Annotated in this window: 34 protein-coding genes, 3 pseudogenes and 2 riboswitches (1 of these 39 running past the window's edge); of the genes and pseudogenes, 3 read left to right on the forward strand and 34 right to left on the reverse strand. The window is 36.6% G+C overall.

The window, feature by feature from the left end; genetic code table 11:
- The 8 genes and pseudogenes from AC1W31_RS03175 to AC1W31_RS03210 form a co-directional block, all read right to left on the reverse strand.
- Window positions 1–164 (reverse strand): annotated as a pseudogene (locus AC1W31_RS03175) (sialate O-acetylesterase); the annotation flags it as partial.
- 77 nt (window positions 165–241) lie between these two features.
- Complete coding sequence (locus tag AC1W31_RS03180) at window positions 242–2,698, reverse strand: glycoside hydrolase family 95 protein (protein ID WP_481732955.1); 2,457 nt, start codon at window positions 2,696–2,698, stop codon at window positions 242–244.
- A gap of 405 nt (window positions 2,699–3,103) precedes the next feature.
- On the reverse strand, window positions 3,104–4,915 hold the full coding sequence (locus AC1W31_RS03185; RefSeq protein WP_481732956.1) for a RagB/SusD family nutrient uptake outer membrane protein: 1,812 nt from the start codon (window positions 4,913–4,915) through the stop codon (window positions 3,104–3,106).
- 14 nt (window positions 4,916–4,929) lie between these two features.
- Window positions 4,930–8,079 carry a SusC/RagA family TonB-linked outer membrane protein gene (locus AC1W31_RS03190; RefSeq protein WP_481732957.1) on the reverse strand — a complete coding sequence of 1,050 codons (3,150 nt, stop codon included), beginning with the start codon at window positions 8,077–8,079 and terminating at the stop codon, window positions 4,930–4,932.
- A 531-nt stretch (window positions 8,080–8,610) separates the two neighbouring features.
- Window positions 8,611–12,735, reverse strand: a complete 4,125-nt coding sequence (locus AC1W31_RS03195) for a hybrid sensor histidine kinase/response regulator transcription factor (RefSeq protein ID WP_481732958.1) — start codon at window positions 12,733–12,735, stop codon at window positions 8,611–8,613.
- A gap of 318 nt (window positions 12,736–13,053) precedes the next feature.
- Window positions 13,054–13,320, reverse strand: a pseudogene (locus AC1W31_RS03200) (ISAs1 family transposase); the annotation flags it as partial.
- A gap of 406 nt (window positions 13,321–13,726) precedes the next feature.
- The gene (locus tag AC1W31_RS03205) at window positions 13,727–14,023 is read right to left on the reverse strand and encodes an ISAs1 family transposase (protein ID WP_481733020.1); all 297 of its coding nucleotides are present in this window, start codon (window positions 14,021–14,023) and stop codon (window positions 13,727–13,729) included.
- Between the two features lie 446 nt (window positions 14,024–14,469).
- Window positions 14,470–16,719, reverse strand: coding sequence for a DUF7133 domain-containing protein (locus AC1W31_RS03210; protein WP_481732959.1), 2,250 nt, complete (start codon window positions 16,717–16,719; stop codon window positions 14,470–14,472).
- 1,142 nt (window positions 16,720–17,861) lie between these two features.
- On the opposite strand from AC1W31_RS03210, the gene AC1W31_RS03215 reads away from it, so the two are divergent.
- Window positions 17,862–21,131: a TonB-dependent receptor gene (locus tag AC1W31_RS03215; RefSeq protein WP_481732960.1), complete on the forward strand. Its 3,270-nt coding sequence runs from the start codon at window positions 17,862–17,864 to the stop codon at window positions 21,129–21,131.
- 204 nt (window positions 21,132–21,335) lie between these two features.
- Here AC1W31_RS03215 and AC1W31_RS03220 read toward each other — a convergent pair whose 3' ends face one another.
- The 13 genes and pseudogenes from AC1W31_RS03220 to AC1W31_RS03280 all read right to left on the reverse strand — a co-directional run bounded on the left by AC1W31_RS03220 (window position 21,336) and on the right by AC1W31_RS03280 (window position 37,718).
- Window positions 21,336–22,565 carry a BamA/TamA family outer membrane protein gene (locus tag AC1W31_RS03220; RefSeq protein WP_481732961.1) on the reverse strand — a complete coding sequence of 410 codons (1,230 nt, stop codon included), beginning with the start codon at window positions 22,563–22,565 and terminating at the stop codon, window positions 21,336–21,338.
- Between the two features lie 24 nt (window positions 22,566–22,589).
- Window positions 22,590–23,600 carry a glycosyltransferase family 4 protein gene (locus tag AC1W31_RS03225; protein WP_481732962.1) on the reverse strand — a complete coding sequence of 337 codons (1,011 nt, stop codon included), beginning with the start codon at window positions 23,598–23,600 and terminating at the stop codon, window positions 22,590–22,592.
- Window positions 23,601–23,636: 36 nt separating this feature from the next.
- On the reverse strand, window positions 23,637–24,251 hold the full coding sequence (locus tag AC1W31_RS03230; RefSeq protein WP_481732963.1) for a DedA family protein: 615 nt from the start codon (window positions 24,249–24,251) through the stop codon (window positions 23,637–23,639).
- A 273-nt stretch (window positions 24,252–24,524) separates the two neighbouring features.
- Window positions 24,525–25,727, reverse strand: coding sequence for a hypothetical protein (locus tag AC1W31_RS03235; protein WP_481732964.1), 1,203 nt, complete (start codon window positions 25,725–25,727; stop codon window positions 24,525–24,527).
- An 84-nt stretch (window positions 25,728–25,811) separates the two neighbouring features.
- Window positions 25,812–26,348, reverse strand: a complete 537-nt coding sequence (locus tag AC1W31_RS03240) for an RNA polymerase sigma factor (RefSeq protein ID WP_481732965.1) — start codon at window positions 26,346–26,348, stop codon at window positions 25,812–25,814.
- 413 nt (window positions 26,349–26,761) lie between these two features.
- Window positions 26,762–29,071 (reverse strand): annotated as a pseudogene (gene metE, locus AC1W31_RS03245) (5-methyltetrahydropteroyltriglutamate--homocysteine S-methyltransferase).
- Between the two features lie 170 nt (window positions 29,072–29,241).
- Window positions 29,242–29,452, reverse strand: a riboswitch (cobalamin riboswitch).
- A gap of 412 nt (window positions 29,453–29,864) precedes the next feature.
- Complete coding sequence (locus AC1W31_RS03250; RefSeq protein ID WP_481732966.1) at window positions 29,865–31,232, reverse strand: alkaline phosphatase family protein; 1,368 nt, start codon at window positions 31,230–31,232, stop codon at window positions 29,865–29,867.
- A 39-nt stretch (window positions 31,233–31,271) separates the two neighbouring features.
- Complete coding sequence (gene eboE, locus AC1W31_RS03255; protein WP_481732967.1) at window positions 31,272–32,474, reverse strand: metabolite traffic protein EboE; 1,203 nt, start codon at window positions 32,472–32,474, stop codon at window positions 31,272–31,274.
- Between the two features lie 35 nt (window positions 32,475–32,509).
- On the reverse strand, window positions 32,510–33,652 hold the full coding sequence (locus AC1W31_RS03260; RefSeq protein ID WP_481732968.1) for a 3-dehydroquinate synthase: 1,143 nt from the start codon (window positions 33,650–33,652) through the stop codon (window positions 32,510–32,512).
- Between the two features lie 15 nt (window positions 33,653–33,667).
- Complete coding sequence (eboC, locus tag AC1W31_RS03265; protein WP_481732969.1) at window positions 33,668–34,543, reverse strand: UbiA-like protein EboC; 876 nt, start codon at window positions 34,541–34,543, stop codon at window positions 33,668–33,670.
- 5 nt (window positions 34,544–34,548) lie between these two features.
- Complete coding sequence (locus AC1W31_RS03270; RefSeq protein WP_481732970.1) at window positions 34,549–35,568, reverse strand: TatD family hydrolase; 1,020 nt, start codon at window positions 35,566–35,568, stop codon at window positions 34,549–34,551.
- Window positions 35,569–35,646: 78 nt separating this feature from the next.
- Window positions 35,647–36,474 carry an EboA domain-containing protein gene (locus AC1W31_RS03275; protein WP_481732971.1) on the reverse strand — a complete coding sequence of 276 codons (828 nt, stop codon included), beginning with the start codon at window positions 36,472–36,474 and terminating at the stop codon, window positions 35,647–35,649.
- A gap of 464 nt (window positions 36,475–36,938) precedes the next feature.
- Complete coding sequence (locus tag AC1W31_RS03280; protein ID WP_481732972.1) at window positions 36,939–37,718, reverse strand: sugar phosphate isomerase/epimerase family protein; 780 nt, start codon at window positions 37,716–37,718, stop codon at window positions 36,939–36,941.
- A gap of 804 nt (window positions 37,719–38,522) precedes the next feature.
- On the opposite strand from AC1W31_RS03280, the gene AC1W31_RS03285 reads away from it, so the two are divergent.
- Window positions 38,523–40,805 carry a DUF7133 domain-containing protein gene (locus AC1W31_RS03285; RefSeq protein WP_481732973.1) on the forward strand — a complete coding sequence of 761 codons (2,283 nt, stop codon included), beginning with the start codon at window positions 38,523–38,525 and terminating at the stop codon, window positions 40,803–40,805.
- A 209-nt stretch (window positions 40,806–41,014) separates the two neighbouring features.
- Here the strand turns inward: AC1W31_RS03285 and AC1W31_RS03290 are convergent, their stop codons facing one another.
- The gene (locus AC1W31_RS03290) at window positions 41,015–41,245 is read right to left on the reverse strand and encodes a hypothetical protein (RefSeq protein ID WP_481732974.1); all 231 of its coding nucleotides are present in this window, start codon (window positions 41,243–41,245) and stop codon (window positions 41,015–41,017) included.
- Between the two features lie 333 nt (window positions 41,246–41,578).
- Here AC1W31_RS03290 and AC1W31_RS03295 point away from each other — a divergent pair, with 333 nt between their 5' ends.
- Window positions 41,579–42,481 (forward strand): NAD-dependent epimerase/dehydratase family protein, encoded by a 903-nt coding sequence (locus AC1W31_RS03295; RefSeq protein WP_481732975.1) that lies wholly within the window; start codon window positions 41,579–41,581, stop codon window positions 42,479–42,481.
- A 120-nt stretch (window positions 42,482–42,601) separates the two neighbouring features.
- Here AC1W31_RS03295 and moeB read toward each other — a convergent pair whose 3' ends face one another.
- From moeB to AC1W31_RS03355, 12 genes are all read right to left on the reverse strand, one after another.
- Complete coding sequence (gene moeB, locus AC1W31_RS03300; protein WP_481732976.1) at window positions 42,602–43,660, reverse strand: molybdopterin-synthase adenylyltransferase MoeB; 1,059 nt, start codon at window positions 43,658–43,660, stop codon at window positions 42,602–42,604.
- Between the two features lie 237 nt (window positions 43,661–43,897).
- The gene (thiH, locus tag AC1W31_RS03305; RefSeq protein ID WP_481732977.1) at window positions 43,898–45,007 is read right to left on the reverse strand and encodes a 2-iminoacetate synthase ThiH; all 1,110 of its coding nucleotides are present in this window, start codon (window positions 45,005–45,007) and stop codon (window positions 43,898–43,900) included.
- Between the two features lie 2 nt (window positions 45,008–45,009).
- Window positions 45,010–45,771 carry a HisA/HisF-related TIM barrel protein gene (locus AC1W31_RS03310; RefSeq protein WP_481732978.1) on the reverse strand — a complete coding sequence of 254 codons (762 nt, stop codon included), beginning with the start codon at window positions 45,769–45,771 and terminating at the stop codon, window positions 45,010–45,012.
- Window positions 45,772–45,780: 9 nt separating this feature from the next.
- Window positions 45,781–46,407, reverse strand: coding sequence for a thiamine phosphate synthase (locus AC1W31_RS03315; RefSeq protein WP_481732979.1), 627 nt, complete (start codon window positions 46,405–46,407; stop codon window positions 45,781–45,783).
- Window positions 46,404–47,174 carry a hydroxymethylpyrimidine/phosphomethylpyrimidine kinase gene (locus tag AC1W31_RS03320; protein ID WP_481732980.1) on the reverse strand — a complete coding sequence of 257 codons (771 nt, stop codon included), beginning with the start codon at window positions 47,172–47,174 and terminating at the stop codon, window positions 46,404–46,406. Before AC1W31_RS03320 ends, AC1W31_RS03315 begins: the two co-directional genes overlap by 4 nt.
- Before the next feature lie 17 nt (window positions 47,175–47,191).
- Entirely contained in the window at window positions 47,192–47,779 is a 588-nt protein-coding gene (locus AC1W31_RS03325) for a thiamine phosphate synthase (RefSeq protein WP_481732981.1), read from the reverse strand.
- 6 nt (window positions 47,780–47,785) lie between these two features.
- Window positions 47,786–49,642, reverse strand: a complete 1,857-nt coding sequence (thiC, locus tag AC1W31_RS03330) for a phosphomethylpyrimidine synthase ThiC (protein ID WP_481732982.1) — start codon at window positions 49,640–49,642, stop codon at window positions 47,786–47,788.
- A gap of 73 nt (window positions 49,643–49,715) precedes the next feature.
- A complete protein-coding gene (gene thiS, locus AC1W31_RS03335) occupies window positions 49,716–49,919 on the reverse strand; it encodes a sulfur carrier protein ThiS (protein WP_481732983.1) in 204 nt (67 codons plus the stop codon).
- A gap of 260 nt (window positions 49,920–50,179) precedes the next feature.
- Window positions 50,180–50,277, reverse strand: a riboswitch (TPP riboswitch).
- 233 nt (window positions 50,278–50,510) lie between these two features.
- Complete coding sequence (locus AC1W31_RS03340) at window positions 50,511–51,971, reverse strand: glycoside hydrolase family 32 protein (RefSeq protein WP_481732984.1); 1,461 nt, start codon at window positions 51,969–51,971, stop codon at window positions 50,511–50,513.
- A gap of 162 nt (window positions 51,972–52,133) precedes the next feature.
- Window positions 52,134–53,840: a RagB/SusD family nutrient uptake outer membrane protein gene (locus tag AC1W31_RS03345; RefSeq protein WP_481732985.1), complete on the reverse strand. Its 1,707-nt coding sequence runs from the start codon at window positions 53,838–53,840 to the stop codon at window positions 52,134–52,136.
- Between the two features lie 93 nt (window positions 53,841–53,933).
- Entirely contained in the window at window positions 53,934–57,080 is a 3,147-nt protein-coding gene (locus AC1W31_RS03350; RefSeq protein WP_481732986.1) for a SusC/RagA family TonB-linked outer membrane protein, read from the reverse strand.
- Between the two features lie 28 nt (window positions 57,081–57,108).
- Window positions 57,109–57,671: the 3' portion of a carbohydrate kinase family protein gene (locus tag AC1W31_RS03355; RefSeq protein ID WP_481732987.1), read on the reverse strand. Its footprint extends 334 nt past the window's final position; only the last 563 of its 897 coding nucleotides appear in the window; the start codon falls outside the window, past its right edge — the gene reads right to left on this strand; its stop codon occupies window positions 57,109–57,111.

A 57,671-nucleotide genomic window follows, 5' to 3' on the forward strand; every position in this document is an offset into this window, starting at 1 on the left:
AGGGCTTCTAATACTCGAAAACGACTATTTACAGTCGTGTCCTGTGGTTCAAATTTGGCATTGCCTTCCATGTTCGACTGTCCAAAACAGAGGTAAATATGAAACTTGGGGTTTTGTGAGAAAGACTTATTGGCAATTAATAAACAAGTAGATAAGAAGATGATATATATTTTGTGTTTTGCGTTTGTTTTCTTCACGATTTGAGACTTTATATTTTTATAAATAGTTTATTTTCAATTAGTTAATTATTTATGAGGCTATAAATTTTGCCTATTTGAGTAGGTATATCTATCAAAAAAGTAGGTTTTAAATTCAAGGAGCTTAATGAAGCAGATTCCGATATAATTGGTTTCGCTGTTTCATTTACAAAGTAAAAAGGGTTTGGGTTTTCTCCTTTTGCAACATTTAAGGCTTGTCCATTATTGCTTTTCATTTGGTTGGGCAGTCGTAGTCTTAAATTGCCGCCTAAGTTCGACTTTACGATTAATTTTACCAGTTTTGAATCTTGCCATTTGATTTCTACAATTTCAAAACCTCCCCTTGCTTTCAAACCACCGATGCTTCCTGAAGTCCACACATCAGGCAATGCAGGTAGTATTTGTATAGCTCCATCAGAACTTTGCATAAGCATTTCAGTAATCCCGGAAGTACACCCAAAATTGCCATCAATCTGAAAAGGTGGGTGCGCATCAAAAAGATTGTTATAAGTTCCACCCGCTCCACGCTCATTTCCGATTGGAGTGAGTTGATTTTGGATTAATTTATAAGCGTGATTTCCGTCTTGTAATTTTGCCCACCAATTCACTTTCCAACCCATACTCCAACCTGTTGAAACATCCCCACGTTGAATTAATGTATTTTTAGAAGCCTCAAAAAGCTCAGGGGTGCGATAGGCCGATATTTGATTGGAAGGAAATAAACCGTACAAATGTGAAATATGACGGTGATTATCTTTGGGGTCGTCAATATCATCGAGCCATTCTTGCAGTTGGTTGTGTTTACCAATGTGCATGGGAGGTAATTTTGCCCGCATTTGTTTTAAAGTATCCACAAAAGAAGCATCTTTTTTAAGCATTTCAGCCGCTCGAATGGCGGTATTAAAAACATCAAAAACAATTTGATTGTCCATCGTTACGCCCGCATCAAGTGATGAGCCATCGTGGGCAGCGGGTGCATTTTCTGGTGAATTTCCAGGGTTTACAACCATCCATTTATATTTGGGATGTTCAACCAAAAAGTCAACATAAAACATGGCCGCACCCTTCAAAGCTGGATATACCGAAGTTAAAAATGCTTTGTCGCCTGTGTAAAGGTAATGCTCCCAAAGATGTTGACTTACCCAACCGCCTCCCGCCGTCCACATTCCCCAAAAAGCTCCATCAATCGCACCTGTTGCTCGCCAAATATCTGTATTATGATGCGCCATCCAACCTCTGGCTCCGTACATATCTTTAGCAGTTTTTTGACCAGTTACCGAAAGTTCCTGTACCATTTTCAAGAATGGCTCGTGCAATTCAGAAAGATTGGTTTTTTCGGCAGGCCAATAATTCATCTCAGCATTGATATTGATGGTGTATTTGCTGTCCCACGGAGGGCTAAGTTTATTATTCCAAATGCCTTGAAGATTAGCCGCTTGTCCGCCAGGTTGTGAAGATGAAATTAATAAATAACGTCCAAACTGGTAATAAAGAGCCACCATTTGGGGGTCATTGGTATTTCTGAAATTATTCAAACGTTCATCAGTTGGTAAATTGGCAGCGGCGGAACTGCCCAAATCAATTTTTACCCGATTGAAATATTTTTGGTAAGCTGCGATGTGCGTAGCTTTTAAATGCTCATACGTTTTGCCGTAAGCATTATTCAAATACGTAACTGCACGTCTTTCTTCTTCGCCGCTTAGGTCGTTGTAATTATTAAAGTTTGAAGCAATCGAAATGAAAATCGTAGCAGCATTAGCTTCTTTTACCATTAAAGATGTATCGGTTTTCAAAAGTATTCCACCTTCCAATTTAATTCGGGTAATGCCCATAAATTCTACCAGTCCTTTGATGCCATCTTGGTCACTGGTGGTGCCATTAATCTGTAAATCGTTTTGATTGATGGTAAAAGATTTTTTCTTGTGTGGAGAAGTATAATTGGCGATAAAGGAAAGTTTGCCCGATTTATTAGCAGATATTTTCATCACAATTACTCTATCCGCAAAGGAAGCGAAAGCTTCACGAGTAAATGTAACATCGTCTACCGTGTAGGTAGTTTTTGAAATGGCTTTTTCAATATCCAATTCACGGTAATAATTAAGGTATTTTTCATGTCCCTGAAAATTCAGGTTTAAATATCCAACGGGCTGAAACATTTGTCCTTGCGATTTTTTGGAAATAATAGCCTTATTTGCCAAGTTTTCAGCTTCTTTATGATTTCCCTCAAAAATCATTTTCCTTATTTCGGGCAAAGCAGCCAACGCATCGGGATTATCGTTTCTATTTGGACTGCCACTCCAAACCGTATGTTCATTGAGCTGAATGATTTCATTTTCACCGTTGCCGTAAACCATTGCCCCCAGACGCCCATTACCTATTGGCAAGGCATTTTCCCAAATTTTACCAGAGGGTTGCTTGTACCAAAGTTTTAAGGGCGTTTTTTGTTGAGCTTTTGTAAATAAAGCCGTTATCAATAAGAAAAATATTAAAAGTTTTTTCATAGCGTTTAAAGTTAAATTTATTTGAAATTTAGTTTTGAGACATAAAAAACTAAGATTTTTAAGATTGTTTTATTGGTGGTTATTTGTGAAATTTATCAATTTTCAATTTGCTTGATTATTTTCCATTATTTATTTTGATTAGGTAAAACTATTATTTTATATGTGTCAAATATACACAAATATAATTATACGTTTTATATAATATTTTAAAAGTAAAGTTATATTTTTTTAATTGAGACAAATGATCTGTAAATAGCTACACTTGCATGAATTGTAGCTACTAATTGAAAAAATATAGGAATTAAATAAAGTTGGAAGACTGGATAATTTTTAGGACTACATTTTATCTGAACTGCTAACAATTAGCTTTTTTTGCAAATATGTTAGCAGTTCACAGAAAAAATATCAATAACCAGGATTTTGTGTAAATGCTGGCCCTTCGACCGTGCGGTCTATTTCAGATTGTGGTATTGGTCTCAAAGCGTGAAAATCTTTCACATACGGACTTGCTTCTTTATTCCAAAGTTGTACTCGTCTTACTAAAGATTTTGTTCGTACCAAATCTTGGTTTCTCATCCATTCTCCAAAGAGTTCACGGCTTCTTTCATCTAAGATAAAATCAACCGTTACATCATCTGCTTTTATCAACATTGCCGTAACGGCTGCGGTATTTTGAGCGGTTGTATTGGTCTTACGATAAGCGGCTCTCTGACGTAACACGTTCAAAAGTTCAGCGGCTTTGTTTTTATTTCCTGCTTGTAAATAAGCTTCTGCACCTATGAGATAAATTTCCGCAAAACGAGTGAGTACGACAGGACGAGTTGATGGATCGTTGAAATTAGTTCCACGACTTGGATCCATTTGTTTCTTGATAGCAGGATAAACATCTGATTTCCAAAGGCTTGGTGGCACAACGATTCCTTTAAATGGTCTTGTGCCAATGAATTGTGGAGCTCCAGCCACTTCAAAGTCTGGAAGCCAAACCGCTGTATCAATACCAATTTGGGTGGTATAACTAATGCCTCTTTTGTTGTTGGCAGTTGTGGCGGTGTTGGTGGTTTCTTTGTTAGCAAGATAGACCGTGTAAAATGTATTAGCAAATCTTGAATCAATATCTCTTCTAACAAAAGCTTGGTCCAGAAAATAGTTCTTACCTGTTACCGTTCCAGTAGTTTGCTTGTCACTATTTGGGCGAATACGTTGGTACGGACGACCATAATATGAATCACGAACCATCAACGAAGTTCCAGAATTCACCATAACGCCACCTGCATTTACATTTGAGTTTACGCCACTGTTATTGGGATAGTTCCAGTTAGCGAACCAAGGCGTAAGATTCTGACCAGCACCACCACTGGCACCACCACCAACCACATAGTAGCCAAATTTAGCATCATTTGAATGGTCACTGACGAACATCGTTTCTTTACCATAATCATTGGCAGGTACAAAAGCATCCCCGAAATCTTGCCATAAATCCAATCCGTAAGTTGTTTTATTAGCAATTATGTCGCTCGAAATTCTTGCCGCTTCTGCAAAATCAGTTTGTGAATTTGTCAACCAACCACGGGTAAGGTAAGCCTTTGCCAAGAATAACTGTGCCACAGGTTTGGTGGCAGCTTTACCCAAGAAGGGCGCCGTAGGTTTATCTGGTAATGCCGCCGCCGCTTCGGTTAAATCCTGAATAATTAATTTATAAACTTCGATTGCCGGATCTCTTTTTGCGGCTTGTGAAGGAACCGTTATAAATTCAGTATGTAAAGGCACATCTCCCCAAGTTTGAACCAAATAAAAATACCAAAATGCTCTCAAAAACTTAGCCTGTGCCAAATATTGTTTTTTTGTTGCTTCGGGTAAATCAATGCTTTGACCATATTTTAGTACGCCATTCACTGTGTTAATACAGGTAAAAGACGTACCCCACGCCGAACCAAAGTTTGTAGCATTCAATCCGTTAAAAGTATGAACCGGTCCACCACCACTACTGGCACCTTGAACGAATTCATCCGTTCCTGCCTGCATCTCGGAAGAAAAACCTTCCGTGCCCCATTGGTTACGAATTTCGTTATATACCCCTGCAATTCCCCCAAGTACGCCCGCTGGACTATTGAAATAAGAGGGTACGATTTGAGATTGAGGTTGTTCTTCAAGTATTTTTTCACATCCTACACTTAAAATTAAAGTTAAGGCAAGTATTGAAATATTTATTTTTTTCATCTTTTTGTCTGTAATTAAAATTTGAGATTTACACCTAAAGTAAACTGACGAACAGGCGGATTATTTAGGTTTACACTAATTTGACGGTTGAAATTTCCACCTTGGATTGTATTTCCATATCCATTTCCTTCGGGGTCAACGGCAAGATTATCGCTCACTAATGGCGAATAAAGAATAAATGGATTGGTAGCGTTCACGTATATACGAGCGGACGAAATGCCCATTCTGGCAAGCATTTTCGTGGGTACAGTATATCCCAAGTTGATACTACGCACTTTTATAAACGAACCATCTTGGTATTGCGTCGTTGAGGTAAAGTCTCTTATGCCACCACCAGCATTTGGTCTTGGAAAAGCATTCGTTGGGTTTTCAGTTGTCCAATAATCCATCACTAACTGATTTGAGCGGCCTTGGTTAAGAAATCCAAATCCTGAGCCACCACCCGATGTTCCAGCTAAATAAGGAACCAATACTTTCATACCCATACGAGCGTAAGTAACGATAGATAAATCAATGCCTTTGAAAGACATTCTACTCGTAAAACCACCTTCCCACTTTGGTTGGAAGTTTCCAATCACTTTACGGTCAGCCGCATCAATTTTACCGTTCCCATCTACATCTTCCACTCTGATTTCTCCAGGTACTTGAACGGGTGAAGTTTGTTTCGCTAACGTACCGTTATCTTTATCAGATTGTTGCCATATTCCAATTTTATTGTAATCGTAAATAACCGTAAGCGGTTGTCCAACAAACCAAAAATTACCTTTATTGTCTAATTCATTAGGCGTGGTAAGTTGCGTAATTTCCTCACGATTGAAGAAATAGGTAACATCGGTACTCCAATTAAATCCAGCTTTATTTCTGAAAATATCAAACGTTAAAGATGATTCAAATCCTGAACCTTTTGTTGCTCCTAAATTTTTCAAAGTAGAACCCGCTCCATTACTTTGAGGTAGGTTTACTGAAAGCAGAATATCCTTTGTATTTTGCTGATAAACGTCAAATGAACCCGTAATGCGACTATTTAATAATCCAATTTCCAATCCAACATTACTCTGAGCCGTTGATTGCCATCCTAAATTACTGGAAGGTAGACTTGTAACGGTATAGGCAAGTGATTGACCAGCAGTCGTAGTACCAAAGTTGTAATAACCCGCAGAAAGTGCTCCCAATGTGGCATAGGCATCGACGTTACGGTTACCCGATATACCCCAACCACCTCTTAATTTTAAATTAGAAAATACGGGAATATTTTTCATGAATGGCTCATCAATAATATTCCAACTGAAACCGATAGCGGGATAGTTAAAATATTGATTACCAGGCGATAAAGTTGAAGAACCATCTCTACGAAAAGTAGCAGTCATCGTGTATTTATCATTGAAAGTATAATTCAAACGTGCCATATACGAAAGTAAACCTGTTTCCGAGAAAAAGTTTCCACTGGTGGCATTAGCCGTTATCGCTCCCGAGGCCAAAGAAAAATTAGCGGTTTTGATATAATCCGCAGGAACCCCTTTTACGTTAAAATTTGAACCTAAACTATGGTTTTTAGTAACTTCATAAAGTGCAGTCAAACCTATTTTATGTTTGTTAGCAAATACTTTATCATAATATAATAAATGCTGGAAATTCACATCCCAATACTCAGTATTTCTAATATCTGCACTTGATACACTTTGGTCAACGCCCGTATTTACAAAAGTATTTGGTGGGGCATAGCCATTAAAATGTATTTGACTAAAGTTAAGACCAGCATTGAAGCGGTATTTAAGACCATCTATAATGTTTACTTCTGCATATAAACTATTGAAGGTTCTCAACGAACGCTCATTTGAAAGAATATCACTTCCACGAGTAATAAGCGTCAAAGGAGTTACTGCTTGAGATTCAATCGTACCTTTTTTAGGGTTTAAATTGACACTTCCATCAGCGTTATAAGGCAAAACCAAGGGCGATAAACGTACCAATTCTGTTGGAATTCCCCCTCCCGCAGGGTCATTTCTATGGGTCATCGTATTGATGGTATTTAAACCAATTTTCAGATATTTCCCGATCTTTTGGTCTATTGTGGCACGGAGCGTCATACGGTCAAAATTTTGGTTTGGTAAAATACCAGTTTCATTAAAATAGCCAAGTCCCATGCCGTATTGCGTATTTTCTACACCGCCCTGCAAACCAAGTTGATGACTGGTGTTAAATCCTTTACCGTACATTAAACTTTGCCAATCGGTAGAAACCCCAGCGGCTAAATTGGCTTTTTCTTCCTCCGTTAATGGATAAGCCGTTGTACCCGCACCTTGTGTATTATATGCCGCCGATAAGTCTTTGAACTTGGCATATTGTTCCCCATTCATCACGTTGTATTTACCCATCATGCTCGTTACTCCGTGATAGCCATCATAACTAAATACAGGTTTACTAATTTTACCTCTTTTGGTAGTTACTAAAATAACGCCACCTGCACCACGAGAACCATAAATAGCCGTTGCTGAGGCATCTTTAAGAATTTCAAGATTGGCAATGTCGTCGGGGTTTATGTCATTTAATCCACCAAAAGGAATGCCATCAACCACCACCAAAGGACCATCAAGCCCATCGCCACTACCCGTTGTCAGGGAGCGATTACCACGAATACGAATGGACGCTTGGCTACCAGGGGTAGAACCATTACTCACAATTGACACACCTGCAGCTCTTCCTTTTAAAGAATTCAAGAGATTAGGAGCTGGTACTTCTTTTAAAGTTGCCTCCGAAACTGATATAACCGAACCAGTTATGTCTCTTTTCTTTTGAGTACCATAGCCCACCACGATAACCTCGCCTAACTCTCTAATATCAACTTCTAAAACAACGTCAATTACGGTTTTTGAACCTACGTAAAATTCTTGTTTTACATACCCAATACTTGTAACGACAATCGTTGCATTTTTAGGTAAATTGTTGAAGTTATACTCTCCATTACTGTTAGCAACCGTACCAGTGGTTGTTCCTTTAATTAAAATTGAAGCCCCTGGCAACTCTTTTCCAGTGTCGGTAGTAACACGCCCTTTCAGGGTCTGAGCTTCGGCGGAAAAGCTGGAAATAGATAAAAATAGAATAACCCAAACCAAGAAATATGGAATATTCTTCCGCTGAAAAATAAGATAGTCGATTTTTTTCATAAGAATGTTAAATATGATTGTTTTAATAAAAAATTTAATCCTCCTTAGACAGAAGGCTTTTTTGATGGTGTAAAGTAAGTAGATGTATAAAAAAATGTACGGCACAAAATATCAAATATGATTCACAAATGTTCAATGAGATGGAAAAATGTCAATTTGACACAATTAATATTGCCCAAATAGAACATTTTGAGCGAAAGAGATGAATCAATCCAATAAGTGAAGAGTTATTGAGATTGAAAATTAAAAAAATAGTTTTTATTAAATTTTTTCTTTTTTAAGTGATAAAGAATGGTTGGCGAAACCTCGAGGAGAAATAAGGATGAGAATAATGAAAGATAAGAAGGTTGATTAATGGTAGAAGAAAATTAGCATTAACATTTTGGGTTCTTCTATAATTTAGACGGAAGGCTACGGAAGTCGTCCTTCAAAAAGACGACTTCCGTCTTTGACGATTGAATTTCGTATAATTCCAAAATTAAAATGCCTTAGTAATTTTGGATTACCAAGGCATTAATTTACGCATAAATCTCACATTAATTCTGCTGAATGATGGATACTTTTCCTGGGGTCTCTTTTCAAAAGTATGTATTCAGAAGGTGAGATATTATATTTTGCTTTGAAAGCTCTTGTGAAATAATTAGGGTTGGAGAAACCTACTTCATAAGCAATATGAGAGATTTTCATATCACTATTTTCTAAGAGCATTACCGCCTTTTTGAGTTTAATTGAACGGATAAATTCTACGGGTGTTTCGCCCGTGAGACTCAGAATTTTGCTATACATGGTTCCACGGCTCGTATTCATCTTTTTGCTAAGTTCCGTTACGGATAAATCGGGATTGCTGATATGATCTTCGATAAATTGAGAAATTTTTATTAAATACTTTTTATCCTCAGACATGAATCCAACTTCTGGAATTTCGATACTTATTTGTTTGGTATAAGTATCTTTAAAAACATTATTGAGTGCTAATAAATTACTAATTTTTAGATTTAACAACTGAAAATTGAACGGCTTAGTAAGGTAATCGTTTGCTCCTATCTGTAAACCTTTTAATTGGTCTATTTCTTCCGCCAAAACAGTTAATAATATTACGGGAATATGCTTGGTTCTATTATCATTTTTTAATTTTTTTACCAAGGTAATTCCGTCCATATTTGGCATACTAATATCACTCACAATGATTTCTGGATGAGCAGAAAGTGCTTTTTGCCAGCCTTTCATACCGTCTGATGCTTCTACTATTCGATATTGGTCTTTTAAACTTTCTCTAAGATAAATTCTAATGTCTTCACTATCATCCACCAATAATATGATAGGCTTTTCGATTTTAGAAGATTCGATAAATGCTTGCTCAGAATTCACAGGATGATTTATTTCTTCTTCCATTGGCATCAAAAGCTCATTACTTTCCATTTGTTTTATTTCGAGCAATGGTATCACAACACTAAAAATACTACCTCTACCTTCAATACTATCCACATTGATGGTTCCTCCATGAAGTTTGACAAACTCTTGGGTAATTGACAGTCCAATTCCACTACCTTGATTAAGAATATTATCTTGATTATTAACCTGATAAAACCTGTCAAATATTTTTTCTAATTTTTCAGCTGGCAAACCGATACCCGTATCACCGACAATCAACTTAATGCCATATTCAGCATCTGGTTGAATATGAAAATATACCTTTCCGTTTTCATTCGTAAACTTGATGGCATTGGATAACAGATTAAGCAAAATTCGTTCAACTTTATCCTTATCAAAAACGGTATAAAATTCAATCAAAGAACTATAAAAATCGAGGTGAATATGCTTTCGGTCTGAAATGTACTTGAAAGAATCAAATATCTCTTTGGCAACCGCCACTAAATCTCCTTCTGAGGTACGTAACTTCAATTCATTTTCTTCTATCTTACGAAAATCCAACAGTTGATTTACAATATTTAATAACCTTTTGGCATTTCTATTTATCAAATTCAAGGTATCAACTTTGTCAGAACTTTTTTCCTTGAATAATAGGCTTTCAATCGGATTCAAAATAAGGGTAAGTGGTGTTTTTAATTCATGACTCAGATTGGTTAAAAACTTGATTTTTAATTGTTCCATTTCCATTTTTCGCTCGGCTTCCGTGCGTTCTTTTTCGATAAAGTGTTTTACTTCAAGACGTTCCTGTGCCAAAGCAAATTCATTTCTCAATTTCTGAATTGCTCTTCTGCGAAGTGTCAAAAAAGTAAGCCCTAAAATCAAGAAATAAGCAGCATAAGCGTAATAAGTACGCCAAAACGGAGGATGCACAATAATTTCAATTACTTTTTCGGGCGTATGCCATGAACTATCTTCGCTTTTAGCTTTCAGTCTAAATTTGTATTCACCTGGGTCTAAATTGGTATAAACAGCGGTAGTTAAAGCACCTGCTTGATTCCACTCTTTATCAAAACCCTCAAGCATATACGTATATTGATTTTCCTGTGGTGCGGTGTAATTTAAGGCGACAAAATCTAAGGAAAAATTCTGCTTGTAACTGAGATTTATCTTTTTTAAAACCGATATTGGTTCGGTAATCTCCGTATTTTCGACTGGATTTATGCTTTTATGACCAATTTTTAAATCTGTAAATACAAGCAAGGGTATATTTTTATTCTGATTGAGAAATGAAGGATTAAAATAATTAAATCCTTCATTTCCCCCAAAATACATTTCTCCAGAACTGGTTTTTAGCCCCGCACCGATATTAAAATTACTCTGTTGGATACCATTATGATACGTATAATTCTTGAATACCTTTTTCTGAGGGTCAAAAACACTAATTCCTTTGTTGGTACTCACCCACAATTTACCCAAATCATCTTCTAATATTTTATAAATAACATCATTAGATAAGAGATTTTTTACACTATATTGATGAAATTTTTGGATTTTAGTATCATACAGACATAATCCTCCCCCCAAAACGCCCACCCAAATTTGCCCCGATTTATCACAATGAATTGCTAATATCATATCTAATGGCAGATTACTATTATCATGATTAAATACGATTTGTTTGTTCTGCCTTGGATTGTACATAATCAAGCCACCACCATTTGTACCAATCCATAGATTTCCTTGGAGGTCTTCTTCAATAGCCGTAATGTAGCCAGTAAATAAAATGTTCTTGACTTCTTTTTGCTGAAAAATTTGGCTAAAATGAATCAATTCGCCCGTTTTGATGTGGTATTTATAAAGTCCTTTACCGTTAGTGCCAATCCAAATATTCCCTTGTTTATCCGCCCGCAAACAATTCACAGGAATATTTGTAATATCAGTATTACTTTTTGGTATAGGTATATTCTTGATTACCTTTGCTGATAAATCCATCACGAAAATACCATACAAATAAGTACCTATCCAAAGTGTATTCTCCGAGCGTTCTAATGCCAGAATAATCCCTTTTTGAGCTTCCATTCCCAACAGCGGAATGGGTTTTAATAGTCCTGTTTTTTTATTGAAAACATTAAGTCCTTTATCATCAGTACCAATAAAAATATCCCCAGTAGGGCTTTCGGCGAATGAAAAAACAGAGCCAGCACTGAATCCTTCTATGTCCATATAATTTAGTTTCTTATGGTTGAAAAATGCCAGATTGGTATCAAATTTATTTACGCCTCTCTGTTTAGTGCCAATCCAATAGATACCACAATTATCCAAATAAATATCTCGGATGGAATGACCCACAAAACTTCCTATTCCACTATAATTATTTGAGGTTGATTTATCTATCCTAACCGTTTTGCCATTAGTTGGGTCAAAGATATTTAAGCCATCTTCCGTACCAACCCATATTTTATTCTCCTTATCAAAAGAAATTTTATAAATGCTATTATCACTTAATGTTTGCTCATCCGATTTTACACTTTTGAAAGACTCAAATGTTTGTTTTTGAACATCCATTTTATTGAGTCCCTCTGCGGTACCGGCCCAAATATTTCCCTCTTTATCTTCCGCTATGGTACGCACTATACCAATAGAAATACTCAATGGATTATTTTTATTATGCAAGAAACGGGTAAACTTGCCATTTTGGGTATTTAGTAAATGAAAACCAGCATTTGTACCAACCCACACTCGATTTTTACTGTCCTCAAATACACTCAGAATAGCCTCTGAATTTAGTTTGTCATTCCTTAATGGATTAGCTCTGTAACCAACTATTTTCCTTGTTTTAGGATTAAAATAATATAATCCTGTGTAAGTGGCAACCCAAATATTGCCAAGATGGTCTGCCTCTAAACTTCTAATCCAACCGAGTTTACTAAAATCAAAGTTGATAAAATTATTTAAACTTCTATTGTATAGCGATAAGGTGATATTCGTCCCAACCCATAAATTTCCATTTTTATCTTCTTGTATGGCCATGACAATCCCCCTGCCAATACTGGCCGAATCTGTATCATTATGCCGATAAACAATAAAATTTTGTCCATCAAATTTATTGAGTCCGTCATCAGTACCAAACCACATAAAGCCATATTTATCCTTCAAAATGGTATTGACCGAATTTGATGATAAACCATGTTTACTATTGAGGTTGATAAAGTTGTAACTTTTCTCTTGTCCAAATGTTGTTTGGAATACCAAAAGTAAAATAAAAAATAGATATTTATTTTTCATGGTTTGTCATGTTGTCCATTTATGAATATACTTTGCGTGGATAAATATTAAAATTTTGAAATAGCTAAAATTGAGCAATTTCGTTGCGACTAAACAAAACAAGGCTCATAGCATTAAATCAGAGAAGCCGAAATTGCTAAGCTAAAATACGAAATGTATCAATATTCTGATGCCCTTTTACAGAAAATATTTCCTTGTATTTATCTCAAAGCTAATGCAGGTTGAACTCATTTAAAAAATGCAATATGTTATTAAAATTGGGGAGTCGCTTAAATGTGGGGTTTTTATGCTTTCTTTATCGGTTATTTTATTAAGAAGTTACAAACATAATATACGAACAATGGCTAAATTTTCGGGGGTATTTCCACATTGAGTTCTTTGCAAATCTTCTCGAAAAGTAACGTCTAACTGCCAATGCAGCGGAACGCCGCCTGAACTATTTTCTATCCTCCAATGATTACGAATGTATTGATTAAATGCTTTGGGTTCGAGGGCTAAATCACTGAGATAAGAACGAGTTTCAAAACTGACTTTACCTTTGATTTCTCTTTTGGATTCTACAATAATAGTACTTTTAAGATGTTGCCAAGAGGTTAAATCATCGTATGGGTTAGGTTATTTTCAACATAGCAAGTCCTTGTTTCAATTCTACGACTACCAAAGTCAATATGTTCATCTTTAAGTAGTTGAATATTAACTTGGGCAAATTGTTGACTAACTTGCTGACAGATATTTATGTTATTATTCTTTAACGCTAAGATATAATGCCCTTGTTTTCTGAAATAAAATCAGCATTTTTAACATCACAAGCAATGGCATCGATTGATACTATACTACCTTTTAAATCAAGACTATTAAGTAAATCAGGGACGACTGTTTTTTCATTAGATTTTAAATCTACTTTTTGCTGTCCTAAGATTAGTATTTGGTCAGAAACCCAAGCACTTAATAGACAAAGTCCCGATTTTTTATGACCAGATTTAGCCGTTGCTCAAAGAACTTTACCGTCAATATTGATTTGGGTATATTCTTCATTAAGAGTTGACAAAATCTCTTTTGACCAGCGATAAAGACTGTCTAAAAAGGCTTCTTTAGCTAAAAATTTTAGGACTCTGTTAAAAGTATCATGCATAGATATACCGTTGGGGAATTCCAGAAATGTCCGAAAAAAAGGCTCCTTTGGAATACTATAAAGCGCAATATCTTCAAAATCGTCCGCTCCGCATACGCAAGCACACAATGATATTACTAAAATGTCTAAAAGATTATGCTTCTTGCGGCGATTTATGCGAAAATCGGGAACGTCTTTAAAGAAAGTTTACCAGTTCATCTGACAAAGTTCCTAATTTTATAAATAACTCGCATTTTTAAATGAATTCAACCTGGATTATTGTCGAATGTTTTACCTTGTCTATAAGATAATCTTTTGCAAAAAGCCTTATAAAAGCACAGTACTTATCTGTAGAAAAGCAGACATCAGTTTCCATTGACTCTGAAACGGTTATTAATCAATGGGAAAATCATTAAAAGATAAATTTTGAAACAAACGATTACCGTCTGAGATTCAGTATTTTCTTCACGAGATTTCCTACCTCGTGTGGCTTTCATCTTTGAAGGAATTTTACTGCTTCAAGTTAGCGAACAAATTAGTTGCCCTACACTTTTCGATGCATTCGAAAGGTTATACCAAAATTGACGAAGAATCATTTTATACGTAATACTTATTATAGATAATTACTTCTCAAAATCGGTTTCGAGCAATTGTTTTTCGTTAAATAGCCCACCGCCCGCAGGCTTTTTATCCCGTAATTTTTTAACATCACTTGCAGAAATATTTTTACCATCTATGGCAAAAGCATTTTGAGTATAACGAATAATATCGGCGATGTCTTCATCGCTCAAATCTTTATTATTGGCTAATCCCGGCATTTCATTGTTGAGTTGATATTGCTTTCCATTAACGGATATTGGACCACTTAATCCATGCAGAAGAATAGAAGCTAATCTTTTCATGGAGCCATTTATATATTCCGAATCCTTTAGTGGCGGAGCTAAATCTTGAATACCTTTTCCATCGGCACCATGACAAGCAGCACAGATAGAACGGAATAATTGTAAACCTTTGGTTCGGTTATCCACTACATTGACCTCTTTAACAAAAATTGGATTTAACGTTTTTTTCTGATGATTGTTGATAGCTATCGTCAAATTATTTTTGAGCAAAGCCGATGGATTTTGAGTATTCAAATATTGCTGTTCTTTTCCATCAAGACTACTCACAATTGCTTCTTGAATAATTCGTTTTTCGGCATATTTTTTTTCTATTTGGGCAAGAATTGGTGGAATTCCATTATCATTCGTTTTAAGCCAAGCGTTTAAAGCAAAAGCCAAGTAAAGGTCGATAGTTTCATTATTTTGTACCAGCAATTGCGTGCAAATCGCTTTTATTTTTGCCGTGTTTTGAATGGTTGCAAAATATTCAGAAAGTCCTAAAGCATGAGAAATTACTTCTGGTTGTTTAGATTTAGTCAAAACATCAGATACAATACCGAAAGTCAGGGCATTTAGACCATCTAAAACATAAAGTGCATGAATGGCTGTTGAATATTCATTATTGACTTGAGTAAGAGCAATCAAATCTTTTACGATGGTTTTATCTTTTTTCTGAATTAATATTTGTTGAACTCTATCTCTCAACCAACCATTTGGGTGACTCAATAATGCCAATAAATCTTTGTTTGTTGCTTTCGTCAAATCTGGTATTGCGTGAAGTTTGGTAGTTTTATTCACTACTTTTAAGATCCGTCCTGCATTTTGCAAAGTATCTAATTTCTTGTTTGCCAATTGCTCGGCCAAATATTGAGAAATATAGGCTTTGTGCTGAATAATGCCTCGGTGCATATCCACAATATACATGGCACCATCGGGTCCATTAAATAAATTAACGGGACGGAATCCTTCATCTGTTGAGGCAATAAATTCTTTTTCTGCTATTGCTTGGTTAGCAACCGTTTGAATATTGTTAAAGCTTAAAGTATTGCGTTTGATAAGATTCGCTTCGGGTACACACACAAACGCATTTTGGTTATACGCCACAGGAAAAGCACCGCCTCTGTAAATCATTGGTCCGCACGAAGCAGTTACTTCTTTTAAATATCCTCTTTCGTCTAAAATACCCTTTTGATACCCTCGATTCACGGAGGTTTGATGAATTGGGAAAACGCTATTATTAGTTAATTTTTGGCCTTCAGCTGCCGAAGGTTTAAAATATTTATTTCTAATAACCTTGTTTGGCAAAACATAGTCAGCTTGCAGTTGAACACTGTTGTTGTCATAATAAAGTCGTCCGAAATTATCTTTCGTAATTCCCCATTGCCCACGGTATGAAGTTGGTTCTTTTAGCCATTTTCCATTTTTAAGCTGGTATCTAAAGTTATAATTGGCATTATAAATCCAGTTATCAATGTTCATCATCAAGCCATTTGAGGTATGCTCAACATTCCCGCCTTCAGCATAAATTGGGTCAACAAGTGTTTTTTTACCAGGCTTATCGTTTTTAATTTCTACAAACCAAAGTTTTGGACCATCAGAATAAAGTAAACCCCCGTAAACATGCGCTAACGCACGTGGCAGCACGAGTTTATCTAAAAAAACTTTAGAATGGTCAATAATACCATCTTTATCAAGGTCTTCCAAAATTGTAATATGCCCATTTTGTTCCTCTTCTCCGATGCCTTCAAGATTGGGCATGTAACCAATCATTTCTACCACCCACATTCTGCCCTTGTTATCGAAATCCATACTTACAGGAGCTTTTAATAGAGATTCAGAGGCGATTACACTTAACTCAAAACCGTCTTCAATTTGGTAACCTTCGAGTGATACTTTTGGCTCTTTAAAAGAAACGAGATTGAAACCAACCGTAAAGAAGGAAACTATAATTAATGCTATAAATGCGATTTTGGATGATACTTTAGTAGTCATGTGTGATAAATTTTTTAATTATTTCGGGGAATTATATAATACAATAACTCCATAATGACGGATATTTGTTTTAAAGAGGATTCAAAAGTGTGGAGTAATTACATTTTTTCTTTTATAGGGTGTAACATTCCAGTCAGATTGTTAATCATAAAGCGTTCTGATAGAAACACTCGTCTGCAAAAAGACCGATTCAAGGTCAGATTTTAATATTAAATGAAGGACTGAGGCGTTGAAATCAAAGCTATGATTTTCCTGAAGCCAAGTAAACGGGTCTGGTTCATTGATAGAAACTTATTTTTCACAATGCAAATTTGCACTATTTTAATATAAATTTCTAAATTTTTCTGTCATTCTCCGTAAACACCACAACTTTTGATGAAATCCCATTACAACCTATCCAAAAACTTTAATAACAAACTTCTGTCCTACTCGTACTTCTTCGTCCACAACTCTCTACAAATTTGGGAATGAGGCTGGATTTATTGCACAGTACCACTTATCGAAATGGTTTTAGTAGTCAATTTTATAAACAATAGACTCTTAGTGAGATAGTGGCGAAGAAGAAAAACAAAAGCATCGGATTCAAAATTGTTTAAACGCTCAAGTGAAATTTCGCTAAAAATAGCACTGTAACTCAAGTAAGATCTTATAAATAATTTAATATTAAGTGAACATTACGGAAACAATACAGTAATATACTCGCCGTAGTTTTGTACTGTGAAATTAAAAAAAGCCATATTTCTATTTGTTGTTGTCATTTTGTCATTAACAAGTTTCTCTTTTAGAAAAGATAAAAGTCAACTTGAATTGATCGAGATACAGGCATCTACCACACCGAAAAATGCGACCTGTGACTTCATCAAAAACATCACCAATTCGGTTGAATTGGAATTAGATGAAGAGCAAGAAGAGCAAGAAGACAATTCTATTGTTTATTCGAACGATTTTATCTCCTCGAATACTTTTGTTAGGGCACCGTTCAAGTTTAATTTCCAATTACAATCTTATTCTTTCCCACAAAGGAATCTCCTCTATATTATTTTCTTAAAAATTCTTATTTAGAATTCTTCTCATTTTCAGTATTTATCCATGTTGCATATTTTTTCAAATATGTAAGTAATTCATTTTTTTAAACTAACGTTATGAAACGTCAATTTACAATTCAACAGTCATTTCGATTGTTAGCATTTTTTAGTATCCTCTTTTTTAGTGGTCAATTATTTGCACAAATCACAACCTCATCCGTATCGGGTCAAGTTAAAGACAAAAGTGGCGCTGAAATTCCAGGAGCAAGCGTAATCGCTACGCACATACCAACTGGTTCAAGATACGGTGTTGCAACAAGTTTCGATGGTCATTATACAATTGCTAATATGAACCCAGGCGGGCCCTATAAAATTGTAGTTACTTCGGTGGGTTTCAAACCTCAAGTTAGAGAAGAGATTATGCTGAATTTAGGTTCAACTTCAAGTTTCAACTTTATTGTAAGTGAAGATGCCACTAATTTGGCTGAAATCGTCGTGAAAGCGGATAAAGGAGGCATAAAATTAGGGGCTGGGACAAGCATTGGAGAGCAAACTATGAAAGTATTGCCAACCTTATCACGTAGCTTAACGGATATGACCCGTATGACTCCGCAAGGAAGTTCTACTAACTCATTTGCAGGCACAAACTTTCGCTATAATAACGTAACTATCGACGGTAGTATTAATAATGATGCCATTGGTTTTAGCCCTTCATTGGGTGGTGTAAGTGGAACATCAGGAATGCCAGGCAGTAGTACCCGTACAAACCCAGTTAGTTTGGATGCTATCCAAGATGTACAAGTTTATATTGCTCCCTACGATGTTAAAATCGGAAACTTTACGGGTGGTTCAATTAACGCCGTGACTCGTACAGGAACAAATACGGTAACCGGTTCAGTTTACGGATTTGGTCGTAATGCAACCATTACGGGTCCAAATAATGCGGGTGATGGAGCAAAAATTCCAAGTGATTATTCAGATTTTCAAACAGGTTTCAGAATCGGTTTACCATTGATTAAAGATAAATTGTTCTTCTTTACTAACGAAGAAATTACTCGTAGAAACGAGCCGATTTTCTACGGAGCAGGGGATGCAAATTCTTTGATTGATGCTGCAACAGCCAGCAAAATCACGAATTATTTGGTAACTAACTATGGCTTTAACCCAGGTGAGACCAATAATTACAACATTTATTCCCGTAGTAATAAATTCTTTAATCGTTTGGATTGGAATATTTCTGATAAACATCAATTATCAATTCGTAACAACTACGTTACTTCAGAAGCATCGAACTTAGAGCGTGATGCAGCCAATTTCCGTTTTGGAAGTATGGACTTCAAACAAGTGAATAATCAAAACTCAACGGTTGCTGAATTAAAGAGTCGTTTCGGAAATGGTAATGTTTCAAACAGTTTAGTATTAGGCTATTCTGATATTCAAGATTATCGTGACCCACTTAGTAGCAGTATTACTGGAAATAATGCCAACAGTCTTTCGTTCCCACAAACTGAGATTTCATACAATGGCGGAACTATTTTCTTGGGTAACGACCGTGAAGCATCTGTTTTCAATATGAAACAAAAAACGTTTGAAATTACTGATAACGTAACATTCTTCAAAGGAAAGCATACATTCTTAGTAGGTACTCACAACGAAATTTATAACATCAACTACGGCTTCGTAAACTCATGGAATGGCCGTATTGCTTACAGAAATTTAGATGAATTTTTAGCAGGAAAAGTAAACCGTGTTCGTGGTTCTTACTCATTTGGAGATAATACAAGAGATTATCTTTACAATAACCCTTACGCAAAATTCACGGTTGGTTTGTATAGCGTATATGCTCAGGATGAAATTCAAGTGAGTGATAACTTCAAACTTTCTCCAGGTATTCGTTTTGATGTAGCCAGTACTGATTCTCCTGCATTAAGTTCTAAAACTACCTCAACCGCTATTGACATCAATGCAGGTACAACTTACACCGCAGGAACGCCATTAAGTCAGGTAAATAATCAGTTATTTGGTCAAATATTGGTTTCTCCAAGGTTAGGGTTTAACTACGATGTTAAAGGAGACAAATCATTGGTAATTCGTGGTAGTACTGGTATTTTTACGGGTAGAATTCCTTTTGCTTGGTTAGGTTATGCTTTCTACAATGACGGTGTTGGGTACGGTGCTTTTGATATTAATAACCGTGCAACAGCTACTAACAAAGGTGATGTATTGAAAGATGGAGCAAAAGCCTTTGCCTTCAATAATGGCCAAGGAAACCAAACTCAGGTAGATGTTATGTCGAATAATTTCAAAATGCCACAAGTATTTAGAAATAGTTTAGCGGTTGATTATACTACAAAAAATGGGTATAAATTCACTGTTGAAGGTATTTATACAAAAACAATCAGCGACTTGAAATTCCAACAAGTCAACTTGAAAGATTCAGTTAAATATTATAGCTACGATACGCAAAAACAAATGCCAATTTATTTATCGGGTGGAGCAACGGGTCAGAAATTAAATACAGCATTCTCTAATGCTTATGAGTTGTCAAATACTTCACAAGGGTATCGTTATAGTGTTACTTTACAAGCCAGCAAAACGTATCCTTTTGGCTTGAACTTTAACATGGCTTATACTTATGGACAGTCTTATGATTTAACTAATGGTATCCGAAATTCAATGGAATCTAACTGGCAGTTGAATCAGTCATTGACACCAAATGACCCTAAATTGTCTTACTCAAACTTTGATATCCGTAATCGTATCATCGGTTCAATTGGACAAACCCTTAAATGGAACAAAAACCAAACAACTACCATCACCGGTGTGATTTCTGCACAATCGGGAGCGCCTTTCTCGTGGGGATTTGTAAATTCAACGATTGCAAATACACCACAAGCAGCAGGTTTAGCGTATGTTTTCAAGGATGAAGCAGAAGCGACAAAGTATTTTGTTGATAAGAAAAACTCAGCAGGTACAGTTACTGAAACTGCCGCTCAACAAGCGACAAACTTTATCAACTTTGTAAATGGAGATGATTATTTAAGCACACGTAAAGGAAACTTTACTGAGCGTAATGGAGGTAGAACACCTTGGAATACTACCATGGACGTAAGAATTCTTCATAATATCAAAGTAGGAGAAAAGAATAATGCCATCCAAGTTTCTTTAGATATTTTCAACTTTACAAATTTATTGAATTCAGAATGGGGTAGAATTTACTTCTCTCCAAATACCTTCAACTCAACAGTGGGCTTAGGATTGGCTCGTGCCAACTCAGGAACTGCTACTGACCCAACTTATACATTCACAAAGCCAACTGCTACTTATTCAATCGACCAATTAGCGTCGAGATGGCAGATGCAGTTAGGGCTAAGATATAGTTTTTAAGTATTTCCCAGAGGTGTCACTCTCTTCTTTTTGCAGAGAGTAAGTCCGAAAGGATTTTCATATTGGTGTAATAAAGCAAATGCCGAGATTTATGGTCTCGGCTTTTCTATTTATATCCTGAATATTCACATCCATTCAATTGAACTCTTAACTTGTACTAAAAATAATTTACCCACTTTTTTTGAACCACTCCTTTTCGTATTTTTAAAAAATTTCATTCAAGCCGAATGCAAAACCTTTTGAACCATTCTGTCCGAAACCATAATCGATGGTTAAATTAGTGTTGGAAAGTTTATTGACTTTGATTCTCAGACCTGTACCGTATCCAAAGTTAATCTTTTCAAATTTATTGGATGAATATTCTGAAAGCGTTGAGGCATTGGTAAAAAATACTCCCCCTAAGAACCCATTTTTTAGAAGGTCAAATCGGTATTCAGATTCTACGTATAGCCAATTTAAACCCCTAAACCTCCCTTCAACATATCCTCTGGCGGTATTATTGAAAGTATCCCAGCCCGTGCTTGGTAAATCAAAATACGGAGGTTTCCCTCCCAAGGTAAGCACTGTGTAACTCCAAAAAGCCAAACGATTTTCAGATTTTTCGGACAAAGGGATATAATGACGTAAATCAAATGTTGCTCCTTGCCAGTTACTATCACTCCCCAAAGCTTTCAAATTTTCTTTGAATTGTAGGTTAATCAGCGAGCCTTTCGATGGATTATTGCTATTCAAACGGTTATCAAATTGAAAATTGAAAGTGATTCCAGACGATACCGACTTGTTACTAAAACCGTATTTATCAAGGTCAGTATTGCTTTTAATTGGATTGTTGGTTTCCGAAATATTCCAGTGATAATCTAAACTATACCCAAGACCCATTTGTATATTGTTAGAAACTTGTTTCAACACTACTTCAAAAATCCTTAATTGAGAGTAATCCACCGCATTGGCATCATTAAATGATGTTTTGCTCCCTAAACCAAAAGTATTTGTCGGAAATTTATAATAACGCCAATCCCCTAATAAGTTCAATTTTTCGTGATTGAGCCATAAATTTGAGCGAATAATATTGATAGATTGTTTGTATTGCGTATAGACATTATCGGTTAGAATCGTGGAGATTTTTGCCTCAGAACCGGGATGGGTATAAAATGAGATATTATTTGCCATTGCAATCAACCCACCGGTCACTAAAGAATACCCAGGATATACAATTGGGGTATAAAAAGGTCCTAAAACATTTTTTTTGACCGAATCCTTTTTACTTAGAGGATTTCCCTTGAAAATTACTTTGAAATAATCCCCAATGTCCTTTTGTTCAATAAACTTTTGGGTAATTTTAAGAGTGTCACTCGTTAAAATCCGTCCAAATAGGTAGTTTGGATAGATGTTAAAAAAATAGGCAAGTATGAAAAATAAGATTTTACGATTCAAATCCTTTGGGTTTTGTTACTCAAATTATTTATTGTTCAAGGTTGTATAGAGCTCAATCAGCTGTTTACGGATTTCATTTTTATCAAATTGGGAAATCAGTTTTAACGAAGTATCGACCCCCAGTTTATAGGTAATTTCATTTTTCATCATTACATTAATCCATTTTACAAATCCTTCATTATCATCAGCATTTAAGTAATTATTTTTGTAGAGCAGTTTGTATTCTGCCAAATTTCGGAAAATTACGGGCATTCCAGAGGCAGCAGCTTCAATGGGCGCCAATGGGCAATTTTCTTGATAAGATGGAAAAATAAACATATCGGCGGCGGCGTATAAACATGGCATTACTTCCAAAGGAAAGATTCCCGCAAATTTGATATTGTCTGAAGCACCGTCAATTTGATGATTTATGTGCCAATATCCATCGGTATAAATCCCAAAAGGCCTGCCTCCGATCCAACGAAATTGAGCATCGGGAACTTGCTTCCCAATTTCTACAAAATCTGCACACCCTTTTCTGTTTTCTAATTGTCCAACCCCCAAAACGCAAAAATCACCTTCTTTAAGTCCTAAGATTGCTCTTCCTTTGGCTCTTAATTCAGGCGTTCTTTTCCATGTTTCAAGCAAGATTGGATTATAAATGCTGACAATTTTTGTATCAACTTTTAAATCTTTGATGGCTTGTTCAACCATTGGACTAATGGCGATGCAAACATCCGAATACGCATAAACTCGTTTCATATACCATCGAAAAAATGGCATCAGAAATTTCCAACCTGGAAATGTTCCTTTTGCCGAATCGGGAATTACGTGCGAAGTATGAATTCTTTTTCCTTTATATCTTAATCCTCTTAGAAAATAGTAGGGTCCATACGTGTGACAGTGCATTATGTCCCCTTTACCGTGATTATTGACGACAACCTCAATGTCGTTTGATTCCTGTAAAAGTTCTAAACAAGTTGAGAATGAAGTACTTACGCCTTCACCATGAATATTATACAATTCGGTTTCGGAACAAAGGTTAATTTTCATCATGGTATAAAATTTAGGTTTAAATATTGACTTATAAAGTTACTTTATTTTAGGGAATGACTTTGATTTTTGATAATATCTTATGGTTAAATAACTAAATAAGAACGTGATTAATAACAGTATTAGGTATTTAAAGTTGGTAAAATATGAGGTAATCATTGACAAATTATTACCCATTAATTTACCGACTGATACACAGATTCCAGACCAAACAAAGGCTGAAATCAGTGCAATGGGTAAAAATTTCTTAGGTTTAATGTGTAAAATTCCAGCAATAATTGAAGTGTAGCCACGAATAAAAGGGGTAATTCTTCCAACCCAAATTGCCCAAATACCCCCCTTAGAGACCCTTTGAGAAGCTCTATTGATAGCTGTTTCAGAAATTGGTAACCATTTCGGTTTGTGTTTAAGTATCTGTTTTCCGAAGAAATAAAAAACAAAATAGAGAATATTAGTTCCTAAAAAATCGGCATCAACGGCTGCGAGTATGACCAATGGAAATTTAAGTGTTCCTTCCGAACACAGATAGCCTGCATAGACCAAAACAAGCTCGTTTGGAATCGGGTTTGGGATGCCTATTTCCTGACTAAAAATAAGTAAGAACAAGGCAAAATAACCGTAGTTGGCAATAAATTGTATTATTTCAGAATTCATAAACAGGATATTAGTTTTATTTACTGTATTCCCCAAAACTATGTTAAATAAAAAAAAACGGAGATGGCATTGCCCTCTACCATTTAAGCAACCCTTTATCTTTAACTGTTTGGGAAAATTCAACCACGAAAGCCTTCCACAATTAAAGATAATACTGTTACTACTTTACATAAACTATTTGTAATTTACACGCCACACTGTTCTGATTTTAAGTAAATTGATTGGTTAAACTCAATGCCATTACTGGTGTTTTATTGAATAAATTTTTTGTTTTTAAAAATGACATTTTAAGCTAAGTCTTGCACCCAAAGCGTTTGGTGTTAATATTGGGTCTGAAATATGCGACTGATAGTAAACTTCCAATCCCGTTGAGAAGTGGTTTGAGAGTTGATAATTGATCCCCATATTAGTTCCAAGAATATTGGTAATGCTTGACAGATTATCATACCGAGCATAAAATTTTCTTTCTCGTTTATCGATTCTATCTTCCGTAAAATAGTTTACCCCGTAAATATTAGAAAATTGAGTCGACCAACTCAGGCCAAAGTAAGGCTTAAATTTGGTACTGAATATCAGATTATAACGTAAACCCATCCCAAATTGATACGATGAAATATTTCTTACATCTGCCCCTCTCACGTGCGAATCCGTTAGATGCGGCAGGTTTTGAGGCAAATTGATAATCCCTTCACGAGCTTCTTGATTCGTAAATGAGAAATTATTTTGCAGAAAATCTAAAACTACTCCCCATCTTTCCTGCCCCTTTCGATTGTTGTACCCTAAAACCGTTCTAAACCCAAATTGTGAGCCATCTCCCAACTGGAAATTATCGCCATTGGGCAATTGATACGCCCCTATCAGACCTACGCTTAAAGAAGATGGAATCAGAGAGAATTGAGGTGAGGTATTGACAAAATCTGCCACCAAAGAATCTGGTTTCACTATTGCTGACCAGTTTTCTCTCATCTTCTCCAAAACCATCTTTTTTGAGTTAATTGCCTGTAATTCATCATATTTATTACGTTCGGTTAAAGTTGCTTCTTGATTATTACCAGTATAATTCTTTTCATAATAAAGCCCTTCATTCCCTTGATTTTGAACAAAAATATTTGGCCTTAATTTAAATCCATCAATTGTTTTATTATGGTAAACAGAGGTTCTGTAAATGGTGTCACGCAAAATAACTTTCTGATATACAGTATCTTGTTTAAATATTTTTGACTGGTTAATCGCTATTAATTGACTTTCTAAATTCTTCAAATGCTGTTTATGTTCCTGTATTTGATAGAATAATCCGCCCGTTATCGCCATCATTAAAACGCCCAAAATACCCAATCCCCACAAAACCCAAACAAGCTTAGCAATCTTACGCTGAAGGTTGAAGCTTTCGAGCTTTCCCGCTAATTTACTCCAGTTTTTATCCGCCAAATCAGGCAATTGAGAACCGAATAATTTGTCAAAATCATGTTCATTCATTTTCCGTAAATTTTATACCATTCTGTTGCTATTGGGAGTGATTAATAATTTTAGTTTATTCATAAGATGATACTTAGTTGCTAATCAATGGTCATTCAGTACCATTAATTCTTGTAATTTTGTTCTGGCACGACTCAAATTAGAAAGGGATGTTCCAATATTAATTCCCAACATTTCGGCAATTTCTTTGTGTGGATAACCTTCGATAATATGAAGATTAAATATGGTTCGATACGATGGTGGTAATTGCTGGATTAAATTACCAATTTCTTCCACAGTGAATTTTTCAAAAATATCCATGTCTATACTCACTTCAGAGGCTTCCTCTACCCCAACGGAAGGTAATTCTCGGTGGCTTTTCCGTAAAAAATCTATACAGGTATTAACAATAATTTTTTTGAACCAAGTAACAAAAACCATATCTTCTTTATACTTGATTATGTTCGTGAAAACTTTCAAAAAACTATCATTTAATAATTCCTGAGCATTTTCAAGATTGGCTACATAACGCACACAAACGGACAATCCAAAACGATAAAAGCTGTTATAAAGCTGTCGTTGGGCATTAGGGTCATAGTTACGACACAGCTTCAATATTTTTACTAAATCGTCTTTTACCATTTCTTGATTTAGACTACGATAATTAGTTGAATCATATTGCGTAGGGAAAATTAATTTTAATTAAAACCTAAATATTCTTCCAATAAATTGGTTATTTATGAACACAAAGGATGAAAATCACGTCGGCTAACTTATTGTTTTACAGTAACTTACGATGTACTATTTTATTTTGTCCCAATACAGGAAGAAATTGCAATCAATAATATATATCCATCGCAAATGAAGACAGTTTTTCTTAAAATGTTAAATGGACTATCATTGTTTGTTTATAACGACGATAAAATAGTATCTCATATAATAATTTGTGGGTATAATTGAAGTAGAATAGTTTTCCAACCCATCTTACTTCAATTATGCCCACAAATTATTATGTGAGATCTGCATCGGAGACGTCTCCCGTGAAAAACCTTACTTTATTCCGCCAAAACCATTATTCTTAATTCTTGGGTAGCCAAAATCATGTTATTCAAAGCTTTTTGCGTTTCTGCCCATTTACGGGTTTTTAAACCGCAATCGGGGTTTACCCATAAATTACGAGCAGGAATATTTACTAACGCTTTTTCAAGTAATTGTACCATTTCGCTCACCTCTGGAACTCTTGGCGAATGAATATCATAAACACCTGGCCCAATTTCATTTGGATATTGAAAATTAGTAAAAACATCCAATAATTCCATTTGAGAGCGGGAAGTTTCTATCGTGATAACATCTGCGTCCATGTCGGCAATGTGCTTGATAATATCATTAAACTCCGAATAGCACATGTGTGTATTAATCTGGGTTACATCTTGGACTTGTGAGGCACTCAAGCGAAAGGCTTCAACCTATTCCCAATCCGCTTTTCTGAGTGGCAAGCCTTCACGAATGGCTGGTTCGTCAATTTGGATAATTTTAATCCCTGCATTTTCTAAATCGACTACCTCATCCCGAATCGCAAGTGCTATCTGAAAGGCAGTCGTCCGTCGTGGTTGGTCGTCTCTAACAAATGACCATTGCAAAATTGTAATGGGTCCTCTAAGCATCCCTTTCATCGGTTTTTTCGTTTTTGATTGGGCAAATTTAGACCATCGAACCGTCATGGGTGTAGTGCGTTCAACATCACCATAAATAATGGGAGGTTTTACACAACGACTACCATAACTTTGAACCCAACCATTTTGTGTAAATACATAACCCGATAATTGTTCTCCGAAATACTCAACCATATCATTGCGTTCAAATTCACCGTGAACCAATACATCTAAGCCAATTTTCTCCTGCCATACAATTGAGCTTTCAATTTCTTTTTCAATAAAATCATCGTATTCTATTTGCGAAATAATACCTTTCTTTAAATTCGCTCTGAGTTTACGCACTTCGTCTGTCTGTGGAAATGAGCCAATGGTTGTGGTTGGAAAAATAGGCAATTTTAATGCTTCCAATTGCAATTTTTGACGGATATAGAAAGGATTTTTTCTTTGAGAATCTTGTTCCGTAATCGCTCCAACTCGTTGTTTTACCAGCGGTTTATGAATCAACAAGGATGTTTTTCTTTTCTCAATCGCTCTTTGATTTTCGGCAAATTCTAAGGTAATAGATAAATCGTATTGTGAATTTGAAAGCCTTTCTAAGGTGACAATTTCAGCCAATTTTTGCTTGCCAAACGCTAACCAACTTTTAATTTCAAGGGTTAAAACGTCTTTATTTTTCTCTAATTCCAAATCACAAGGCGAATGTAAAAGCGAACACGAAGGGGCAATCATTATTCTATCCTCAGCGAAGGTTTTAACGGCTTTTTGAATAAAATCTAAAGCTATTTTAAAATCCGTTTTCCAAATATTTCGTCCATCCACAATGCCTAATGACAATATTTTGTCTGATTTTACAAAATGATAGATTTCTAAAATATCGCCTAATTGTGCAGGACAACGCACTAAATCTATGTGTAAACAGTCGATTGGAAGAGTGGTCGCCAAGTTGATATTATCGCCAGTACATTCAAAATACGTAGCCAGAAGAATCTTCAACGAAGGCACATTTTCTTTGATGGTTTGATAGGCTTTTTGGAAAGCGACTTTTTCATTTTCGGACAAATCCAAGGATAAATACGGTTCATCAATTTGCACCCATGTAGCTCCTTTATGCGCCAATTCTTGCAATATTTCAACGTAGATTGGAAGAATTTTATCCAATAAATCAATTCTATCGAATCCAGATGCTTTTTCTTTTCCTAATAGTAGAAAAGTAACGGGGCCAACTAATACTGGTTTGGAAATGATGCCCAATTGTTTAGCATCTTCAAAATCATGAATTATTTTATCTGAATAACGAGTAAATACCTGATTTTCAGTAAACTCTGGAACAATGTAATGATAATTGGTATCAAACCATTTGGTCATTTCCATCGCACCAATATCCGCTTCTGCCGTCTGTAATCCCCTTGCCATTGCAAAATATACATCCGTTTCTGAACTGTTTTGGCTATTTACTACCACCTGATATCTTTCAGGAATTGCTCCAACCATCAAGGCGGTGTCAAGCACGTGGTCATAAAATGAAAAATCATTGGAAGGAATCAACGTCAAACCTGCGTCAATTTGCATTTGCCAATTTTGGTGGCGAATCTTGCGCCCAATCTTTTGCAACTCATCTTGGGAGATTTTGCCCGCCCAAAATTGTTCTAATCCTTTTTTTAATTCTCTTTGGCTACCAATTCGTGGATAACCTAAATTGTGAGTAATCATTGTCTTTTTGTTTTAAATGAAAAAACTCAAGACACCCAAACCGTCCTTCAAAAGCTGTACGCACACGAATTCTCTAACAGGGCATATACTTAAAAAGCAAATACTCTTTTATACGATTCGATGAAATAAAATTAGTTTAATACGTGGCTTACACCCTTTTCGTGAGCGTGTAATCATTGAGATAGAAGGCAAGTCTCCTGACTTATAACATCTTTCCCGCCCTTCTCATTCTGTTAGAACAATGGGCAACGTGGGGATTGACTTGTTTCAGTTTGAAACGGTTAAATACAGTAGCACGACTGTTCGTGATTCACACACGATTCCTTTTTAATTTTATCTAAAAGTTCCCTTTTAGCAAAAACCAACTATCCGATTGACGGGTATTTTTGAAACATTACAAAGGTAATAGGCTGAGTCTTATAATAATAGAAAATCTACTAATTGATAATATTTTGGTTATTATATCTAAAATAAAAAATAGATATATTATCTGAGAGTGACGATTAGAAGAGTATTAAAATTTTTAACTTCTTCGACTGCGAAAGTGCGTAAAATATTGACCGATAATAGTGTTCCCTTTTATTTTAGGTTTAAAAGAAAGCAAGGATTATTAAAATCTCAAAGACAAGCCTTTGCAGCTTGCTTTTGACTGATAAAAATATTTTGGCTTTATTAAGACACGCTTGGTACTTCTAAAACCTATATAAATTCTTCTGTATTATTGCTGTGTTTATATCTTACTCGGCAAATATTTCACCAATTTAAAAATAAATCTCTATATTATTTAAAATATTTACCCAAAAATAGAGTTCCAAATAACATCATAAACATCGGTTGCCAAAATATCTTTATCCGAAATTTTTTGGTCAGAAATTAACACTGGATAAAATTCTTTACCCGCTAATGTTCCTCCGTGAGAACCTTTTACCAACGTAGCATCCAAAGGAATTACATCCATTAAATATCTAAATCCCAATAGTTTACGAGCTAATTTATAAGCAGCTCTTAGTTTTATGAATGGATTTTTTGGATTCATAAACATTTCCACGGGGTCATAACCTGGCTTTTTATGAATATCCACCAATCTTGCAAAATCGGGAGCTTTTGCATCATCAAGCCAATAATAATAGGTAAACCAAGCGTCTGGTTCTGCCATCACAACTAAATCTCCCGAACGTTCATGGTCGAGATGATGTTCTTTTTTTCCTTCTTCGTCCAACACCAAAGCAATTCCTTCGGTATTTTCTAAAATGGTTTTAACTCGCTCTTTTTCAGATAAATCATTAAAATAAATATGGGCAATTTGGTGGTCGGCGGTTGCAAATGCTTTAGAAATTCCAGCATCCAGTAACTCCAAACCTTGCTCAATTCTGATTGAAATTAAACCATTTTCTCTTAAAATTCGATTAATATGAATTGGGCGACTGACATTATTAATTCCGTATTCCGACAGTAAAATAATGTTTGCCCCCGTGCTTTTATAATGGCTTACTAACTCTTCAACCAATTTGTCAATTTCGCCTAATTCTTTACTGATTTTTGAAAAATCAACGCCAAATTTTTGCAAACAATAATCTAAATGGGGCAAATAAATGAGCGACAAAGTGGGGTCTTCGGCTTTATCCACCCAAATTGAAGCATCAGCAATCCACTTGGAAGATTTGATGTTGGCATTGGGTCCCCAAAAACTAAAAAGGGGAAATGTACCTAATGCGGCTTGAAGTTTATACCGTAAATCTGGGGGTTGTGAGTAACAATCGGGCGCTTTTACACCATCAGCGTGATATTGTGGGCGAGGAGTTACGCTAAAATCAGCTGAAGAATACATATTATACCACCAAAACATTTTGGAACACGTAAACTTCGGGTTGTTCTTTTTGGCGGCTTCCCAAATTTTATCGGCTTTCACTAATTTATTAGACTGCTTCCAAAACTTCACTTCACTATCATCACGGTCATACCATCCATTCCCCACAATTCCATGCGTGTCGGGGAATTTCCCAGTCACATAACAACTTTGAGCCGTGGTGGTTACGGCAGGAAAAACGGGCATAATATGCGTTAAATGATGTTCTGAAAGGTATTTTTTCAAAAAAGGCGTGTGTTCGCCAATCAGGCTTGTACTAAGTCCTACGATATCAATGACTACTGTTTTTTGCATAATGTTGATGAGTTAAGTACCACAGACTGATTGTCTATATTACTGAGCCAAAATACTTTGTACCCAAGCAATTTCACGGATAATAGATTCATTCAGCGGAACTTGCACCGAGGCAGGTAAAACGCCCCACGTGTAAGTTTCTATTTCTAAATGATTGGTAAAAGGCGTTGCTTTTTGAATCGCTAAGGTTTTAACAATTTCTGATTGCGTTGAACTCAATAATCCATACGTTTCCAAGAATAATGGTACGTGAAAATGCACTCGCCACTGGGTATGTTTTCCGTCTTCAAAACTATCAATGGCTTGTTTTAAATCGGGATATTTATCAAATTTTCCATCAGTACGAAGGGCAACAACTTGGTGTAAATACGTTGGTTCATCGTATTGAGCAATGCCTTTTAATTTAGCGACTGCATCAGTCGTAAAATCTACTTTAATGGCTGAGCTTATCTGTATTTTGCCAACCTTAATTCCTAAAGTATTTAATTGGTCGATGGCAGGTTGTGGTTCTTCGTAACTCACCCCAAAATGACAAATATCATAGCACAATTGAATATGCGTATTGATGATTTCTTTAGCTGATTTGGCAGAGATCGACTTTTGAGCAAAATGTTCGATAGCCTGCGGCATTAAAACATTTTGATACCAGTCGATAAATTCTACTGAATTTTCTAAAATTCCATCGGGTTCTGGTTCTATATCAAGGTGTAATATTTTACCTGTTTCTTCCGCAATTTTCATCAATTCGTCCACGACTAACAACATATTTTGCGTTGCAATTTGAACGGCATTGGCTAAACTTTGTTCATCTTTCCACCAAAAACGATACGATAGTGGAGATGTTGAAATACCGCCTTCTGTCAATTGATTTGGTAAGATTTGAGCTAATAAACGGAACATTCTGATGGTATAATCTACTCGTTCTGTACTTGTCCAATCGGGAGCGTGAACATTATCTTTTACCACCACATCATGAAAACCACCGTAAGGAAATCCGTTCATCGTGAAAACGTAGCAATCATTATCTATTAACCATTGTTGAAAATTTTGCAAATTTTGCGGTTCAGACAAATCAATACTCGCCTGATTTGCCAGTCTAAGCCCAATGCCGAAGGGTTTGTCGGGACAAATATTCTTTTTTATCGAAGGAATATTTTCTTGTAATACCGAAAAATGATGTTGCCAATCTTCGCCGGTATGAATGTTGCTGCAATACGTTAATTGTCCGAAAGGAGTTTGCATGGGAATTGATTAAAATATAAGTGGGGGAATTTTTCTTACGATATGCTTAAAATATCGACTGATTTTTTCATTAATTCAAAGTCAATTTCGTGGACTTCTACGCCTTTTCCTAAAGCCTCCAAAAGCGTTATCGTCAATTCTCCGCCCAAATGTTCTCTAAATTCATTGAGCCCTTTCCAGAGATTTATTTTATCGTTGTCAGCTAAAGCAGGATGATAAATTTCAAATCCGAGGGTTTTCAATAATTTGATAATTCGATGAAGTTCTTCTTCCGAAATTTGTCCTTTTAAATGCGAATAAACTGAATCAAGAGCAATTCCGATGGCTACGGCTTCTCCGTGACGAATCTCAAAATTGGTCAAATATTCCAATTTATGAGCTGCCCAATGTCCAAAATCCAATGGACGAGCCGAACCTAATTCAAAGGGGTCACCACTTGAAATATGCTGAACGTGTAACTCGGCACTTCTAAAAATTTGGTAGTACATCACCGATTCATCCCGTTTTGCCATCGCCTCAGCATTAATTTCTAACCATTCAAAAAAGGCTAAATCTTTAATGAGAGCCACTTTTATGGCCTCTGAAATGCCCGAACGCCAGTCTCTATCACTGAGTGTTCGTAAGAAATTCGCATCATTAAAAACGGCAATTGGCGGAGCAAATGTGCCTAAAAAGTTCTTTTTTCCAAAGAAATTAATGCCATTTTTTACCCCAACGCCCGAGTCATTTTGTGAAAGAACCGTACTTGGAATTCTGATGTGTTTTACCCCACGATGAGCAATTGCTGAGGCATATCCGGTAACATCCAAAAATGCCCCACCACCAATCGCCACAACGAAGGAATGACGGTCAATGCCATGATTATCAATGGCTTGCAAAATTTCATCTAAAAATTTAGGGTCATTTTTTACTTGCTCGCCTCCCGGAATAACCAAGATTTCAGAAGCCAGCGACATTGATTCTTCGTTGGCAAAATAATTTTTAATGGCTTCGGGTAAATATGTGTGATTTTCAGCTACTCCTGCATCAATTAAAAATAATATTTTCTTGCGAAAATTAGTGTTTCCGTAGTTTTTCAAAAAGTTTATAAAAGTCTGATTTTCAAGGGAAAACATATTTTCCGTAAAAATGATATTGTACGAAAATGGCACTTGAAACGACTGTTGAATTTGATTCATTGTTTATATTTTAAATTACGTCACCGCAAACATTTTTGCGATTTTGATGGATAATGGTAATAACAATAAAACACCGATGGCCACAGGATAGTTGCCTGAAACGCTTACCCAAGCGGCATCCATTACGATTAATGCCAATACTCCAGCTTTTACTGCCTTGCCAATATTGGGTCCAATCGGGTTTTTAATGGCAACTATTAAGGGATTGAAAATTAGAAAGATGTGCAAAAATACAAAGGGAAGGGTGATGAATAAATTCCCGAATTGATAAGACATAACAATTTGAGAAATACTCACAATGATGTATAAAAATCCTGCAAAATATAAAATTGACCGATTGCCTCCGTGTACTTCACCTCGACTAATCATGGTGATTGCGGCAATGTACAAAACTGGAATAATGCCAATCCACCAAAATTGGTGTAAAGATGAAATCATCACACTCATGCCCAAAAGTAGATTTCCACCCCGACAAAGCCCCATGTTGATGGGTCCAAAAAAGGCGTGATGCTTCCCAAATTTGTCGTAAACTAAAGCCAAAACTGCTACCGAAAAAGCAATAATCATACTTTCAAAACTGACCATTGAGGCACAAAATATACCGATTGCCAGTAATAAGAATCCTAAAATAGTCGCATTTTGTTTAGAAACTTTCCCACTCGGAATGGCTCTTTCTGGACGTTCGATGGCATCTAATTCGGCATCAAAAACATCATTAAAAACAACACCACCGCCGTATAAACCAACCGTTGAAACACTCAGTAAAATAATCGTTTGGATAGATAAAGTATCGGTCGAAAATATAAATTTTGCCAGAGATAAACCCGCCAGAATATCCGCAATTGCCGTCACCAGATTGGCTGGTCGCATTAGTTGTAAGTAATATTTCATGTTTTTTAACGAATTACAATCGCATCTTTGTCAATTCTTGGTTGTTGTCCGCCTCTCAGAATTGTATTTCCGTTAAATTTTTGCGTTTGGTCGATGGTGATAGGTGCTTCAAAATCCGCCACATTTATTTGTCCACTTTGAGCAAAAGCATCAATGGCATTTTGATAGGTTACCAAACGAATATCTTCCTTAGCAATGCCTTTTATTTTCATCAATGCTGCCGTTTTCGGAATAGCCAATGGGTCGCTAATACCCCAATCTGCCGCAGAATTTATCATAATTCTCTCAGAACCATATTGTTTAACGACTTCTACCATGCGTTCGTTGCCCATTTTTGTGAATGGATAAATGGTAAAAGCGGCGTAAAAACCTTGGTCAAGCACCGATTTTACGGTTTCTTCATTGTTATGGTCAATAATTACCATTTTAGGGTCAATGCCATGTTCTAAAGCAATTGCCATACTTCTTTCCGTTCCCTTTTTCTTATCACGGTGAGGCGTGTGAACTTGCACAGGCAAATTCATTTCTTTGGCCAACTCCAATTGTAAACGATAATATTTTTCTTCCGCCGCTGTTTGGTCGTCAAAACCGATTTCGCCCACACCAACAACGCCTTCTTTTAATAAATATAAAGGCAAAATTTCCATCACTTGTTCTGCCAAAGCTTCATTATTAGCTTCACGAGAATTCAGTCCGATGGTGCAGTAATGTTTTATGCCAAATTGCGAAGAACGAAAACGTTCCCAACCAACCAAGCTACTGTAATAATCTTTGAAACTTGCTAAACCCGTTCGGGGCTGACCGAGCCAAAAAGCGGGTTCAATGATGGCGACTACGCCAGCATCAGCCAAAGCCTGATAATCGTCGGTAGTGCGGGAAGTCATGTGAATATGCGGGTCGAAAAATTTCATACCCGAAATCAAATCTTTATAATTACCGTATTCTGTATTAGAAAGAGCAATTGCCGTTTCAGCCTCTTGAAAGTGCGAAGGATTCTGTTTTATTTCGTCGTGATTAAGGCACATATTTTAAATTAATTTAGCTGTTGTATCGTCAAAGTTGATGATATAAATGTGATTTTCTGCCCTTTTTTGTATGATAAATTAGCTTTGAATATCTTCTAAATATTTCCAACCATTCTTTACCAACGTCAATTCTTGATTATCTAAGGGATATTTCAGTAGTAAATCATTTCCTGATAATGAATGCGAGCAAACCAATGTTGCCGCCAATTTATTATGGATGTCATTGCTTAAAAATAAGGTAGTCATATCCTCTAAAATACGTTCATTCAAATAATTAACGACCAAACGCCAAACTTGTGCGGGAACAGTACGTCCAGCCGCCCACCGTTCATGGGCAAAATCTGAGAGCATATCCGCTAAAGCCTGATTGGCACGGCGGTCAATTCCTTGGATTAAATGAATGGGCTTGTCATTGAAAATACATTTTAATACCAATTGATTCCATGCTAAATCAGAAAAATATTTGGCGGCATAAGGATTTCCGAAAGCGAATGAATTAAAGACATCGCCAATGTTAGAACGCACCGCATCAGTGGCACGATGAAGCCATTTTTCGGGCTGACTGAACAAGGGCAAGACTGAGAAGAGCGCAATAGACTCATTGATTTCGGCAGTATCAAAAAGTGTTTCAATTTGGGGAATATAATTTTCATGAGCAGATTTTTCCAATAATAATAGAAGATAAACCCGTACCAATCTATCAAGCGTCCAATACTGAATGTTTAAATCGTCAATATTTATCGCATCACTTTGGATTATTCTTTTGCCCACAAACCGTGGAGTAGCCACAAAAGCTATGGGCAGCAATTGGATATTCGTAAATTTTGAATCAAGCCAAACCAGTTCTTTTTCATTGGCATTCTCATGAATTATTTTTAAAATTAAATCTATTTGCTTCTCCGTCATCGTATTATGAGTACATCAAAATTTGATGTTATTTACATTACAAAATATATTACAAATTTATCGAACTATTAAGTCAGAAAAAATACAATTCGAGTAAGATGTTAAATATTTAGTCGGAACCATGTAAAGAGTTTTAGGTGTAATACATCAAAAAGTGCTTTACAACTATTTTTTATAAACATTGTTAAAAGCTGGCCCCGACTAACGGTGCTACATTTTTTGTGGTGAGATTATCTGGATAATTGCTTTAAGATGGATTCGTAGGAAGTTGATTGATTTTATGGTTGAATTGAAATTTTTCATTTGTATACAACCGTAAAATGAATTGAGAAAAAAATATTGAGGTGGTCGTCTCCTTGATAAAGGAAACCTTATTTGCGTCAATAAGTATATAGTTCCTATTTTTTTTATAAAAAAAGCAGAGTTCTTCACAAGAGCTCTGCTTTTTCTTTATTTCTGTATTTTTAATTAAACCCAAACTTTTTTAGTCCTTCTCTACTCACTTTAATGGCTTCCATTGGTAGCAGACCATCAAAAACTTGATCTTGCTCTACAATATAATATTCCATGCCTGAAAGTTTAGCATTTTTAAGGATACGTCCGAAATCGATAGAACCCTTGCCAACAGGTGCAAAACGTCCCTGATCATCCATGTCTTTAACGTGCCAAATTTTGAATCGGCCCGGATATTTCTGGAATAAACTCACTGGATCAACGCCCGCTTTAGTAACCCAATAAAGATCCATTTGGAAATTAACATATTTAGCATCAAGGTGTTCAAGCAAATAGGTGATTGGTACAATTCCTTTGCTATTTTTTTCAAATTCAAATGCGTGGTTATGATATAAGAATTTTAAACCAGCAGCATCCGCTTTTCGTGCTATGGTATCCAGAACACCTGCAAGCCTTTCTATATCATCAGTCATAGTAAGTTTTTTTGCTTTTGCATCGTAGTTAAACATACCCATCGGTGGTACAGGAGAGATAAAATACTTAAACCCAGCGGCCTTTACATCAGCAATTAATACGTCCGCATTGCTGGTAGTCATAGATCCCATGTGTACACTGATCGGTATAATACCCAAACTTTTCGTGTATGCTTTGAACTCGGCAGGAGTCATGTTGTAAAACTTTCCATCTTTATAATCAACGGCTTCTATGTATTTATAGCCCAAATCTGCCACTTCTTTAAGCGTAGCTTTTGGGTCTTTGCCCATTTCGTTTCTCACGGTATATAGGGTCATTCCACCCCATTTTTTTTGGGCAAACAGACTTGAATTCACTGATAGCAATAAAATTGCTATCATGATTTTGGAAAAGAAATTAATTTTCATGATTAATTTTTGAATGTTAATTTTTGGTATTTACTTTAAAATATTTACACGAATTACGGAATAATATTTAAAAAGTTAGTTTTTTTATGCCGTATAACAATTTTTATTCTGCGTTGTGCTGGGCTAACCGTTTGGATCTAATATAAGACAAAGCTTGTAATTTATGTATTTTCAACAAGTTACAAAAAAATATCCTTTTAAATATCCGTTTTAAAATAGGATAAAAATTATCTCAAAACCCCTATTTAAGTATTTAATAAATCAAAACAATATTTATGCTAAGTAAATATTGCGTTTACGAGAACTAATTTTTCTCACCTATGATATAGCTGATTTAGATGCTTTTTTCTGATTCTTGAACCTTTTGATTTAGCTGATTCAAATACTTTCCCGGGTTCCTGGTTTTAATGCTTTACTTTATCATGAAATAGTTAAATTAAATCCTGATAATCAGGCCAAATTTTTTCAAGTTTTAGATATTCTAAAAATATTACCTTCCAAATTTTCAAATATTCCTTTAGGCATAAAAATAGTTTAAAAATAAATGAAGAAATAATTACCGTATAAATGATTGATATTAAGAGCGTTGACATATAATATTACCTTTATGTTATTAAAGTTGAATAAACTATTCCATTAAATTATGCTGTGCATGAGCCTTTAATAATTATCAATTCAAAATATTGAAAATAAATTAATAAATAAGAACATTAAATGAAACTCGAAATTCTAAAGTACGGTCTTTTTGCCTCAGCAATAATGATTTATGCTGAACGCCAAACGTTGAATAAGGACACATCTCCGTCCGATTCCTTTATATCTAATTTGGTAATGAAGGTTGATAGTGTGCCTAAGAATCTTGAATTCAAATTATTGCCACTTTCACCCGAGCAAAGTCTTACAAAATTTATCGTTCCCGAGGGTTATCATGTGGAATTAGTGGCGAGCGAACCCATGATTACCGAACCCGTAGCTATTGCTTGGGATGGTAATGCCAAAATGTACGTCGCTCAGATGGAAACTTATACCCAAGATACCGATGGCACAGGCACAAAAGACCCTAAAAGTAGGGTAATGCTATTGGAAGACACCAACAATGATGGCAAAATGGACAAAAGTTCAGTGTTCATTAAAGATATGATTTTGCCTCGTATGTTACTTTGTGTAAACCATGAACTGTTGGTCAATGAAACTGACACTTACGATATTTATAGCTATAAAGATACCAACGGTGATGGTATATCGGATGTTAAAAAGCCTGTTTATATTTTAGGAAAAGTTGCCCCAGGCAATTTGGAACATCAAAGAAGTGGACTTGTCTGGAACATGGATAATTATATTTATCAAACCGTTGACCCAATCCGTTTCCGTTATATAAATGGAAAATTACAAGCTGACTCGCTTCATTCGGGTTCAAATGGTCAGTGGGGCCTAACTTCCGACAATTACGGTCGTTTGTTTTTCAGTCGAGGTGGTGGTGAAAATGCAGGTTCGGGATTTCAAATCAATCCAAAGTATGGACAGTTAGAATTTAACGATGCTTACAGCGAAGAGAAATTTAGTCCTGTTTGGTCAAAAATTCAAAATCCTGACGTACAAGGTGGACTTTCCAGAGTTCGGAAAGATAGCACTCTAAATCATTTTACTTCCGCCAATGGGCAATCTATTTTCAGAGGCGACCGACTTCCTGCCGATTTGGTAGGCGATTATATCATCAATGAACCCGTTGCTCGTATTATTAGAAGAGCTAAAGTCATTAATCGTGAAGGCAAAACCTACCTTGAAAGTGCTTATGAAGCGCCACAAGAGTTCGTGGCCAGTAGCGACACCTATTTTAGACCTGTCAATACCTACACAGGACCCGATGGTTGTTTGTATATTGTAGATATGGCAAGGGGTATTATTCAAGAATCAAATTGGACACCCAAAGGAAGCTACTTACGGGGTAAAATTGACTATTATGGGTTGGCCAAAGTAAATCAGCGTGGTAGAATTTGGCGATTGGTTCACGACGGTTATAAACCAAGTGCGATGCCCAAAATGTTAGATATTCCTGCCAAAAATTTGGTTGCGTATTTAGATCATCCAAACGGTTGGTGGAGAGACAACGCACAAAAGCAGCTCATCATTTTGGGTGATAAATCGGTTGTGCCACCGCTAAAAGCTATGGCAATGGGTCAAAAAAACAGTACAGCTTTAGGAAAATTACACGCATTATGGACGCTCGAAGGCTTAGATGCTATCAATAAAGATTTGCTTATGGTAGCATTAAAAGATACTGACCCGCAAATGAGACGGGCAGCCATTTGGATTAGCGAGCGGTACATCAAACAAAATGATAATCAATGGATTGACCAATTAGGTAAAATGGCAAATGATGAAAGTTTTGAGGTAAAAACGCAATTGCTATTATCATTTGGCGCCAGTAAAAACGAATTGGCAAAGAAAATTGTGCAAGAAATTTTAGCCCAAAATCAGAACAATCAAATGTTGGCGAGTGTAAAAAAGAGCACCGATAAAAATGAAGATGCCAAAATTTACGGAATGAAACTCGCCAGTTTTACGCCGCCAGAAAGAAAACTAATTATGGGTGGTAGCGAAATTTACAAGGGAATGTGTTCGCCTTGTCATGGGGGCGATGGCAAAGGGCTTCCGACCAATGCAGCTCCTGCCCTTCGAGGTGCCAAACACATTAATGCCGACAAAGAAATTGCGATACGGATTTTGTTGCACGGTCTGAAAGGCTCAATTGAAGGTAAAACGTACCCAAGCGAAATGGCCTCTATGAAAGAAAATTCTGATGAATGGATTGCCTCGGTACTAAGCTATATCCGGTATGAATTTGTTGGCACAAATATAAGAGTCCCAAAAGGAAGACAATCGGCCGTTGTACAACCAGAAGAAGTGAAAGCCTTGAGAGATAAATATACCGGTGTAAATGAGGCTTGGACGATAGAGGCTTTTGAAAATCTGTTCCCAAATCCGACTAAAAATTGACTTGTTCTAAATTTAATTATCTATGAAATATACCAGCAACTAAGCAAATATGTTATTAGACAAATTGAATGTTAAGTTTATTGCCCACGTTATCAAGTATTGTTTTTAGATTTATTTTGAGTCTATCAAGTGACAAGTGAGCATTAAATTCTAAGCACTCATAGCGAATCGTCGCACCGTTTCATTTTCTCCACAAAATCTCAATACGATTAAGTTCGGGGGAATAGCGCCATGTGAATTTGAGCTTTTTTATATGTATCGTTTAAGATTTTTATAGTTATTTTCAGAGAATAATTCTCTATGAGTTCAGCGATTACTCCCTTTAAGTTCCGAGGATATTTACCGCCTGTGTCCCATAAATCAAACCATTCGTAAATGGTTTTAGGAACAACCTCAAAATAGAGATATAATTCTTTTACTATCACTCCTTTGTGCGACATTAAAAGACATTTTACCCTATTTCGCAAAGGTTGACGATTCGTGGCTGACTCCTTTATGCAGTCAATCGTTGTTTAGCTCAATTGGGAGAATCTTGGAAAATTCATTTCTTCGATTTTAACATAAAAAAATTATTAACGGGTACTTAGAACAAATCAGACAGGTTAAAGCCTTATCAAACACTACCATCTTTAACTATTCTTTTGTCTTTGAGTTCTTTTTCCAAAAATTTATCCAATTAAAAAAAATTTGGGCTAAATCAATGCTACTTTTGCGCTTCAATACGGTCTCAATGGGTACGCAACCAGTAATATTTTTATTAAACAACATATTAAATGACTAAAAAGCGAATACTTTTTACGGGAGGATCAGGAAAAGCAGGAAAGCACGTAATTGCTTACCTCGTAGAACAAGGACATAAGGTGCTGAATATTGACCTTACGCCTTTAAATCACCCAGGGGTAGATAATTTGATAGTGGATATTACTGATTCTGGACAAGTATTTAACGCCATGAGTTCGTATGCTGGGTTAGAAGAATTGGAGGCAGGTACTGGCGTACCAAAATTTGATGCTGTAGTGCATTTTGCCGCCGTACCCAGAATCTTAATCAAACCTGACAATGAAACTTTTCGGGTCAACACCATAGGTACCTACAACGTAATTGAAGCGGCTGTTAAACTCGGGATTAAAAAGATTGTTATTGCTTCGTCAGAGACCACTTACGGTATCTGTTTTTCAGATGGTAAAACCGATCCAAAATCATTACCGCTTGAGGAAGATTATGACGTTGATCCGATGGATAGCTACGGATTATCGAAAGTCGTAAATGAAAAAACAGCCCGGAGTTTCCAGCGACGGTCAGGCTTTGATATCTATGCTCTTCGTATCGGAAATGTAATTGAACCCCATGAATACGCTGAACTGTTTCCCTATTATTTTAAAAATCCTGAGGTTCGACGCAGGAATGCTTTCTGTTACATAGATGCACGTGACCTGGGACAAATTGTTGATTTATGTTTAGAAAAAGACGGACTTGGTTATCAAGTTTTCAATGCTGGAAATAATGATAATGGGGCCATTCTTCCCAGTAAAGAATTAGCTGAAAAGTTCTTTCCTCATGTGCCAATAATTCGAGAATTAGGCGAGTATGAAGCCTTGTTTTCAAATCGCAAAATTCGTGAAGTTTTGGGCTTCAGAGAACAACATAACTGGCGGAAGTACGTAAAAATAAATTAAGTAAAGATTCGGCAAACGAAGTGAGACCTAAATTAATAAAAAAGAGTCTTGGGAACAATAAACTCAATAAGGGACATATAAATACTTTGCTTGGTATTTTTCGAAAGAATATAGAAATGGCTAAATAATCTTTCCACCAGCTAAAGTGTAAAATTCCCCTTCAATGCCTTCTTTTGCCAATATTTCAAGGGCTTTGGCACTGCGTAATCCTGTTTGACAACAAAAAACAATTGGTTTTTGTAAGTCTAATTGAGCGATACTTTCTAATAAATCATCCAACGGAATATTATCACCACCGATGTTATCTCGTTCAAATTCATGCGGATTTCTAACATCAATTAATTGAAAATCTCGTGGTTCGTTTATCCAATTTTGTAAGGTTTCAGCATCAATATTTTGCGTTGAATCGAGTGGAAAGTCTCCACAAAATTCTTGATAATCAATCAGTTTTGAAATCTCTTTATTGCTTTCGATGGCTTTGAACTTAATGATTTGAGAACGCATCGTGAGCATATCAAACAATAATAATTTACCGCTTAATACTTCGCCCGCTCCCGTAATAATTTTAATGGCTTCGGCGGCTTGCATCGTGCCAATAATGCCCGCTAATGTGCCAATTACGCCAATTTCGGAACAATTAGGCACGCTTCCTGCGGTGGGCGGTTCGGGATAAAGACAGCGATAAGTTGGTCCATTTTGGTAATTAAATACAGAAATTTGCCCTTCAAATCTAAAAATAGAACCCGAAACAAATGCTTTTTTTAGTATGACGCAGGCATCATTTACCAAATAACGAGTGGCAAAATTATCGGAACCATCAATCACAAAATCATAGTTTTTGAATAATTCAAGGGCATTTGACGAGTGTAACATTACTGGATAAATATCAATTTTAGTATCTGGATTTTGAGCTAAAAGATGGGCTTTCGCCACGACTACTTTTTGTTTTCCTACGTCGGCAAGCGTATATAAAATTTGGCGTTGTAAATTAGAAATAGACACCACATCGGCATCGACAATGCCAATATTTCCAACACCTACCGCTACTAAATATTGCAAAATTGGACAGCCCAAACCACCTGCCCCAATCACTAATACTCGGGCATTTATTAATTTTTGCTGACCTTCAAAGCCAATTTCGGGCAATATTATTTGTCGATTATAACGGTTAGTGTTCATTTTCGGTAGGACAGTGTTAATTATCAATATTTATTTGTCACATGTATTAAAATCAAGACATAGATTAAGTAAACTGTCTAAGAAGTTTTCTAAATATTTTTTATCCTAAAATCTTGGATTGAGGAACTTCCCGAAAGTTTTAAAACTTTCGGGAAGTTGAAATAACTATATCAATCAGAATATTAAGACATAAAAATTTGTGTTGGAACATCCGTGTCATCTGTGTCCAAACTCCATCTAAAAAGCCATATCCCAATCTTTCCAAACGGGCTCATATCCTTGATTTTGAATCATTTTTGCAATTTCAGTAGGACTTCTTTCATCACTAATTTCAAATTGTTCTAACGATTGTGGATCAACTTTATAGCCCCCTGGATTCGTTTTTGAGCCTGCACTCATCGCCGTAATCCCTAAATTTATCACATTATCTCTAAAAATTTCATTCTCTCTCGTTGAAATAGATAACTCTACTTCTTCATTAAAAATTCGATAGGCACAAATTAATTGTACCAACTCGGCATCCGACATCACTACTTTGGGTTCGAGTCCACCCGAAAAAGGGCGTAATCGAGGAAATGAAATAGAATATTTTGTTTTCCAGAACGTTTTTTCCAAATAATCGAGGTGCAAAGCGGTATAAAAACTGTCGGTTCGCCAATCTTCCAAGCCAATCAAAACGCCTAAACCCATTTTATGAATTTCTGCTTTTCCCAAACGTTCGGGCGTTTCTAACCGATATTGGAAATTAGATTTCTTACCCTTAGGATGGTGCAATTTATAGTCTTCTTCGTGGTACGTTTCTTGATAAACCAACACGGTATTTAATCCTTCGGCAATTAATTCAGTATAATCTATTTCGTCCAAAGGCTGTACTTCCATCGAAATATGCGAAAAATACGGACGAATTAATTGAATTACTCGCTTCAAATACGGTACGCCAACGGTCTGATTTGCCTCGCCCGTTACCAACAAAACATGGTCGAATCCCATTGATTTTAATACCTCAACTTCGGCAATAACTTCTTGGTCGTTGAGGGTTTTTCGCTTGATTTTATTGTCAAAACTGAAGCCACAATAGGTACAAATATTTTGACATTCATTGGATAAATACAAAGGCACATACATTTGAATCGTTTTACCAAAGCGTTTTTGGGTAATCTGCTGGCTTTTTTGTGCCAATATTTCCAAAAATGGCATGGCAGCAGGCGAAATCAACGCCTTAAAATCCTCCAAATTACGTTTGGGTGTTTGCAAAGCTTGTCGAACATCTTGGGCAGTTTTTGCCAAAATACTCTGTTTAACACTGTCCCAAGAATGTTGAAGAAATAACGTTTGGAAAGAATTCATCGTTATAAATTTAAAAATGCTGTCAACGGACTACTCGCCACAGCGTGATTATTTAGGGGTGCTAATCTGGCTTCGAAAGCCATTCTACCCGCTTCTACTGCCATTTTGAAGGCAATTGCCATCGCAACGGGATTTTGTGCTACGGCAATTGCGGTATTTACCAACACGGCATCCGCTCCAATTTCCATCGCTTTGGCGGCATCAGAAGGTGAACCAATTCCTGCATCCACGATAATGGGAACTTTACTCTGTTCGATTATTATTTCTAAAAAATCAATCGTTCGCAAGCCTTTATTACTCCCAATTGGCGAACCTAAAGGCATTACTGCCGCAACGCCTACGTCTTCCAAACGTTTGCACAAAACAGGGTCAGCGTGAATGTAAGGCAACACAACAAAACCCAATTTTGCCAATTCTTCTGCCGCTTTTAGGGTTTCGATTGGGTCCGGTAAAAGGTATTTTGGGTCGGGATGAATTTCTAATTTCACCCAATTCGTTTGCATCGCTTCTCGGGCCAATTGAGCCGCAAAAACGGCTTCTTTGGCATTTCTCACGCCCGAAGTATTGGGCAACCAATTGATGCGTGGGTTGGTTAGATGTGCTAATATATCATCGGCTGGATTTTGTAAATCTACCCTTTTGAGGGCAATCGTCACTAATTCCGAACCAGAAGCTAACAGACTTTCTTGCATCAAAGCATTGGAACTAAACTTTCCTGTACCCGTAAAAAGTCTTGACGTAAATTCTTTATTGGCTATTTTCATGGCTATATTTTATGATAACATTTCCCGCAAAGTTTGCGTAACTACCACAGGATTTTCTGCTAAATTTATCAAAGAAGAAATGGCAATTCCGTATAAATGATTGGCTTTAAGTATTGCTACATCATCTAAAGTTATTCCTCCAATGGCAATAATTGGTAACGATAAATTTGCCATTTTGTATTGTTGTAAAATAGATTGATAGCCTTCTAATCCTAAAATTGGGCTTAGGTTTTTCTTGGTTTTGGTAAAACGGAAAGGCCCTAATCCGATATAATTTACCTTTGCTTCGTGCAAAAATTGAATGTCTTCAAAGGTGTTTGAAGTGCCTCCAATGATAAATTTCTCACCTAACATTGCTCTTGCTTCAATCGGCGAGCCATCAGTTTTACCCAAATGCACACCATCCGCCTCAATTTCTAAGGCTATTTGGGCGTTGTCATTGATTATTAAAGTCGCTCCAAAATTTTTACATATTTCTTGAGTACGCAAGGCGGTTTCTTTCCAGTGGGAAAGTGCCTGATTTTTTACTCGTAATTGCACCCAATCCGCTCCGCCAACGCAAGCTAAACGGGCTTGTTCCCAATGCGAAATATGAGTTAAATCTTGGGTGATATAATGAAGGGTTGATATTTTCATGGTACTGTTTTTGAATTAAAATGATGATAGCCCAACAGACTATTATTACTGCTTAAAAATGCCGTAATATACTTTTTAGCTTCTTCGCAGGCTTTTTCTAAAGGAAATCCTTTAGCTAAATTGGCGGTAATTGCTGATGAAAGCACGCAACCAGAGCCATGTTTTTCGCCGTGTACAATCCGTTTTGCGAAATACTCAAACCGGTGATTTTGATACAATAATATGTCTTTACTTTCGTCCAGATTACCGTGACCACCTTTTAGAAAAACTGCACAATTTTCGGCTAAAATCAGGGCTTTTTGTTCTGTATTTAACGAGTCATTTACTAATAAATTCGCTTCTGGTAAATTGGGCGTTAGTACATAAATCTGTTTTAAAATCGTTTTTAAGGTAATGACATTAATTTCATCGTGAAAATTAAAACCAGCACTGGCTTTTAAAATTGGGTCCCAAATAATGATTACTTCAGGATTCCAAGCCAATAATGCGTTGATAATTCTTGATAAATCTTCTAAACTTTTCACCAATCCAATTTTAACATACTGAATTGAATATTTCTCAAAAAGTAATTTTGCTTGCTCAATAATCAACTCATTATCAATCCATTTCACAGCATCAAAACGATTTTCGTGTTGTACTGTCAAAGCCGTACAAACGCCCAAACCATATATCTGATTGGCTTCAAAAGTTTTAATATCGGCCAACAGTCCTGCCCCACCCGATGGGTCAAAACCTGCAATAGTGAGGGCAAAAGGTCTTTTGTTCATGGTTTATTGAGAGTGAATTAATTAGAAATCTGTCCTATTTTCCAAACCGAACCCATCAACGCATATCCTTGAAAACCAATCGTTTGTATCATTTCGATGTTGTCGTTACTTATTCCTCCCAACGCCAAAACTGGCACAGCACTTTGTCTATTTTTAAAGAAATACTTCAACGTTTCTACGGAAAAAGCAGATGGATAATCAGCTTTTGAAATACTTTGAAAAATGGGACTTAAAAAAACATAATCAGCTTTGCATGGCAATTGCTCAATGGCATCCAAACTGTGCAAAGAAAAACTAACAGTTAATCCTTTTTTTCTCCATGTTTTTACGGTTGAAAGTAAGGATTCGTCGGATAGTTTTTGCCTAATTGTTTCGGTAAAATGAACACCTTTAAGGTTATATTTTTTCAATAAATTATGGTGTGAATGCAACACAATTTGTCGGTAAAATTTGGGAGAAATTTGTCTTAAAAATGCGGTTAATTCTTCGGATGATTTCGCTGGTTTTCGGAGATGAAAAACCAGAGAATTATCCGTTAATAACTGTGCTATTAAGCCTATTTCTCCCTCAAAATCAGTTGGATTAGAGATGATTATTTTTTTCATATTCATCTAAATATACACCTGTGAACCTGCCTCAATGAAGGTTTTTGAGCGTTCTGCCATACCTTTGGCTAAGGCTTCTTGCTCGTCAACGCCCATATTATCAGCATAATCCCGTACTTCTTGCGTAATTTTCATAGAACAGAAATTTGGGCCACACATTGAACAAAAATGGGCAATTTTCGCTCCTTCGGCTGGTAAAGTTTCATCGTGATATTCACGAGCGGTATCTGGGTCGAGCGATAAATTAAATTGGTCTTCCCAACGGAATTCAAAACGTGCTTTACTCAAAGCATTATCCCGAATTTGTGCGCCGTAATGCCCTTTGGCAAGGTCGGCAGCGTGAGCCGCAATTTTATAGGTAATCACCCCAACTTTCACATCTTCTTTATTGGGTAATCCTAAGTGTTCTTTTGGCGTTACATAACAAAGCATCGCACAGCCAAACCAGCCAATCATTGCCGCCCCAATACCCGACGTAATGTGGTCATAAGCGGGAGCAATATCGGTTGTAAGAGGCCCAAGTGTGTAAAAAGGTGCTTCGTGACATTCTTGTAATTGCTTGTCCATATTTTCCTTAATGAGGTGCATAGGTACGTGTCCTGGCCCTTCAATAATGGTTTGAATATCGTGTTTCCAAGCAATTTTGGTCAGTTCTCCCAAGGTTTCTAATTCCGCAAATTGGGCGGCATCATTCGCATCGGCTATGCTACCTGGACGCAAGCCATCTCCCAACGAAAACGCTACATCATACGCTTTCATAATTTCGCAAATGTCCTCAAAATGGGTATACAAAAAGTTCTCTTTGTGATGTGCCAAGCACCATTTTGCCATAATACTACCCCCACGAGACACAATTCCCGTTACTCGTTTTGCCGTCATCGGTACGTAACGCAACAATACGCCCGCATGAATCGTGAAATAATCAACGCCTTGTTCGGCTTGTTCAATGAGGGTATCTCTGAAAATTTCCCACGTCAAATCTTCGGCTTTCCCGCCTACTTTTTCGAGGGCTTGATAAATCGGAACAGTACCAATTGGCACGGGCGAATTACGAATAATCCACTCACGAGTTTCGTGAATATTTTTACCCGTCGATAAATCCATGATGGTATCAGCACCCCAACGACAAGCCCAAACGGTTTTTTCAACTTCTTCTTCAATATTAGACGACACCGCTGAGTTTCCGATATTGGCATTAATTTTCACCAAAAAATTACGTCCCAAAATCATCGGTTCACTTTCGGGATGGTTGACATTATTAGGAATTACGGCACGTCCCAAGGCTACTTCCGAACGCACAAATTCTGGTGTAATTAAGCCTTTTTGCGTATTTGCTCCAAAACTATGTCCTGCGTGTTGGTGTCCGATATTATCGACTTCCGAAATTCTCTGATTTTCACGAATGGCGATATATTCCATTTCGGGCGTAATAATACCCTTTTTAGCATAATGCAACTGCGAAACATTTTGTCCTGCTTTCGCTCTTAAAGGCTTTTTCAAATATTCAAAACGAAGAGAATCCAAACTTGAATTGGCCAATCTTTCAAGTCCGTAATTGGAAGTAATAGCATCCAATTCTTCCACATCGCCACGCTCTAAAATCCAGTTCTGACGCAAACGTGGCAAGCCTTTTCTCACATCAAGATCAATATTAGGGTCTGTAAATGGACCACTGGTATCATACACCGTCACAGGGGCATTTTTTGAGGCAATTTTGCCATTAATTGAAGTATCCGAAAGCGTAATTTCACGCATAGCTACTTGAATATCATGTAATTGACCTTGTACATATACTTTTTTAGAGGCAGGAAATGGGGCTCTACTAATTATTTCTGTTTGGGGTGTTTTTTCGGCTTTTTTCATTGAATTGGGACAGGTTTTAACCTATCAGTTAAGGTAAATTAAAGACAGGTTAAAACCTGTGCTACAAAAATCATTATCCGCCTTGTGTAGCCCGAATGAGCATTAATTGGTCATTTTGATTTAAAGTAATTGCTTGCCAATCAGCCTTTCTGATGACTTCATCATTCATGGCCACAGCAATGCCATGGACTTCAAAAATTTGGAGTTTTGTTAAAATATCAACGATTGTTGGGGGCTGTTCGAACTCAGTAGGTTCGTCATTAATAAAAATGTTCATTCGTTCGATTGATTTAAAAATTGAGCACAAACGAACTTTCGGGGAAGACCTTTGGATGAGAAAAAGTGGTTATTGACTAAACTAATGAGCCGAAAACATACACAGAATTATACCCTAACAGCCGAAGCCATTAGCCTAAAACATTCGTAATATATTCAACAAAGCAACCCAACAATATCATTTTGTTTGATTGTCAATCATTAAATTTAACCAAGAAAAGCAGTGAAATTTTGAAAACGGAATACACCGAATCGCTATGAAATGTCTGCCTTACTTTTTCCTACGCAGCAACTACGCTGTTCAGGTTTTGAGGGTATAATCTCAGCCCGTAATATTAAAGGCACCCCTAAAGTTTTGACAAATGTAAAGGATAAATATTAGAGAATCCAAAAAAAAATATCTTTTTGACAAACCAATTATTATTACATCATAAGAAAAGTTGAAATTTTTCCTAAATGTTTTGGAGATTTAATTAAAAAAGAGAGTAGTAGAATTTTATGCCAAGTGAATTCATTACAAAATAATAAACCCCCTAAAAACGGATATATTTTAAGGGATTTACAATAATATTAAATTCGTGTATGTTAGAAATTACTTCCAAATTATCTCCACGCTTCCTTTCTCTTTTGTTGGGAAAACCAAGTCAGTCAAAACTTTCTCACCATCATTGGCATAAATTTCTACGATTGATTTATCCACCAAAATATCTAATTTTAATTGTCCATTTTTAGGTTTTACTCGCATGGATTCGATTGTTTTGAATCGTTCATTGAAATCTGTTTTTCCAGATTTTTTGCGGTCAAAAGATAATGTTTCGGTGGCTACGTCATAAGTCAAAACACTCGCTTCATCACCATTTTTCATTAAGTTTAACGCAAAACCTTTTGAGGTTAATAACTTGATATTCAAGACTAAACGATACAAATTATCTTTCAAAGCAATCGTTTGCGAATTGATTTTTTCATTTGGTTGCAAGGTTAATTTCTCCGTAAAAATATTCTCCGAAACGATAGGCGTTTGTTTTAATTGATAAATTCCATCCTGTTGAAAAAGCGATAATTTTCTGGGTAGTGAAAACCCGCCTCGCCATGTTTCCGTTGGCACGTCATTGGCATACGCCCAATTGTTTACCCAACCCATAATGATTGGATTTGGTTGTGATTTTAGGCGATTATAAAAAGGAATGGCCGCATAAAAATCTTTCCCTTCATCGACATACAGAATTTCCTTTTGTTTTTGTGAGGTAAAAGTTGTTCCATCAAAATCACCCACAAAATATTGCATTCCTACGTATTTAGGTTGACGATGGCCACTCGAAATCATCACAACCCACTTCTCTGAACCATCGTTGGTTGGTACTTTTTGCAAAGATGGACATTCCCAAACACTACTGGTATCGCCCATTTTTCCAAATTCACTCAACAATGACCAATCTTTCAGATTCTTGGATTCATAAAATTGCACTTTATGTTCTAATGCCACTACTACCGATACAATCCATTTGTTTTTTGGGGCATACCAAAACATATTTGGGTCTCTAAAATTGGTGCTACCAATGTCTAATACAGGGTTTTTAGCGTAATATTTCCAAGTTCTACCTTTATCTGAACTGTACGCTAAGCTCTGATGCTGGGCAATATCTTTTTTGTCTTTCATTACGTGCGAAGTAAACATTGCCACCATTCCTTTTTTAAATCCTTTCGTAAAAAGCCCCGAAGTATTCATTTCATCCACCACCGCACAGCCCGAAAAAATCATGGTTTGACTTCCATCGGCATTATCAAATTCTTTTAAGGCAAGCGGTAAAGTTTTCCACGTTTTCAAGTCTTTGCTTACGGCGTGTCCCCAACTCATGTGTCCCCATTTTGTCCCAAAGGGATTATATTGGTAAAAAAGGTGATATTCCCCATCCAAATAAACCATACCATTTGGGTCATTTACCCAATTTTTAGGTGGCGTGTAATGATACGCTGGACGATAATTTACTTGGCTTAAACCTGTCTGACAAGTCCATAAAACTAAGAGAGTGCAAAGTGATAGTATTTTTTTCATTTTGTGTGAAGGTTTAAAAAATGGCAGTAGAAATGTTCTACTACCATTGCAATTTTTCCAATCAATAATTTTTTAGTTTTCCTATTATTTGGGATAGAGACTGAAGGCTGGGTTTTGAACCCAACCTTCGGTAGTCCAACATTTTTATATAAATAAAATCCCCTAAAACCCAGGGTTTTGCTTATATAAACCATTTGTAAAGGTAATTTCAGCCTGTGGAATTGGCAAATATTCGTCTCTTCCTGCCGTGAATTTTGCGGTGGCAAGAAATGTTCTTCTTACTTTTTCTTTAGCAATATATCCATTTAAAGTTTGTTCTGCAATTCCCCAACGTACTAAATCAAAGAATCTTGGTCCTTCGGTGGCGAATTCTAACCGTCGTTCAAACTGCATCGCTTTGCGGGCGTAATCTTGCGTCCAACCTGTACTTAGGTATTCTTTTACATTGTATTTTGAAGCAAAAGTACCATCCGCTTTTTTCAATCTGCCCGTACTTACTGCCGCTCTCGCTCTGATTTGATTAATTAACGGTAAGGCTTTATCTTGCTGCCCCAATTCAATATAGGCTTCGGCTTGCATCAATAGAACATCGTCATATCTCAAAATATCCTCATTTTTGGCAGTTCCCATAAACGGTCCTAATTTAAAATAAGAACCACTCGAAGCCTGTTGTTGATGACGCATCGTGTGGAAATTTCCGTAAACGCCTGGGTCACGCACCCAACTATTACTGAACGGTTTCGTATTATCATATTTGTACGGATGTCCATCAATACCCACGGTATGGTCAAGGCGAGGGTCAACGGTTGAGGCGGACAAATCTACAATTTTATCGTTGAAAGTATCCAATAAAGGCAAACCATTCGCATCCGTTGCGTGAGCATTTACCAAGTTTTGGCTTGGTGCATGAAACCCACAACATCCGTATTGAGGCGCTCCGTGGGGATAATTCAAGCCATCTTCATAACTCAAACGACCAGCCGTTGTGCCATCATTAATCGTAAATTGAATAGCAAAAATTGATTCAGAACCATTCTCAGTTTCAGGAATAAAGTTCTCGGCAATATCCTTACTCAAACTGTATTTTCCCGACGAAATCACGGCTTGCGTGAGCGTAACAACCTCCTGCAATCTGGTTTTATTGATATTAATTACCTTGTGATTCACGTCTTGTTCGTAAGCCTGAAATAGTTTAACTTTTGCTAAGTAAGCCGTAGCAGAAAGTTTATTGGCTCTTCCGAGTTCGGGTTGCGAAATGGGTAAATTATCCACTGCATATTGAAAATCAGCGGCAATTTTATTCCATGATTCATCATTTGTAAGCGTGTTCGATACTTTCAAAATATCTTCTCCCGTAGCTGTTTCATCGAATATTGGGACGTTTTTGTACAGTTTTTTCAAGATAAAATAACTATGACCTCTCAAAAAGCGCAACTCCGCCAAACGGATTTTTTTATTTGGGTAACTCGCTTCAGAAAGTGTATTTACAGCCCGTAGAGCCACATTTGCTCGTGAAATTGACTTAAAAAGGTTTTGCCATGATTTTGTAACAAAAGCTCCAATCGATGGCGTAGTAAGGTTATAATGCTCCAGTGCATCAATTTCTCCTACGTCACCCGTACCACCGCCGCCTTTGTAGGCATCGTCTGAACGCACACTTCCATAAACCCAATCACTGTAAATTGGTCCAATCATATCACCGTTGCCGATGGCGGCATAAGCGGCAGTAACCAATCCTTCAATGGCAGTTGGGGAGGTTAAATCTGAGGATGATAACACACCCGTTGGTGTATAATCAAGGGCATCTTTGCATGAGTTAAATGTTAGTAACCCTGCAATGAGTATAAAAGAGAATATCTTATTTTTCATTTTTGAATTTGAATTTGATTTTGCTATAAGTTATATGCTTTAACCCATAAGATTTATTTGCTTAAAGCCTATTGCTTACAGCCTGTTACCTAATTAAAATGATGCGTTAATACCAAAAGTAAAAGTTTTAGGAATTGGCACAGGGTCGAGGTCAATACGCTCTGGATCTGGGCTTAAATAACTACTACTTTTAATCCAGAAGAGGTTTTCAGCCATCACATAAACTCGCACTCTTGAAAACACCGATTTCGGTTTAATGGTGTAACCCAATTGAAGATTCCGCAATTTGAAATAAGAAGTATTAACGATAAAATAATCAGAAGTACGTCCTTCGTTATTATTATCTTTCAAGGTCAATGCAGGAACCGTTGTATTTGGATTTTGTGGAGTCCAGCCATTGAATACACCAGGCCCAACGTTTTCTCTACTTTTCATCAAATTATTGTACAAAGTATAAACATCAAAACCTGTTCTACCCGCAACTCCCGAACCAAAAACCGATAAATCAAAATTCTTATAAGTCAAATCAACTCGTAAACCATATTCAAGAGCAGGAAGGGTTGTTCCAATCCAAGTTCTGTCTAAGTCATCAATTTTCCCGTCGCCATTCGTATCCACATATCGGATTCTTCCTGGCCCTGCGCCAATTTGTGTTGGAGCGGCATCCACTTCAGCTTGAGATTGGAAAAGTCCGTTGGTTTTATAGCCAAAAATATCAAATTGAGAATGCCCGATGATGGTATTTACAAGATTTCCTGCATAAGCTGGACGTACATTTTCTGGTAAATCAGTAATTTTATCTCTGAAATGAGCAAAATTTGCGGTCACATTATATTTAAGTTCTCCATCATTTTTACCACGATAACCTAATACGAACTCCCATCCTTTATTCGATTTTGAAGCACCGTTCACTGCCTTTGATTGCCCCTCACCCAATGCCGAAGCCACGGGAGGCGTAATCAAAATACCCGTTGTACTGCGTGAAAAGTAATCAAATGAACCAAAAATTCTGTTTTTCATGAACGCAAAATCAACTCCTCCATTTACCTCATCAGTTGTTTCCCATTTCAAAGCTGAATTTGCCGCTTGTGTTTGTACAAAACCAGAAGGCAATGTTCCTGTATTAGCGCCAGACAAAGCATAAGCCGTTCCAATGTTTTGATATTGCTCCCAAAAGCCCCCCACTAATTGCGATAAAGTAGTACCATATCTGGTATCAAATAGGCCAAAACGAGCTAAATCTCCAATCTGTTGATTCCCTACTCGACCAACACCAACCCGTAATTTCAACTCAGAAACATTGGTGATATCTTTCATAAAAGCCTCTTTATCCAACTTCCAACCGAACGAAGCCGCTGGGAAAATACCGTATTGATTATCCGTGCCAAAACGAGATGAACCATCACGACGAAGGGTTAATGCGGCTAAATATTTATCCGAATAATTATAATCTACCCGTCCAAATTGCGAGAATAATCGATTGCCCGTTGAACCACCTGAAACTGTTGTATTGCCAGTACCCGCATTCAAAGTAAAATAGTCTTCCGTTTGAAGCGCAAAACCTTCTTTTTTGGTATTTTGAAAATCTATATCGGTTTTTATGTATTCTGTTCCTAACAAAAATTTGAAGTGATTATCGTTGTTCAAATCCCAATTGTAGCGTAAAGTATTAGACCACGTCATGCTCAAATAGTGGTTTTGATCGAAAACCAAGCTATTAGTGGTACGGTTTAAAGCACCTTCTGAGAAAGTGGGAGAGATTGTTTTATTCAAAAAATTAGCATTATCTGCTCCAATATTTGATTTAAAAAAGAGGTTTTTAATCGGTTGAACTTCCACGAAAATATTGCCGAAAGAACTCAAACGATTAGCATTATTCCATTTCGCTAAATCCTGCATGTGCAATGGATTATTTCTATCCGAATAACCAGCACCTAATTCACCCGCATACGTTGAACCGTCTTTTTGATAGACTGGAATGGTGGGTGCTAAAGTAACGGCCAAAAAGGTTGTTGAAGCACCCCCCAAATCTCTTGCTGTTAAAGTTTCATTGGAATTAGCGATTCGTAAATTAACGCCAAATCTGACTTTATCATTGAAGGCACGAGTCAAGGCACTGATGCTACCACTCAAACGGTCATAATTAGTATTACGCAACATACCCGTATTTTTGAGTTGCCCCAAATTGATTTCTACGGATGAATTTTTGTTACCGTAAGATGCCGTGAAGTCATTTTTCGTAACAATTCCCGTTTTGTACATTACATCTTGCCAATCAGTATCACCTGCGGGCGTGTTTGTATCACCACCCACAAAAGGCTTCACTGAAACACCCGATAATACTGGATTTGCGTAGTTTTTATTCCAATTAAAATCATAGATTTCACCATAACCAGCCGCTGGATCTTGTCCATCGTTCACTGATGCTTGCCATAAAGCACGACCTCTATCCGCCGAATTCAGCATTTTGAAACGCATTGATTTTTCTGATTGAACCGCAACGCTACTGTTGAACTGAAATTCAACTTTTCCGTTGGTATCACCGCCATTTTTAGTGGTTACGATGATAACACCATTCGAGGCTCTGGCTCCGTAAATTGATTCAGCTGAGGCATCTTTCAACACTTGGATAGATTCAATATTAGAAGGATTCATGTTTTGAAACACTTCTGGACGAGTGGTTGGGATACCGTCAATCACGTAGAGTGGGTCATTATTACCCAAAGTATTGGCTCCACGAATCAAAATTCGACTGTTTGAACCATTTGGCGAACCATCTTTTTCGATGTATAAACCCGCCACACGACCTTGCAAAGCTTGCATTGGATTTCCCGAACTGATGTTTTTGATGGGTTTTAAATCCACCACGGCAACCGCTCCCGTCAAATCTTGTTTTCTGGAAGAAGTATAACCAACCACCACGACTTCGCTCAATTCTTTACCCGCCACTAAGGCAATGGTAATGTTGCTCAAACCCTTAATTGATACCTCTTTTGAAGCATAACCAATGTAAGAAACTATCAAAGTTGTCGCATTGTCGGGAACACTTAGGGTAAAATTTCCATCGGCATTGGTGGTTGCTCCTTTGGTTGTTCCCGTTATCAAAACGTTTGCCCCAATAAGCATTTCATTGGTTTCAGCCGCCACTACTTTTCCCGTAATGGTGCGTTGTTGTGCCAAGGTAACCTGAACCGTGGTTAGCAGCACGATAAAGAAACATAATAAAGTTTTTTTCATCATTTTGGATTGTTTAATATGGTTGAGTACTCTAATTTTGAGTGTTTTTATTCAATAAATTTTGAATGTCTTGTTCTGAAATAAAAGGCGTTGCTCCATGATTCTGAGCTACCAATGCCCCCACGGCACAGGATTTTTGGAGGGTTTTTTCGATGTTTTCTTGGTTCAAAAAATTAGCAATAAAACAAGCTAAAAATGAATCTCCACTTCCGATGGTATCGGCTACTTCCACTTCAAACCCTGAGCTTTTATAGATTTTTCCTTCGTGAAAAAGCATTGCTCCGTCTTCGCCCAAGGTTATACAGATGGTTTTGATGTTAAACATTTCTGAAAGTTTCGATAGCTTTTCAGAAATACTGTTTGATTCAAAAAACCATTCACATATTTCGTCTAATTCTAAATGATTTAGTTTGAGAATATCCGTTTTTGTTAATAGAAATTCAAGCGTTTCTTTGTCATAATAAGGCGGGCGAAGATTGATATCCAAAACTTTTATAGGAGCTACTTCTAATAGTTTTTTGAGCGTGTCAAATGTCTGTTCAGACCTTGTGGATAAACTTCCAAAAACGAAGCAATCAGCGTTTTTGACGGCAT

This window comes from Arcicella sp., from assembly GCF_964672035.1.

Excerpts from the sequence above, each read along its gene's own strand:
- AC1W31_RS03180 (WP_481732955.1), bottom strand. The coding sequence starts at position 2,698 with ATGAAAAAACTTTTAATATTTTTCTTATTGATAACGGCTTTATTTACA.
- AC1W31_RS03185 (WP_481732956.1), bottom strand. The coding sequence starts at position 4,915 with ATGAAAAAAATAAATATTTCAATACTTGCCTTAACTTTAATTTTAAGT.
- AC1W31_RS03190 (WP_481732957.1), bottom strand. The coding sequence starts at position 8,079 with ATGAAAAAAATCGACTATCTTATTTTTCAGCGGAAGAATATTCCATAT.
- AC1W31_RS03195 (WP_481732958.1), bottom strand. The coding sequence starts at position 12,735 with ATGAAAAATAAATATCTATTTTTTATTTTACTTTTGGTATTCCAAACA.
- AC1W31_RS03210 (WP_481732959.1), bottom strand. The coding sequence starts at position 16,719 with ATGACTACTAAAGTATCATCCAAAATCGCATTTATAGCATTAATTATA.
- AC1W31_RS03215 (WP_481732960.1), top strand. The coding sequence starts at position 17,862 with ATGAAACGTCAATTTACAATTCAACAGTCATTTCGATTGTTAGCATTT.
- AC1W31_RS03225 (WP_481732962.1), bottom strand. The coding sequence starts at position 23,600 with ATGATGAAAATTAACCTTTGTTCCGAAACCGAATTGTATAATATTCAT.
- AC1W31_RS03230 (WP_481732963.1), bottom strand. The coding sequence starts at position 24,251 with ATGAATTCTGAAATAATACAATTTATTGCCAACTACGGTTATTTTGCC.
- AC1W31_RS03235 (WP_481732964.1), bottom strand. The coding sequence starts at position 25,727 with ATGAATGAACATGATTTTGACAAATTATTCGGTTCTCAATTGCCTGAT.
- AC1W31_RS03240 (WP_481732965.1), bottom strand. The coding sequence starts at position 26,348 with ATGGTAAAAGACGATTTAGTAAAAATATTGAAGCTGTGTCGTAACTAT.
- AC1W31_RS03250 (WP_481732966.1), bottom strand. The coding sequence starts at position 31,232 with ATGCAAAAAACAGTAGTCATTGATATCGTAGGACTTAGTACAAGCCTG.
- eboE (WP_481732967.1), bottom strand. The coding sequence starts at position 32,474 with ATGCAAACTCCTTTCGGACAATTAACGTATTGCAGCAACATTCATACC.
- AC1W31_RS03260 (WP_481732968.1), bottom strand. The coding sequence starts at position 33,652 with ATGAATCAAATTCAACAGTCGTTTCAAGTGCCATTTTCGTACAATATC.
- eboC (WP_481732969.1), bottom strand. The coding sequence starts at position 34,543 with ATGAAATATTACTTACAACTAATGCGACCAGCCAATCTGGTGACGGCA.
- AC1W31_RS03270 (WP_481732970.1), bottom strand. The coding sequence starts at position 35,568 with ATGTGCCTTAATCACGACGAAATAAAACAGAATCCTTCGCACTTTCAA.
- AC1W31_RS03275 (WP_481732971.1), bottom strand. The coding sequence starts at position 36,474 with ATGACGGAGAAGCAAATAGATTTAATTTTAAAAATAATTCATGAGAAT.
- AC1W31_RS03280 (WP_481732972.1), bottom strand. The coding sequence starts at position 37,718 with ATGACCCTATATACCGTGAGAAACGAAATGGGCAAAGACCCAAAAGCT.
- AC1W31_RS03285 (WP_481732973.1), top strand. The coding sequence starts at position 38,523 with ATGAAACTCGAAATTCTAAAGTACGGTCTTTTTGCCTCAGCAATAATG.
- AC1W31_RS03290 (WP_481732974.1), bottom strand. The coding sequence starts at position 41,245 with ATGTCGCACAAAGGAGTGATAGTAAAAGAATTATATCTCTATTTTGAG.
- AC1W31_RS03295 (WP_481732975.1), top strand. The coding sequence starts at position 41,579 with ATGACTAAAAAGCGAATACTTTTTACGGGAGGATCAGGAAAAGCAGGA.
- moeB (WP_481732976.1), bottom strand. The coding sequence starts at position 43,660 with ATGAACACTAACCGTTATAATCGACAAATAATATTGCCCGAAATTGGC.
- thiH (WP_481732977.1), bottom strand. The coding sequence starts at position 45,007 with ATGAATTCTTTCCAAACGTTATTTCTTCAACATTCTTGGGACAGTGTT.
- AC1W31_RS03310 (WP_481732978.1), bottom strand. The coding sequence starts at position 45,771 with ATGAAAATAGCCAATAAAGAATTTACGTCAAGACTTTTTACGGGTACA.
- AC1W31_RS03315 (WP_481732979.1), bottom strand. The coding sequence starts at position 46,407 with ATGAAAATATCAACCCTTCATTATATCACCCAAGATTTAACTCATATT.
- AC1W31_RS03320 (WP_481732980.1), bottom strand. The coding sequence starts at position 47,174 with ATGAACAAAAGACCTTTTGCCCTCACTATTGCAGGTTTTGACCCATCG.
- AC1W31_RS03325 (WP_481732981.1), bottom strand. The coding sequence starts at position 47,779 with ATGAAAAAAATAATCATCTCTAATCCAACTGATTTTGAGGGAGAAATA.
- thiC (WP_481732982.1), bottom strand. The coding sequence starts at position 49,642 with ATGAAAAAAGCCGAAAAAACACCCCAAACAGAAATAATTAGTAGAGCC.
- thiS (WP_481732983.1), bottom strand. The coding sequence starts at position 49,919 with ATGAACATTTTTATTAATGACGAACCTACTGAGTTCGAACAGCCCCCA.
- AC1W31_RS03340 (WP_481732984.1), bottom strand. The coding sequence starts at position 51,971 with ATGAAAAAAATACTATCACTTTGCACTCTCTTAGTTTTATGGACTTGT.
- AC1W31_RS03345 (WP_481732985.1), bottom strand. The coding sequence starts at position 53,840 with ATGAAAAATAAGATATTCTCTTTTATACTCATTGCAGGGTTACTAACA.
- AC1W31_RS03350 (WP_481732986.1), bottom strand. The coding sequence starts at position 57,080 with ATGATGAAAAAAACTTTATTATGTTTCTTTATCGTGCTGCTAACCACG.